This is a genomic window from Geobacter hydrogenophilus, assembly GCF_018501225.1.
In the GTDB taxonomy this organism is placed as follows: Bacteria; Desulfobacterota; Desulfuromonadia; order Geobacterales; family Geobacteraceae; genus Geobacter; species Geobacter hydrogenophilus.
Genome location: NZ_JAHCZI010000012.1, coordinates 57,672 through 115,342 on the forward strand (window position 1 = coordinate 57,672; position 57,671 = coordinate 115,342).

Annotated in this window: 55 protein-coding genes, 4 tRNA genes and 1 pseudogene (2 of these 60 cut by a window edge); 55 read left to right on the forward strand and 5 right to left on the reverse strand. The window is 53.3% G+C overall.

From position 1 onward, the window contains the following. From pilB to KI811_RS18690, 44 genes and pseudogenes are all read left to right on the forward strand, one after another. Nucleotides 1-1,309, forward strand: the 3' portion of a protein-coding gene (gene pilB / locus KI811_RS15410) for a type IV-A pilus assembly ATPase PilB (protein ID WP_214187366.1). Its footprint begins 398 nt before the window's first position; only the last 1,309 of its 1,707 coding nucleotides appear in the window; its start codon lies off the left edge, out of view; its stop codon occupies nt 1,307-1,309. A 139-nt stretch (nt 1,310-1,448) separates the two neighbouring features. Further along, nucleotides 1,449-2,546, forward strand: coding sequence for a type IV pilus twitching motility protein PilT (locus KI811_RS15415; protein ID WP_214187367.1), 1,098 nt, complete (start codon nt 1,449-1,451; stop codon nt 2,544-2,546). A gap of 31 nt (nt 2,547-2,577) precedes the next feature. Next, nucleotides 2,578-3,795 (forward strand): type II secretion system F family protein, encoded by a 1,218-nt coding sequence (locus KI811_RS15420; protein WP_214187368.1) that lies wholly within the window; start codon nt 2,578-2,580, stop codon nt 3,793-3,795. 9 nt (nt 3,796-3,804) lie between these two features. Further along, entirely contained in the window at nt 3,805-5,448 is a 1,644-nt protein-coding gene (locus KI811_RS15425) for a two-component system sensor histidine kinase NtrB (RefSeq protein WP_214187369.1), read from the forward strand. Nucleotides 5,449-5,498: 50 nt separating this feature from the next. Beyond that, entirely contained in the window at nt 5,499-6,875 is a 1,377-nt protein-coding gene (locus tag KI811_RS15430) for a sigma-54-dependent transcriptional regulator (RefSeq protein ID WP_214187370.1), read from the forward strand. Nucleotides 6,876-7,092: 217 nt separating this feature from the next. Next, on the forward strand, nt 7,093-7,302 hold the full coding sequence (locus KI811_RS15435) for a type IV pilin protein (RefSeq protein ID WP_214187371.1): 210 nt from the start codon (nt 7,093-7,095) through the stop codon (nt 7,300-7,302). Between the two features lie 20 nt (nt 7,303-7,322). Then, entirely contained in the window at nt 7,323-7,670 is a 348-nt protein-coding gene (locus tag KI811_RS15440) for a hypothetical protein (protein ID WP_214187372.1), read from the forward strand. 78 nt (nt 7,671-7,748) lie between these two features. Continuing rightward, on the forward strand, nt 7,749-8,552 hold the full coding sequence (locus KI811_RS15445; RefSeq protein ID WP_214187373.1) for an ABC transporter permease subunit: 804 nt from the start codon (nt 7,749-7,751) through the stop codon (nt 8,550-8,552). Next, the gene (locus KI811_RS15450) at nt 8,549-9,397 is read left to right on the forward strand and encodes a hypothetical protein (protein ID WP_214187374.1); all 849 of its coding nucleotides are present in this window, start codon (nt 8,549-8,551) and stop codon (nt 9,395-9,397) included. The genes KI811_RS15445 and KI811_RS15450 overlap by 4 nt, the downstream gene beginning before the upstream one ends. After that, entirely contained in the window at nt 9,394-10,278 is an 885-nt protein-coding gene (locus tag KI811_RS15455) for an ABC transporter ATP-binding protein (RefSeq protein WP_214187375.1), read from the forward strand. Before KI811_RS15450 ends, KI811_RS15455 begins: the two co-directional genes overlap by 4 nt. Next, complete coding sequence (locus tag KI811_RS15460; protein ID WP_214187376.1) at nt 10,262-11,989, forward strand: glycosyltransferase family 39 protein; 1,728 nt, start codon at nt 10,262-10,264, stop codon at nt 11,987-11,989. The genes KI811_RS15455 and KI811_RS15460 overlap by 17 nt, the downstream gene beginning before the upstream one ends. 41 nt (nt 11,990-12,030) lie before the next feature. After that, nucleotides 12,031-12,831, forward strand: coding sequence for a decaprenyl-phosphate phosphoribosyltransferase (locus KI811_RS15465; RefSeq protein ID WP_343213606.1), 801 nt, complete (start codon nt 12,031-12,033; stop codon nt 12,829-12,831). Further along, entirely contained in the window at nt 12,828-13,883 is a 1,056-nt protein-coding gene (locus tag KI811_RS15470; protein ID WP_246551803.1) for a glycosyltransferase family 2 protein, read from the forward strand. The genes KI811_RS15465 and KI811_RS15470 overlap by 4 nt, the downstream gene beginning before the upstream one ends. Further along, nucleotides 13,883-14,629 carry a glycosyltransferase family 2 protein gene (locus KI811_RS15475; RefSeq protein ID WP_214187379.1) on the forward strand — a complete coding sequence of 249 codons (747 nt, stop codon included), beginning with the start codon at nt 13,883-13,885 and terminating at the stop codon, nt 14,627-14,629. The genes KI811_RS15470 and KI811_RS15475 overlap by 1 nt, the downstream gene beginning before the upstream one ends. A gap of 91 nt (nt 14,630-14,720) precedes the next feature. Next, nucleotides 14,721-15,566 (forward strand): ABC transporter permease, encoded by an 846-nt coding sequence (locus KI811_RS15480; RefSeq protein WP_246551804.1) that lies wholly within the window; start codon nt 14,721-14,723, stop codon nt 15,564-15,566. A 7-nt stretch (nt 15,567-15,573) separates the two neighbouring features. After that, entirely contained in the window at nt 15,574-16,845 is a 1,272-nt protein-coding gene (locus tag KI811_RS15485) for an ABC transporter ATP-binding protein (protein WP_214187380.1), read from the forward strand. Next, entirely contained in the window at nt 16,826-17,866 is a 1,041-nt protein-coding gene (locus KI811_RS15490) for a glycosyltransferase family protein (protein ID WP_214187381.1), read from the forward strand. The genes KI811_RS15485 and KI811_RS15490 overlap by 20 nt, the downstream gene beginning before the upstream one ends. 65 nt (nt 17,867-17,931) lie before the next feature. Then, nucleotides 17,932-18,933 carry a glycosyltransferase family 2 protein gene (locus KI811_RS15495; RefSeq protein ID WP_214187382.1) on the forward strand — a complete coding sequence of 334 codons (1,002 nt, stop codon included), beginning with the start codon at nt 17,932-17,934 and terminating at the stop codon, nt 18,931-18,933. A gap of 19 nt (nt 18,934-18,952) precedes the next feature. Further along, a complete protein-coding gene (locus tag KI811_RS15500) occupies nt 18,953-20,155 on the forward strand; it encodes a glycosyltransferase family 4 protein (protein ID WP_214187383.1) in 1,203 nt (400 codons plus the stop codon). Between the two features lie 42 nt (nt 20,156-20,197). Continuing rightward, nucleotides 20,198-21,106, forward strand: a complete 909-nt coding sequence (locus KI811_RS15505) for a class I SAM-dependent methyltransferase (RefSeq protein ID WP_214187384.1) — start codon at nt 20,198-20,200, stop codon at nt 21,104-21,106. Then, the gene (locus KI811_RS15510) at nt 21,103-21,939 is read left to right on the forward strand and encodes a glycosyltransferase family 2 protein (protein WP_214187385.1); all 837 of its coding nucleotides are present in this window, start codon (nt 21,103-21,105) and stop codon (nt 21,937-21,939) included. The genes KI811_RS15505 and KI811_RS15510 overlap by 4 nt, the downstream gene beginning before the upstream one ends. A gap of 32 nt (nt 21,940-21,971) precedes the next feature. Continuing rightward, nucleotides 21,972-22,928, forward strand: coding sequence for a glycosyltransferase family 2 protein (locus KI811_RS15515; RefSeq protein ID WP_214187386.1), 957 nt, complete (start codon nt 21,972-21,974; stop codon nt 22,926-22,928). Then, nucleotides 22,925-23,371 carry a cupin domain-containing protein gene (locus KI811_RS15520; protein ID WP_214187387.1) on the forward strand — a complete coding sequence of 149 codons (447 nt, stop codon included), beginning with the start codon at nt 22,925-22,927 and terminating at the stop codon, nt 23,369-23,371. The genes KI811_RS15515 and KI811_RS15520 overlap by 4 nt, the downstream gene beginning before the upstream one ends. 185 nt (nt 23,372-23,556) lie before the next feature. After that, complete coding sequence (locus KI811_RS15525; RefSeq protein ID WP_214187388.1) at nt 23,557-24,684, forward strand: DegT/DnrJ/EryC1/StrS family aminotransferase; 1,128 nt, start codon at nt 23,557-23,559, stop codon at nt 24,682-24,684. Then, a complete protein-coding gene (locus tag KI811_RS15530; protein ID WP_214187389.1) occupies nt 24,681-25,433 on the forward strand; it encodes a class I SAM-dependent DNA methyltransferase in 753 nt (250 codons plus the stop codon). Before KI811_RS15525 ends, KI811_RS15530 begins: the two co-directional genes overlap by 4 nt. Then, complete coding sequence (locus tag KI811_RS15535; RefSeq protein WP_214187390.1) at nt 25,430-26,470, forward strand: hypothetical protein; 1,041 nt, start codon at nt 25,430-25,432, stop codon at nt 26,468-26,470. Before KI811_RS15530 ends, KI811_RS15535 begins: the two co-directional genes overlap by 4 nt. 209 nt (nt 26,471-26,679) lie before the next feature. After that, nucleotides 26,680-27,663: a glycosyltransferase family 4 protein gene (locus KI811_RS15540; RefSeq protein ID WP_214187391.1), complete on the forward strand. Its 984-nt coding sequence runs from the start codon at nt 26,680-26,682 to the stop codon at nt 27,661-27,663. Next, a complete protein-coding gene (locus KI811_RS15545; RefSeq protein ID WP_214187392.1) occupies nt 27,660-28,769 on the forward strand; it encodes a glycosyltransferase family 9 protein in 1,110 nt (369 codons plus the stop codon). Before KI811_RS15540 ends, KI811_RS15545 begins: the two co-directional genes overlap by 4 nt. Before the next feature lie 44 nt (nt 28,770-28,813). Further along, nucleotides 28,814-28,888: transfer RNA gene (locus KI811_RS15550), tRNA-Val, on the forward strand. Nucleotides 28,889-28,961: 73 nt separating this feature from the next. After that, a complete protein-coding gene (thrS, locus tag KI811_RS15555) occupies nt 28,962-30,872 on the forward strand; it encodes a threonine--tRNA ligase (protein ID WP_214187393.1) in 1,911 nt (636 codons plus the stop codon). Between the two features lie 11 nt (nt 30,873-30,883). Then, nucleotides 30,884-31,402 carry a translation initiation factor IF-3 gene (gene infC / locus KI811_RS15560; protein ID WP_214187426.1) on the forward strand — a complete coding sequence of 173 codons (519 nt, stop codon included), beginning with the start codon at nt 30,884-30,886 and terminating at the stop codon, nt 31,400-31,402. A gap of 33 nt (nt 31,403-31,435) precedes the next feature. Continuing rightward, nucleotides 31,436-31,633 carry a 50S ribosomal protein L35 gene (rpmI, locus tag KI811_RS15565; protein WP_004511654.1) on the forward strand — a complete coding sequence of 66 codons (198 nt, stop codon included), beginning with the start codon at nt 31,436-31,438 and terminating at the stop codon, nt 31,631-31,633. Between the two features lie 156 nt (nt 31,634-31,789). Beyond that, on the forward strand, nt 31,790-32,143 hold the full coding sequence (rplT, locus tag KI811_RS15570; RefSeq protein ID WP_214187394.1) for a 50S ribosomal protein L20: 354 nt from the start codon (nt 31,790-31,792) through the stop codon (nt 32,141-32,143). A 75-nt stretch (nt 32,144-32,218) separates the two neighbouring features. Further along, entirely contained in the window at nt 32,219-33,235 is a 1,017-nt protein-coding gene (gene pheS, locus KI811_RS15575) for a phenylalanine--tRNA ligase subunit alpha (protein ID WP_214187395.1), read from the forward strand. 69 nt (nt 33,236-33,304) lie between these two features. Further along, nucleotides 33,305-35,710 carry a phenylalanine--tRNA ligase subunit beta gene (gene pheT, locus KI811_RS15580; RefSeq protein ID WP_214187396.1) on the forward strand — a complete coding sequence of 802 codons (2,406 nt, stop codon included), beginning with the start codon at nt 33,305-33,307 and terminating at the stop codon, nt 35,708-35,710. 94 nt (nt 35,711-35,804) lie between these two features. Further along, nucleotides 35,805-36,080, forward strand: coding sequence for an integration host factor subunit alpha (locus tag KI811_RS15585; RefSeq protein WP_004511650.1), 276 nt, complete (start codon nt 35,805-35,807; stop codon nt 36,078-36,080). A gap of 22 nt (nt 36,081-36,102) precedes the next feature. Further along, complete coding sequence (locus KI811_RS15590; protein ID WP_214187397.1) at nt 36,103-36,453, forward strand: MerR family transcriptional regulator; 351 nt, start codon at nt 36,103-36,105, stop codon at nt 36,451-36,453. 13 nt (nt 36,454-36,466) lie between these two features. Then, nucleotides 36,467-36,543: transfer RNA gene (locus tag KI811_RS15595), tRNA-Pro, on the forward strand. A 78-nt stretch (nt 36,544-36,621) separates the two neighbouring features. Next, nucleotides 36,622-37,380, forward strand: a complete 759-nt coding sequence (gene surE / locus KI811_RS15600; RefSeq protein ID WP_214187398.1) for a 5'/3'-nucleotidase SurE — start codon at nt 36,622-36,624, stop codon at nt 37,378-37,380. A 115-nt stretch (nt 37,381-37,495) separates the two neighbouring features. Next, nucleotides 37,496-38,146, forward strand: a complete 651-nt coding sequence (locus KI811_RS15605) for a protein-L-isoaspartate(D-aspartate) O-methyltransferase (RefSeq protein ID WP_214187399.1) — start codon at nt 37,496-37,498, stop codon at nt 38,144-38,146. 34 nt (nt 38,147-38,180) lie between these two features. Next, nucleotides 38,181-39,161 (forward strand): sigma-70 family RNA polymerase sigma factor, encoded by a 981-nt coding sequence (locus KI811_RS15610; protein ID WP_214187400.1) that lies wholly within the window; start codon nt 38,181-38,183, stop codon nt 39,159-39,161. A 30-nt stretch (nt 39,162-39,191) separates the two neighbouring features. Next, the gene (locus tag KI811_RS15615) at nt 39,192-39,707 is read left to right on the forward strand and encodes an adenine phosphoribosyltransferase (protein ID WP_214187401.1); all 516 of its coding nucleotides are present in this window, start codon (nt 39,192-39,194) and stop codon (nt 39,705-39,707) included. Between the two features lie 84 nt (nt 39,708-39,791). Then, a tRNA-Arg gene (locus KI811_RS15620) sits at nt 39,792-39,868 on the forward strand. A gap of 214 nt (nt 39,869-40,082) precedes the next feature. Beyond that, nucleotides 40,083-40,802 (forward strand): annotated as a pseudogene (locus KI811_RS18690) (IS3 family transposase); the annotation flags it as partial. A 129-nt stretch (nt 40,803-40,931) separates the two neighbouring features. Here KI811_RS18690 and KI811_RS15635 read toward each other — a convergent pair. The 5 genes from KI811_RS15635 to gap all read right to left on the reverse strand — a co-directional run bounded on the left by KI811_RS15635 (nt 40,932) and on the right by gap (nt 44,641). Continuing rightward, a tRNA-Leu gene (locus KI811_RS15635) sits at nt 40,932-41,018 on the reverse strand. Between the two features lie 60 nt (nt 41,019-41,078). Continuing rightward, on the reverse strand, nt 41,079-41,474 hold the full coding sequence (gene secG / locus KI811_RS15640) for a preprotein translocase subunit SecG (protein ID WP_214187404.1): 396 nt from the start codon (nt 41,472-41,474) through the stop codon (nt 41,079-41,081). A gap of 84 nt (nt 41,475-41,558) precedes the next feature. Beyond that, entirely contained in the window at nt 41,559-42,314 is a 756-nt protein-coding gene (tpiA, locus tag KI811_RS15645; protein ID WP_214187405.1) for a triose-phosphate isomerase, read from the reverse strand. Between the two features lie 19 nt (nt 42,315-42,333). Then, nucleotides 42,334-43,530 (reverse strand): phosphoglycerate kinase, encoded by a 1,197-nt coding sequence (gene pgk, locus KI811_RS15650; RefSeq protein WP_214187406.1) that lies wholly within the window; start codon nt 43,528-43,530, stop codon nt 42,334-42,336. Between the two features lie 112 nt (nt 43,531-43,642). Beyond that, nucleotides 43,643-44,641, reverse strand: a complete 999-nt coding sequence (gene gap, locus KI811_RS15655; RefSeq protein WP_214187407.1) for a type I glyceraldehyde-3-phosphate dehydrogenase — start codon at nt 44,639-44,641, stop codon at nt 43,643-43,645. Nucleotides 44,642-44,865: 224 nt separating this feature from the next. On the opposite strand from gap, the gene KI811_RS15660 reads away from it, so the two are divergent. The 11 genes from KI811_RS15660 to KI811_RS15710 form a co-directional block, all read left to right on the forward strand. Beyond that, the gene (locus tag KI811_RS15660) at nt 44,866-46,938 is read left to right on the forward strand and encodes an ATP-binding protein (RefSeq protein ID WP_214187408.1); all 2,073 of its coding nucleotides are present in this window, start codon (nt 44,866-44,868) and stop codon (nt 46,936-46,938) included. A gap of 128 nt (nt 46,939-47,066) precedes the next feature. Continuing rightward, nucleotides 47,067-47,837, forward strand: coding sequence for an MBL fold metallo-hydrolase (locus KI811_RS15665; RefSeq protein ID WP_214187409.1), 771 nt, complete (start codon nt 47,067-47,069; stop codon nt 47,835-47,837). A 73-nt stretch (nt 47,838-47,910) separates the two neighbouring features. Further along, nucleotides 47,911-49,206 (forward strand): adenylosuccinate lyase, encoded by a 1,296-nt coding sequence (gene purB / locus KI811_RS15670; protein WP_214187410.1) that lies wholly within the window; start codon nt 47,911-47,913, stop codon nt 49,204-49,206. Then, on the forward strand, nt 49,199-50,281 hold the full coding sequence (locus tag KI811_RS15675; protein ID WP_214187411.1) for a mechanosensitive ion channel family protein: 1,083 nt from the start codon (nt 49,199-49,201) through the stop codon (nt 50,279-50,281). The genes purB and KI811_RS15675 overlap by 8 nt, the downstream gene beginning before the upstream one ends. Continuing rightward, nucleotides 50,282-53,272, forward strand: coding sequence for a phosphoribosylformylglycinamidine synthase subunit PurL (purL, locus tag KI811_RS15680; RefSeq protein WP_214187412.1), 2,991 nt, complete (start codon nt 50,282-50,284; stop codon nt 53,270-53,272). A gap of 1 nt (nt 53,273) precedes the next feature. Next, a complete protein-coding gene (locus KI811_RS15685) occupies nt 53,274-54,101 on the forward strand; it encodes a phosphoribosylformylglycinamidine synthase subunit PurQ (protein WP_214187413.1) in 828 nt (275 codons plus the stop codon). 59 nt (nt 54,102-54,160) lie between these two features. Next, nucleotides 54,161-55,561: an amidophosphoribosyltransferase gene (gene purF / locus KI811_RS15690; RefSeq protein WP_214187414.1), complete on the forward strand. Its 1,401-nt coding sequence runs from the start codon at nt 54,161-54,163 to the stop codon at nt 55,559-55,561. Between the two features lie 17 nt (nt 55,562-55,578). After that, nucleotides 55,579-56,127 (forward strand): orotate phosphoribosyltransferase, encoded by a 549-nt coding sequence (pyrE, locus tag KI811_RS15695; RefSeq protein WP_214187415.1) that lies wholly within the window; start codon nt 55,579-55,581, stop codon nt 56,125-56,127. 62 nt (nt 56,128-56,189) lie between these two features. After that, the gene (locus KI811_RS15700) at nt 56,190-56,867 is read left to right on the forward strand and encodes a YkgJ family cysteine cluster protein (protein ID WP_214187416.1); all 678 of its coding nucleotides are present in this window, start codon (nt 56,190-56,192) and stop codon (nt 56,865-56,867) included. A gap of 54 nt (nt 56,868-56,921) precedes the next feature. Continuing rightward, a complete protein-coding gene (locus tag KI811_RS15705; RefSeq protein ID WP_214187417.1) occupies nt 56,922-57,152 on the forward strand; it encodes an exodeoxyribonuclease VII small subunit in 231 nt (76 codons plus the stop codon). Between the two features lie 64 nt (nt 57,153-57,216). Further along, a protein-coding gene (locus KI811_RS15710; protein WP_214187418.1) for a polyprenyl synthetase family protein crosses the window boundary here: on the forward strand, nt 57,217-57,671 show its 5' portion. Its footprint extends 439 nt past the window's final position; the window shows 455 of its 894 coding nt (coding positions 1-455); the start codon lies at nt 57,217-57,219; its stop codon lies beyond the right edge, outside the window.

Below are 57,671 nucleotides of genomic sequence, written 5' to 3' on the forward strand. Positions count from 1 at the left end.
CATCAAGGCGGCCATCGACAAGTACTACGACCAGTCCGCGTCTCTGGCCGATGTCATGGGCGACTTGGAGATGGACGATCTCGAGGTGATCGACACCGACGACGAGGTGGATGTCTCGTCCCTGGAGCGGGCCACCGAGGATGCGCCGGTCGTGAAGCTCGTGAACCTGATCCTGACCGACGCCATCAAGCGCAAGGCCAGCGATATCCATATCGAGCCCTACGAGCGGTCGTTCCGGGTCCGTTACCGGATTGACGGGGTCCTCTACGAGGTGATGAAGCCCCCCCTGAAGCTCAAGAACGCGATCACCTCCCGGATCAAGATCATGGCCGAGCTGGACATCGCCGAACGGCGCCTTCCCCAGGACGGCCGGATCAAGATCAAGCTCGGCGGCGGTCAGGACATGGACTACCGGGTCTCGGTTCTTCCGACCCTCTTCGGGGAGAAGGTGGTCCTGCGGCTCCTGGACAAGTCCAACCTTCAGCTGGACATGACCAAGCTCGGCTACGAGCCCGACGCCCTGCACCATTTTAAGGAGGCGATTCACAAGCCCTTCGGCATGGTGCTCGTCACCGGCCCCACGGGAAGCGGCAAGACGGTCTCCCTCTATTCGGCCCTGGGAGAGCTCAACAAGACCACCGAGAACATCTCCACCGCCGAAGACCCGGTTGAATTCAACTTCGCCGGCATCAACCAGGTGCAGATGCACGAGGATATCGGCCTTAACTTCGCTGCCGCCCTCCGCTCCTTCCTGCGCCAAGACCCCGACATCATCATGATCGGCGAGATTCGGGACTTCGAGACCGCCGAGATCGCCATCAAGGCGGCCCTCACCGGGCACCTGGTCCTGTCGACGCTCCATACCAATGATGCGCCCGCCACCATTAACCGCCTCCTCAACATGGGGGTTGAACCGTTCCTGGTGGCTTCGGCCGTGAACATCATCACCGCCCAGCGCCTTGCCCGTCGGGTCTGCTCCGAGTGCAAGCAGCCGGAAGAGATCCCGATCCAGGCCCTTATCGATGCCGGCGTCTCCCCCGACGAGGCGCCGGGCTACGTTTGCTACAAGGGGACCGGCTGCGCCAAGTGCAACAACACCGGCTATAAGGGACGGGTCGGCTTCTACCAGGTCATGCCGATGCTAGAGGAGATCCGGGAGCTGATCCTGAACGGCGCCAATACCGCGGAGATCAAGCGGGAGTCCATGCGGCTCGGGATCAAGACCATGCGCCAGTCGGGGCTCACCAAGCTGAAAGAGGGCGTTACGTCCTTTGAGGAAGTGCTGCGGGTCACCGTGGCCGACGATTAAACACAATGTCATATTTGAGCGATCACGGCGTTGGCTTGGTCTCGGCTTCCTCAGCGTACTCTCAGTACGCCTCCGGAGCCTCAACCTCGCCGCCTTGTGCTCATCTCAAATCTGACATTGTGGAATGGAGAATATTATAATGGCCAACATGCACCAACTCCTCACGGAGCTCGTCAATCGCGGGGGATCAGACCTCCATCTCACCACCAACTCTCCTCCCCAGATTAGGATTGACGGGAAACTGCTTCCCCTCGACATGCCGCCCCTGAATGCGGTCGATACGAAACAGCTTTGCTACAGCATCCTTACCGAGCAGCAGAAACACAAGTTCGAGGAAAACAACGAGCTGGACCTCTCCTTCGGCATCAAGGGTCTGTCACGTTTCAGAGGTAACGTTTTTGTCCAGCGGGGAGCCGTGGCCGGGGTGTTTCGGGTCATTCCCTACAAGATCCTCTCCTTCGAGGAACTGGGGCTCCCGCCGGTGGTGAGGGAGTTGGCCGAGAAGCCCCGGGGCCTTGTCCTCGTCACCGGCCCGACGGGGAGCGGCAAGTCCACGACTCTGGCCGCCATTATCGACAAGATCAACACCGACCGTCACGAGCACATCGTCACCGTCGAGGACCCCATCGAGTACCTCCACCCCCACAAGAGCTGCGTGGTGAACCAGCGGGAGGTGGGGGCCGACACCAAGAGCTTCAAGAACGCCCTCAAGTACATCCTCCGCCAGGACCCGGACGTGGTCCTCGTGGGGGAGCTCCGTGACCTGGAGACCATTGAGGCGGCCCTGACCCTGGCCGAAACCGGCCACCTCTGCTTCGCCACCCTCCACACGAACTCGGCGGTCCAGACCATCAACCGGATCGTGGATGTATTCCCTTCCTACCAGCAACCCCAAGTTCGCGCCCAACTCTCCTTTGTCCTCGAGGGGGTTCTCTCCCAGACCCTTCTTCCCAAGGCCAGCGGCAACGGGCGGGTGCTCGCTATCGAGGTCATGGTGCCGAACCCGGCCATCCGCAACCTCATCCGCGAGGACAAGATCCATCAGATCTACTCCCAGATGCAGGTGGGGCAGGAGAAGTTCGGCATGCTGACCATGAACCAGTGTCTGTACGGCCTGTTGCAGAAGCGTCACATCACCATGGACGTCGGCATGGGACGCTCGCCGGACCCCGACGAGCTCAAGCAGATGCTCACCAGCGGCGTGCGGCCCCAGGCGCCGCGCCCCCCCATGAGATAAACAGGATTCGGAAGGAAGCAGGAGGATAGCAATGCCGAAATTCAGTTGGGAAGCGCGAAGCAGGACCGGAGCGGCTCAGAAGGGGGTTATGGAGGCCGCGAGCGCCGCTGCCGTGGAAGCACAGCTCAAGAAGTTCGGATTTGGCTCCATCTCCGTGAAGGAGGAGGGGAAAGGGCTCAGCATGGAGCTGAAGCTCCCCGGCTTCGGGAAGAAGGTGGAGACGAAGGATCTCGTCATCTTCACCCGACAGTTTGCCACCATGATCGACTCGGGCCTGCCGCTGGTCCAGTGCCTCGATATTCTCTCCAGCCAGCAGGAGAACGCGACCTTCAAGGAAGTTCTCATCAAGGTGAAAGAGACGGTGGAGGGGGGCTCAACCTTTGCCGACGCCCTGTCGAAGCATCCCAAGGTCTTTGATCAGCTCTTCGTGAACCTAGTTGCCGCCGGAGAGGTGGGAGGTATCCTCGATACCATCCTCAACCGACTGGCCGCCTACATCGAAAAGGCCATGAAGCTCAAGAAGCAGATCAAGGGGGCCATGGTCTACCCGGCCACCATCATGACTATTGCCATCGGCGTCGTGGCAGTCATACTGATCTTCGTCATCCCCACCTTTGCCAAGATGTTCGCCGATTTCGGCGGCGATCTGCCGGCACCCACCAAATTCGTCATCGCCCTCAGTAACTTCGTGGTGAAGTACATCCTCCTCATCATCGGGCTCATTTTCGCCGTGGTCGTGGCCATCAAGAAGTACTACGCCACGCCGAACGGGAAGAAGACTCTGGACACCCTTGCCCTCAAGGCCCCCATTGCCGGCCCCCTCATCCGGAAGGTTTCGGTGGCCCGCTTCACCCGTACCCTCGGCACCCTCATCTCCAGCGGCGTGCCGATCATGGACGGGCTTGAGATCGTTGCCAAAACCGCCGGCAATAAGGTGGTGGAGGAGGCGGTCTACAAGGTGAGGAGCTCCATCGCCGAAGGTAAGACCATGGCCGAACCGCTCCAGGAGTGCGGCGTCTTTCCCCCCATGGTGGTCCAGATGATCTCCGTCGGTGAGGCCACCGGCGCCATGGACGCCATGCTGAGCAAGATCGCCGACTTCTACGACGACGAGGTCGATGATGCTGTTAGCGCCCTCACGGCCCTCATGGAGCCGATGCTCATGGTTTTCCTGGGAACCGTTGTGGGCGGGCTTGTCATTGCCATGTACCTGCCGATCTTCAAGCTTGCCGGGGCCGTCGGCGGCTAGCCGGAGCCGATGTCCAGGGAACGGCTCGTATGGTTCATCCTTGCCCGGGTGGTGGTGGTTTCGCTCTTTCTTGCCTCCACCATTGTCCTGCGGGCGCGGGGGACCGGCACCCTCGGCGAACAGGCCCTAGACGGCATAACCGCCATCCTGGTTGCCACCTACGGCTTCTCCATCCTGTCGCTCCTGATCCTCAAGCTGGCGAGGGGATATCGCCTTCCCCTAACCTATGCGCAGATCATCTGGGACATCCTTTTCGTTACGGGGCTTATCCTCTATACGGGGGGAATTTCCAGCCCCTTCTCGTTTCTCTATCTTCTGGCGATCATCAGTGCCAGCGTCCTACTGGCGCGCCGGGAGGCCTTTTATACGGCATCGCTCTGCGCCATCATCTACGGCGGGATCATCGATCTGCAGTATTACGGGCAACTGGTATCCATTGGGCTGGGCCCCCTCGTAGCCCAGAGCTATGGCACGAACTATATCTTCTATACGATCTTCATCAATATTGTAGCCTTCTTCCTGACCGCGCTCCTGACAGGGTATCTGGCCGAGCGGGCCAGGGAAAGCGAGACGGAACTTGAAAAACGGGCCATTGATTACGAGGAACTGGAACGGCTTAACAGCGCCATAGTTTCCAACCTCACCAGCGGTCTTCTGACCGTCACCGCCGAGGGGCGCATCCGGGTATTCAACCACTACGCCGAGACCTTTACCGGCATCACCCAGGAGGATGCCTACGATCGAGACCTCTATGACATCTTTCCCGGATTCCGCCTCTACGAGGGGAACCTCTCCAATGTCAAGCGGGGAGTCTTTGAGTTGCTGTCGAAAAACGGCCGCAAGCTCATCGTCGGTTTCAATAGCGTCCCCCTTGCCGGCAAGGAGGAGGAGAGCGCGGGGACGCTCATCAATTTTCAGAACCTGACCCAGATCAAGCGGATGGAAGAGAATCTCAAGCGGTCCGACCGCCTTGCCGTCATCGGGGAACTCTCGGCCCGTATGGCCCATGAGATCCGCAATCCTTTGGCAGCCATCAGCGGATCGGCTCAACTCATCGCCCAGGGAGACGGGATTCCCGAAGCCGACCGGGAACTCTTTGCCATTGTCCTGCGGGAAGCTGACCGGCTCAATGGCCTCATAACCGATTTTCTCGCCTATGCCCGACCCAGCCAGCCGGAGAAGGGACCGGTCAACCTGACTGATCTTGTTGGGGAGATCGTATCCCTTGTGGCACCGGACCGGCGTTTCGAACAAGTCAGGATTATCAATCGTGTGGAACCGGATTTTACCCTTCCGATTGACCCGGACCAGTTTCGGCAGGTCTTCTGGAACCTGTTCGTGAATGCAGCCGAGGCGATGAGCGAGGGGGGGACGATCACCGTTGATGCGGAACGAATCGACGAGATCCGCTCTGACGGCCAACAGCGGAGCGCTTACCGGATAACCGTTGCCGATGACGGTTCCGGCATGAACCAGGAAACCATTTCCAGGATTTTCGAGCCGTTTTACACCAGCAAGGCGAGCGGAACCGGCCTTGGCCTTGCCACCGTCTACCGTATCATCGAAGCCCACGGCGGCAGGATCACCGTGGAGAGCGCGGAAGGGGCCGGAACCATATTCATCATATTTATTCCTGTCCAGGGAAATAACTGAACAGCAAAGACTCATGCAACAGTCCCATCTAACCGTCAGGGAGAGACGTCATGGAAATACGAATACTGGTTGTCGATGACGAATTGAGCATGCGGGAATTTCTCGCCATTCTCCTCAAACGCGAGGGGTACGCGGTGGATCAGGCCGATTGTGCGGAAAAGGCCCTGGAGTTCCTTGACTCAATTACTTACGATCTGGTCATTTCCGATGTGAAGATGCCCGGTCTGGACGGCATTGCCCTGCTGGGGCGGATCAAGGAAAACTCTCCCGACACCGCTGTCCTCATGATGACCGCCTTCTCCACCGCCGAGCAGGCCGTGGAGGCCATGAAGCTGGGGGCCTACGACTACATCGCCAAGCCCTTCAAGGTGGAGGAGGTGAAGGTTCTTGTCCGTAACGCCCTTGAAAAACGGGACCTGAAGCGGGAAAACCAGCGTCTGCGCCAGGAGGTCCAGGAGCGGTACGGCTTCAGCGGCCTCATTGGCAAAAGCAAAAAAATGCGGGAACTCTACTCCCTCATCGAGCGGGTGGCCCCCAGCATCGCCAACGTCCTGATTCTCGGCGAGAGCGGCACCGGCAAGGAACTGGTGGCACGGGCCATCCACTACAACAGCCCCCGCAAGGACAAGCCCTTCGTGGCGGTGAACTGCGGCGCCATTCCCGAGACACTCATGGAGAGCGAACTCTTTGGCCACAAGAGGGGCTCCTTCACCGGCGCCATCAACGACCGGGCTGGCCTCTTCGAGCAGGCCGGCGGCGGCACCCTCTTCCTCGACGAGATCGGCGAAGTTCCCCTCCAGCTTCAGGCAAAGCTCCTGCGGGTCCTCCAGGAAAAGGAGTTCAGGCGGGTAGGGGGAGTAGCCGACCAGAAGGCCGACGTGCGGATCGTTGCCGCCTCCAACCGCAACCTGGAAGAGCAGGTGCGGGAAGGCTCCTTCCGGGAAGACCTCTTCTACCGGCTGAACGTGGTCCAACTCCAGATGCCCCCCCTGCGGGAGCGGACCGAAGACATTCCCCTTCTGGTGGAGCATTTTTACCGCAAGTACGTTCAGTCCCACCGCAACGGAGAGATTATCACCCCTGGCGCCCTGAAGATTCTCATGTCATATCCGTTTCCGGGGAATGTGCGCGAGTTGGAGAACCTGGTGGAACGGTGCATGGTTCTTGGGGGGGGGACCATTTCCGAGGAGAGCCTTCCGCCCCAGGTCCGGGGGAACCAGAAGTCAGCAACGGCGCCGGTCGGCGACTTCGAGATTCCTGCCGAAGGGATGGACCTGGAAGGGTACCTGGATGGCATCGAAAAGCGGATTCTCCTCCAAGCCCTGGAGCGGTGCGGCGGGGTCAAGAAAAAGGCGGCCGAGTTTCTCGGCCTCACATTTCGCTCATTCCGCTACCGTCTGGCCAAGTTCGGGATGGATGAGGAATGATTTAGAAGAGTGACAAATTTTGTCATGCTCCAGTGACCAAAGATGTGAAGTTTGTTTTTTTGTGAGTAAGCAGGTTGAAATTATTGGTGTTTTGGTGTATGAGTGATTGGCCTGGCTTTTGCTATTTGAGAAGCAACGTTTAAGGACTAAACGGATAATTGGCCAAGTATCCTGATTCCAAGACGCACCAGAAGCACACACAGGAAAGGAGATGCACATGCTACAGAAACTCAGGAACAAGAAAGGCTTCACCCTCATCGAACTGTTGATCGTCGTGGCGATCATCGGCATCCTGGCGGCAATTGCGATTCCGCAGTTCTCGGCGTACCGGGCAAAGGCGTACAATTCCGCAGCCCAGAGCGACCTCAAGAACTCGAAGACTGCCCTCGAATCCAGCTACGCAGATAATCAAAAATATCCGTACTAAGTGCCGGAAAGGAGATAACGATGAAAGTTAAGATTCTTACAGTATGTGTGGCGGTTTCCTTGATGGGTGCTGGCTCGGCTTTTGCTGCGTATACGGCTGCCGACTCCAATGGGACCAAGGAAGTAGGAACCACAATCAAAGCTACTCTCAAGTTTTCCGCAAACGTAACCAGTGAGTACAAGAACAACACAGATGGGACTGCATACGTGATCGGCACCTCCCATACCAGCGGCACCAAGACCTACGCTTCCAGTTCCGGTGACACCCGGATTTTCATGGCGGAAGGTAAAGAAACAACTACTCCCGCCGCACCTGCTTCCTCTGACGCCTCCGCTAACTTTGATAGCACCTGGACACCGGTGAAGTAATTTTTTCTCGGGCATGAACGAACCTGCGGGATGTATGCTCCAGTGATACATCCCGTTGTTCTTTTTTAGGGGTTTTTTATGGCCACTTTCGTGAATCTCCTCTCGGCCAATTTCCGTTCGATCCTTCGGGACAGGATCTTTCTGGCTATCCTGATCGTTGCACTCCTCTTCTTCCTTCTGGTTCCGTCGTTCAGTCTTTTTTCCATGCGACAGGTACAGGAACTCGCCGTAACTCTCTGTCTTTCTACCATTTCACTCCTTCTGCTGCTGGTTTCGGTTCTGCAGGGGGCCTCCTCCGTCTGGCGGGATGTGGAGAAACGTTACACGAGCTCTCTTCTGGGGTTGCCGGTTTCCCGGGCGACGTTTGTTGTTGCGAAGTTTGCCGGCATTGCCGTCACACTGGTCTGCTGCACCATGCTCCTGGGGGCACTTGCCCTTCCGGCAATTTCAATTTCTGCTGCGCAGTACCCTTCGGACATTCCGATCCACTGGATGAACATTATCGGAGCCATCGGGATGGATTGCCTCAAGTACATTCTTCTGTCCGCCGTGGCGCTTTTCCTTTCGACTGTTAGCACCTCATTTTTCTTCCCGTTCTTCGGTTCCGTGGCGATTTTTTTCGCAGGGAGCGCGAGCCAGGAGGTGATTGAATACATCTCCGGTGATTATGGCAAGTCACTAACGCCCGCAGCAAAGCTGGTGATCAACATCGTCTATTATCTATTGCCGAATTTTTCCGCTTTCAACCTGAAGGTTGCGGCGATTTATGGTCTCCCGTTTCCCTTTAAGGGAGCCCTGTATACTTTCCTGTATTTTATCGTTTATACGTCAATACTCCTCTGCCTTTCTGTATGGAGCTTCACCCGGAGAGAGCTGCCGTGAAGTTGAAGGCAATTTTTCTCATTCTTCTCATTTCCTATGGCGCTGTTGTCGTCCCGTTTACCGACTACCTGAGGAACCGTCCGGTTGCCGTCAAGCTTGGCTACACCCCCGATGCCCGCATTCTCAAGATTGCCTCGGCGGATCATTGCAGCCTCGTTGCCCAATTGGCAATAGTTAAGGTCCTGTTCTACTACGGGACCATTGTGGAGAAGTTCACAAAGAAAATCGATTTGCCCGTGGAACATCACAATATGTTCAAGACGGTCAATACTGCCCTGAAACTTGACCCGTACAACATGGACGCCTACTATTTCACGCAAGCTGCCTTCACTTGGGAGGTGGGGCGTGTACGCGAGGTGAATGCCGTTCTCGACTACGGGATGAAATACCGGACATGGGATTACTACCTTCCGTTCTTTGCCGGCTTCAACTCCGCCTATTTTCTGAAGGATTACCGCAAGGCTGCCCAATACATGAAAAATGCCGCAGAGCTTTCGGGGGATCCCCTTTTTACCAAACTTGCAGCGCGCTATTTTTACGAATCGGGTCAGAACCAGCTCGGAATCCTTTTTCTGGAGACCATGAGAAAAGGGTCCAAAGATAAGAAGATACAATCGATGTACGAAATACGGGAAAAAGCCCTCAAGGCGGTCTCTCTGTTGGAGGATGCCGTGGTGCGGTTTGAGCGGGAGCGGAAGTGTCGCCCGTCCGATTTGTCTGAACTGGTTGCTGCCAATATACTCACCGAGATTCCGGTCGATCCCTATGGCGGGAAATTCTACCTTGCAGAGGACGGTAAGGTTCGCACAACCAGCAAATTTGCATTTGGGGGCAAGGAAAAGTGAATGCACTTGAAATCACGGGATTGTGTAAAACGTACCGTGGCAAGCGTCAGAAGATCGTCAAGGCCTTGTCTAGCCTCGACCTGACGATCGCTCCGGGCGAAATTTTCGGTTTTCTCGGTCCCAATGGGGCTGGCAAGAGCACGACCATTAAGATCTTGATGGGGCTGATCCAACCCACAGGCGGGACAGCGAAAATTTTTGGTACGCCTGTTATAAACTCGGCTTCACGGCAGCGGCTTGGCTACCTTCCAGAAAATCCATCATTTCTCGATTTCATGACTGCCCGAGAGTATCTTGCCTTTGTCGGCAGGGCATTCTCTATGCATAAAAGCGATGTGAAAAAGGAAACAGACAGAGTTCTTGAACTGTTGGCCCTTGAGGGCGCAGCGAACCGCGCTATCCGCCATTACAGCAAAGGTATGATCCAGCGGTTGGGCCTTGCGCAAGTGCTTCTCCACGACCCTGATATCTATATCCTGGACGAGCCAATGAGCGGTCTCGACCCGATTGGACGGGCTCTTGTTAAGGATATCCTGAGAGATCTCAAGAGCCGGGGCAAGACGGTTTTTTTCAGCACTCATATTACGTCGGACGTTGAGATTATTTGTGATCGGGTAGGGATCATAGTCAACGGCAATCTCATGGCGGTTGACCATGTGCAAAGCATACTGCAGAGCGGAATTGAGGGCTATGTAATACAGTTGGTGCGTGACAAGATGGTGACAGAAGAGGTGTTCGTCGAGAAGGAGCGTCTCAAGAGTTTTATTTCGGATCTTTCGGCATCGGATGTTGAAATAGAAAGGATCGAGCCGAAGCGCAAGGATATTGAGAAGTTTTTCCTCGACATCGTGGCGAAAGGAGAGTATGTCGCTGTCGAATAGGGCCAAGATCTGCTTCCTTGTCTTCGTTGTACTGGGGGTTTACTATCCCTCCATCTTTGGAGGAGTGAATATCGTCGACGATGCCGCCATCATCGACGAGTTCGGTGTGAACCGCACTGCGACATTGTGGGAGCTCCTCAAGCCGGGCTGGAGTTTTTACTATCGGCCCATGGTCCACCTTTCATACTATCTGGACGGCGTCTTGTGGGGGATGGAAGAAAGTTTCCTGCACCTGGAAAACATACTTATCCACACAGCCAACGTCGTGCTCGTCTTTCTTATCCTGCGCCGGAACCTGTGTACGCCGGCCTGTCGGAACAGTGAACTTCCCCTTATGCTTTCTCTTCTGTTTGCCCTTCACCCGATAAACACCGAGGCGGTGAATTGGATTGCCGGTCGGACCGACCCGATGGCGACTTTCTTTATTCTTTGCTCTCTGTTGTTTCTGCTGAAGGGGCTGCAGGAGAAAAGGGCGGGGTACCAATACCTTTCGGCGCTGCTGTTTCTGCTCGGGTTGTTCTCCAAGGAAGTGGCTGTAGCCCTCCTTCCCGTCGTCGCCATACTTTTCTACGTGGAGTACCGTGCTGGGAAGTCGGATACTCCCTCTCCACGGATTATTTTCAAGTCGCTGATCCCGTGGGGAATAATGGTCCTGGTTATGACTTTCGCGCTCCTGGCTCATTTCCTCTTCCGAAGCGACACGAACAATCTCTCGAAGATTATGCAGTTGAAACCGACCGACTGGCTGGGCTTTGCTTCAGTCTCTTTCTCCATTTTAGGCTTCTACCTAAAAAAACTCTTTCTGCCTCTGCCCTTATCCTTTGCCATCAGCAGCGTATCCCGCCATTATCTCTGGTTTGGTGTGCCCGCACTCTTGCTGCTTCTCTATATTATCAGCCGTAAAAGGAATTACGCTCCCTATGCGGCAGGGGTACTCTTTGCGCTGTTGCCGGCGATACTCGCCGTTCACGCACGCATGACGTGGACACCGGTGGCTGAAAGATACCTCTATCTCCCTACGGCATTTCTGGTGTTGGGAATGGGGGCTGCTTGCGTATCAATTTCTTCCCTGAGACGATCCGACGCCCTCGTTTCTGTTCTCTGGATTCTCATCCCCATTGCAGCTTTCCTGACGGTCCAACGGAATATGGTCTGGCAGGACAACTGGCGTCTCGTGCAGGATACCATTCGGCAATCGCCTGATTTTGGAACCCTCAGGAACGGGTTGGCGCATGAACTTGTTAAGAAGGGTGATTTCAACGAAGCGGCGGATCAGTTGGAGGCGGGGATAAAGCTGAACAGCAACAATGCCGGCGACAGTACGAGTATGCGGTACAACCTTTTGAGAGTGCGGCTGAAGGGTAAATCACTTCAGGATTCCCGTGCATTACTGCTCACGGAAATCGGTGACGTTCGGCAGGCTGAGACCAGTCTTTTGCAGATTCTGAGAGGTGTTGATATTCAGTGTCTGAGCAGCACCGCCGGGCCGATGCTGGGTGAGTTGGCTCGGGAACTGATTCAGATCAACAGCGTTCTGTATGACCGAAACGGCGATCCCTTCTCTCTTTATCACAACGGACAGATGTATCTGATCATAAAAGAGAAGCAGAAGGCGCAGGAGAGTTTCCGCAGGGCCTACGTTGAAGCACCTGCCGGAGCCTACTATAAGGAAGCGGCGGGTAAGCTGGCTGAAAGGCTTACGAAAAAGTGAGGGCGGCTGCTTATATACGTCTGCTTCGTCCCACCCAGTGGGTGAAGAATTTAATCCTCTTTTTTCCCCCCTTTCTTGCGGGAGAGATGTTTCAGCCGGGTATTCCCGAGAGAGGTGTGTGGCCATTCATTGCATTTTGCCTGGCATCCAGCAGTACCTATATCGTAAATGACATCCTCGATTGTGCCAATGACAGCAATCACCCAGTAAAAAAGACTCGCCCTCTCCCTTCAGGGGAGGTAAAGGTGACGGTTGCCGCATTTTTTGCCTTTGTATTTGCGGCAGGGGCCATCACTCTTTCACTGAAGATTTCTACTCTTTTTTTTGTATTGCTGTTGGCGTACCTTATAATTTCAAGTCTTTATTCGTTCAAATTCAAGGAGCTTCCCCTCGTCGACATCTGCTGCATCTCATCTGGCTTTCTGCTTCGGTTGCAGGCGGGAGGAGAGGCTTTCGGCATTGTTATATCGCAATGGCTCTTTCTGAGCGTCTTTCTCCTTGCAATTTTCTTGAGTACCGGCAAGCGCTACGGTGAGAAAAAACTGCTCGGTGAAACAGCTGGTAGGCACAGAAAGTCCCTCGTTGTTTATCCTCCCGGTTTTTTGGATGGGGTGTTGTACCTCTCCGGCGGCGCAGTGTTGGTGACTTACACCATGTACTCCTTAACACGCTATCCCTTGGTCTACACGGTTCCGCTCTGCACCTTCGGACTGTTGCGTTACCTTTTTCGGGTTAAGTCGGGATTAGACGGCGACCCGACGGAGTCGCTCCTGAAGGATTTTCCCTTGAGCCTCATCTCGTTGACATGGGCGATAGTGGTAGCCTGGAGCATCTACTCTTGAGGGGAAGCGTTTATATCATTCTGGTAAACTGGAACGGGTGGCGTGATACGATTGAGTGTCTTGAATCGGTCATGCGCAACAGCTATTCCGCATTCCGGGTAATCGTTTGCGATAATGGATCGGTTGACGGTTCGCTGGAGCGGATCAAGGCGTGGGCGGAGGGCAGACTCGATATTCTGCCTTGCCCGGGGAGCCTGCGGGAATACTCCTTTCCTCCCGTCCCTAAGCCTCTGCCCTATGTTGAGTACGGCCGGGGAGAGGCGGAGGCCGGAGGCGGTGCCGCCGATGATGGTAAGGCAAGGTTGGTGCTGATCGGCACCGGCGGTAATCTGGGATTTGCCGGCGGCAACAACGTGGGGCTCAGGTATGCCCTTGCCAAGGGAGATTTCGACTATGTCTGGCTGCTCAATAATGACACGGTGATACACCAGGATGCCCTGTCGACTATGGTTGCCGGGATGAACAAGAATCCGGCTGCGGGAATCTGCGGGTCTACTCTGCTCCATTACGAACGGCCGGAACGGGTACAGGCTCAGGGAGGGGGGTATTACTGCAAGTGGATCGGGCTGCCTTGGCATATCGGACGCTTCCGGCACCCTATGAGGCTTCTTGCTGGACGGCGGGTAGAAAAGTTGATGAACTATGTCGTCGGCGCATCCATGGTGGTGTCTCGAAAGTTCCTGGAAGATGTCGGCCTTATGTGCGAGGAGTATTTTCTCTACTTTGAGGAAACCGACTGGGCGATTCGTGCCGAGGGAAAGTACAGGCTGATGTATGAGCCTGAGAGCATCGTATTCCACAAAGTGGGAAGCAGCATCGGAACCAGCAGCAATCCAGGCAGGAAAAGCATGTTGTGTGATTATTTCAGCACGAGAAACAGAATATATTTTACGCGCAAATTTTACCCATATGCTTTGCCGGCCATTTATCTCATGCTGTTGGGCGCGCTTCTCACCAGATTGCTTCTGGGGCGCTGGGATAGGGCACGAATGATCATGAGGTTAATGGTTGACCATAGAACAGGATACGAACAGGTATCCGGAAAGCCGTGATGACCGAAGAAAGTTTCTTGTCAAACGCCGCTAAACCTCTCATTACGGTCATAACGGTTGTCCGCAACGGCGCTGCAGAGCTTGAAGAGACCATCAGGAGCATAATTGCTCAGAATTACGACCGGCTGGAGTATCGTATTGTCGACGGCGGTTCCACTGACGGTTCCGTCGAAATAATAAAAAAATACGAGAATTACCTTAAGAGTTGGTCAAGTGAGCCGGACTACGGCATCTATGACGCCATGAACCGAGGCTGGAAGTTGGCCGACGAGAACAGTTACATTTTGTTCCTCGGAGCCGGTGATCTGCTCTTGTCTCTACCGAAAACTCTGTCGGAACCGTCTTGTGGCGAGGTCGTATGTGGGACTGTCGGCTTGAGCGGGAACAGAAAATTCTTTCCTTCAGCCGACTGGAGGCTTCGGATTTACAATAGCCTTCATCACCAGGCATTGCTGGTGCCCAAAATGCTTCACCCATTGCCGCCTTTCGATTTGTCGCTGCCGCGGTACGCAGACTTCGACTTTAACCAAAGATTGATGAAGCTCGGGGTTCGATTTCGTTATGCACCCGAATTTCAGTCCGCCGCACTTCCTGGAGGTGTCAGCGATCACCCGAACTTTAAAGAGTCCGTTGCGGTTGTTCGGAAGAATTTCGGTTTGCTCTGGTGGGGGCTTGCTTTATTGGGGTACGGAGCCGTGCGATGCTTGCCCCTGCTAAAGCTGTTCACGTCCATCAGGAAAGAGTAATGAGCGGCTCTGGGTTGTGGCAGGTTTTTTGCAGCATTTACGAAAGCTTGAGATGTTCGAACATTCATTGTTGCGGCTATAGGTAATAGGTATGAACCCAGGGACAGGGAACCATGCAGGTGAAGAGATCATCATTGAGGCCGGACGCACCGAAGGGCGCTATTGGCACGATGTCTGGCGCTATCGCGAGCTGTTTTATTTCCTGGCGTGGCGCGATATCCTGGTCAGGTACAAGCAGACCGCCATCGGCATTGCATGGAGCATCCTTCGACCGTTGACGACAATGGTTGTTTTCACGCTGGTGTTTGGGACCTTTGCCGGTCTTCCATCCCAAGGCGCACCCTATCCGGTCATGGTTTACGCCGCTATGCTTCCTTGGCAATTCTTCGCCACGGCTCTCACCGATAGCAGCAACTCTCTTGTATCTAACAGCAATCTACTTTCAAAGGTCTATTTCCCCCGTCTGATAGTTCCTTCAAGTTCGATCATTGTTTGTGTGGTGGATTTTCTGATCTCGCTCGCGCTGCTTTTCCTGCTCATGTGCTGGTATGGTGTGTTGCCGCACTGGCGGATACTGACGCTTCCTCTCTTTTTCCTGCTTGCGTTGTTCTTCGCCTTTGGGAGCGGGCTATTGCTGGCGGCTCTCAATGTTAAATATCACGATTTTCGCTATGTTGTTCCCTTTATTGTTCAGTTCGGCCTCTACGTATCGCCGGTCGGCTTCAGCAGTTCGGTGGTTCCAGAGCAATGGCGACTCATCTACTCACTGAATCCTATGGTTGGCGTGATCGACGGATTTCGCTGGGCCATTCTCGGTGGAGGGCAGAAGCTTCACTGGCAAGGGCTTATGCTTGCGACCGCCGGTACCGCCCTGCTTCTTGTGATTGGCATCCGTTATTTCAGGAAGACCGAACAGGCATTTGCCGATATTATCTGACAAGGCTATGAACAGCGTTATATCAGTTGAAAATCTCGGTAAGAAATACCTTGTCAGCCATCAGTCTTACACGGCTTTACGCGATGTTATTTCCGATGGTTTTCGTGCGATTGGAAGGCGTTTATCATCTCCACGTTCTAATGCTTCAGGTATTCAGGTTGAGGAGTTTTGGGCACTAAAGGATGTTACGTTCGATATTAAACAGGGTGAGAGGATCGGCGTCATCGGCCGCAATGGAGCGGGTAAGTCGACGCTTCTCAAGATTTTGAGCCGAATTACCGAGCCGACGGAGGGGCGTGTCAGGATCAGAGGGAGAGTGGCGAGTCTTCTTGAGGTGGGGACTGGTTTCCATCCTGAGCTGACAGGGCGTGAGAATATTTTTCTCAATGGTGCCATCCTCGGGATGAGTCGGATGGAGATCAAAAAGAAATTTGATGAGATTGTTGATTTCGCCGAGATTGAAAAATTTTTGGATACTCCAGTAAAGCGTTATTCTTCCGGAATGTATGTGCGTTTGGCATTCGCAGTTGCTGCTCACTTGGAGCCGGAAATATTGATAGTGGATGAAGTGCTGGCAGTTGGAGATTCTCTGTTTCAGAAGAAGTGTGTTGATAAAATTAATGATGTGACATCAAATGGAAATACAGTCATTCTTGTTAGCCACCATATGGGATTAATTACCTCGATATGTCAATCAGCTATTTTGTTAGATAAAGGTGCTGTAGTAATTTCTGGCGATGTAGATCTTGTTGTACAAACTTATTTGAACTCAACTCGAGAAAGAGAAATATTCTTGAATGATGTTTCTGCATCGTCAGGCAGGCCGTTTATTATTACGGGTTTCGACATTCAGGTAGATGGCAGATCAACGCGGAATATCGTCGCCGGTAGCAGGGTGACATTTTCCCTTCAGTATTCGATGTGTGACGTTAGTTCATATATAAGGTTCGGTTTGCATGTCCTCGACGACTATGGACGCACGATATGCATACTTTCACCAAATCAACAGGATCCTGATTTTGTACACAGACTGACTCGGGGAGGAGGGGGGATAAGCTGTTCAATGGACCAACTGGCTCTTTTGCCGGGAAGATATCACATTAGTATTCACTATTCGGCAGGAGGCGATGGTTTATCGATTGCGTTGGATAGAATCTGCACTTTTGATGTGGTAGAGGGTGATGTTTATGGAACAGGAGTCATCCCATCAGAAATACACGGAGTTATTTTTATGAAGGGTGACTGGAGATTCTTCAAAGATGGTAGCGCACGCCGGTAACCACCTAACATTTGCCTGGCTGCCGTGTGGAGGTAACGAAACTGCCAGTTCAAGGCTCCGTTGCATCGAAATGCATGAGGAACTTTGTCGTCGAGGGTATGAAAGTTCTATTGGTCTGACAGTTAAACATAATGTGCTTGTTATCCAAAAAAGGCTTGATGATGAGGCCATAACGCTTGCTCGAAAAGTGGCATGGCGCTATGACAAGGTACTAGTTTTCGATATTGATGATTTTTTCGATGCCCCTTTATATGTGCGTAATGTAAAGAGACTAGCTCACCTCGCTGATATCGTAACAACAGCAACTCCTGAGCAGGCTGAGTTTCTTTATAAGACAGTTAGTCGCTGTGGTGGAATTGAGGGTAAGACAGTTGTAATTGAGAATCCAATAGATTACGGGCTCAAAGTTCCGATTTCCCGCGATCATTCTTCGTCAGAATTTCTTCGTGTAGTATGGTTTGGTTTTAGTGAAAACATACCATACGACATCCTAAATGCTATTTCTTTATGGAAAGGAATAAAACTAACGGTTATTACCGACAAGATACCGGACATACAGCAGCGGCTAAATGTACAATGCAATCTTGTTGCATGGGAATACGATAGTTTTATTCAAAATATAACTAATAACGATGTGGCTCTGCTTAGTCATCACGGATCAGTTATCACTAATGCTAAGAGCGCTAATAAGATGTCGACCGCTATCATGTGTGGTCTTCCGGTTATTGCTTCTAATACACCTGATTATTTCAGACTGGCTTCAAAATGTGGGGTCAAGGAATATCTTTTCGAGTCAATTGAAGAAGTGCAGCACTTGTTAGTGCTGCTTAAGCATCCTGAAATACGTAATGAATACTTGTCAAAAGCACAACATGCTATAACAGATCAGTACTCAATAACTGAATTATGTGATACTTTCTTGGCAAAAATACAAGAAGTGTCTGAGGCAAAAAACAGTCGGCCGCTTTATTATTCTACAGTAGGATTATGTGGTTTGGTTAATAGCTTGTTGAGAAGATAATATTATTTTCTCCAACAATTGCAGCCTATGGATCGTATTGGTTTCAGCATGTTGGATGCAATCCTATGATTCAATTATCAGTGATACTTCCTACGCGAAATAGGCCAGTATTTTTGAAGCGGGTATTGATCTCTCTCGCTTCTCAAACCGTTGGCCAAGACTTTTTCGAAGTAATAGTGGTTGATAACGGCCCGACGTCTGAAACGGCCGAAGTAGTTAACAGTTTTGTGGATTCCATTGCGAACCTTCGCTACCTGCAGGAACCCGCGCCAGGTCTCCATAATGCCAGGCATCGGGGAATGTGCGAAGCAAGTGCTGAATTTCTTGTCTTTGCCGACGATGATATTGAAGCCTTTCCCTGCTGGCTCGAAGGCGTATGGCAGGGATTCACCCGGCATAATGCTGCACTGGTCGGCGGCAGGAATCTCCCCAGATGGGAGGTTGAACCGCCGGGGTGGCTCAAACGACTTTGGAGCGGGGATAATGAAGGTGAGCGCTTCTTGAGCTACCTGAGCATACTGGACTTTGGAGACCATGAAAAAGAGATCGATCCCTTTTATGTCTGGGGGTGCAACTTCTCGATCAGGAAAAAGGTTCTTCTGGAAGCGGGCGGCTTTCATCCCGACTCCATGCCGGACCAATTGCTCCATTTGCGCGGCGACGGTGAGAGTCATGTTTCACGTTTCATTGCCGCGAGAGGATACGGTTCGGTGTATGTTCCGTCTGCAAGCGTGTTCCACTTTGTTCCAAAATCGAGAATGACGGTTGATTACTTCAGGAAGCGGGCGTTCTCTCAGGGCGTCTCAGATTCGTATACTCGATTGAGGCTGAATCCTTCGGATAATGATAAGATTGTCATGGATTTGCGTCCTCTTGGGCGATTGATGCGCAGTGCCATATTCAGGCACATCCTCGGCTCCCTTCTGCCTGCCGATGCCTTTGTGAGGGCAAATATCGATCAGGCGTATCACGAGGGTTTTATGTGGCACCTGCATCGGTTCTTGACCGACGGTGATGTCCGCAGTTGGGTTCTCAAAGAAAACTACCTGGAACCTTTGAATCAGTAGTCTGAGATTGGGCGATATTATGAATATAGCTGTAATAATTGAGCACAATATCGAAATAGGCGGAAATTTTCAGCATGCTTTGTCAATTATAAAAATACTTAACGAACGCTCTTGTCCCGAATATAATTTTAAGTTTTTTACGACGAACCAAAGAAATGTAGATCACTTTAAACAATTAGGCATTGAGTTACTTCTTATTACCAATGTCAAACAATATAAACTGTCATATATAGCGAAATTGGTAGCATCAAAATTTATAAGAAATGATAATATGTTGTCTATTCAACTCGATATTCTGTTGAATAATTACAATATTGATTTGTTATATTTCATAAGTCATTCAGAATTAGCCTTGAAGGTTTCAAGAATAAACTATATTTTTACGGTTCTGGATTTATGCCATAGGGATCATGCAGAGTTTCCTGAGGTGAGGAGATCTGGTGAATTTGAACGGAGAGAGGGGTTGTTTCAATACGTGCTTCCCAAGGCAGCAAGAATTATTACTGATTCAGAAGTCGGAAAAGCAAACATTGTCAGGCGATACAATATAGACAGCGACAGGATAATGGTTGTTCCATTTTTTCCTGCAGAATCTATTTTAGAGACGGCACAGAAGGATGTGCCGCTGAGCTTTATTGATATCAAAAAAAAGTACAATATTCCCGATAAGTATATTTTTTATCCAGCGCAGTTTTGGGCTCACAAAAACCATGTCTATATTTTGCATGGATTGAAAATTTTGAAGGAAAAATACCAAATAATCTTGCATGCGATTTTCTCGGGTTCTGATCAAGGCAATCTTGAATTCGTGTTGAGTAAGGCAGATGAATTGGGCATCAGAGAACTTATTCACTATGTCGGTTTTGTTGATAACAGGGAAATGCCGTGTTTATACAAACAGTCGCTGGCTTTGGTCATGCCGACGTACTTTGGGCCGACGAATATCCCGCCGCTCGAGGCGTTCATGCTTGGGGTACCAGTTTTATATTCAGACCTGCCGGGCTTACGTGAGCAGGTGGCTGGAGCTGCGCTTCTACTGGATTTACACGATCCCGAAAGCCTTGCCCGTCAACTTATTAAAGTAATCAAGGGCGATGATCAAGTAAAGACTTTGGTTGAAAGGGGCAGGCAGAAGGTTTTCACTTTCACCGAGGATAATTACTGGGAGATTATTCGGATGGCGTTGGATGATTACTCAGAAAAAATGCGCTGCTGGAAATAGTATTCGATGAAGTGCCCTTTTTGTGCCTCTGATGATATGAAGGTGCAATATCATCTTTACGATGACCGCTACGGTTATGTCGGAGAATTTGACCTCAACTCATGCCGTTCTTGCGGCCACATAGGTCTGTCTCATGAATTTTCACGGGCGGAACTCTCAGACCTGTACAGTAATTATTATCCCCGTTCCTCATTTAGCCTTGATGACTATCACAAACATGTCGAAGTGGGCAGATTACGCGCCTGGTATGAGGGAGCATATCGATCTGCGTTCAGATGGGTACCGCGCAATGTACGCGTGCTTGACATCGGTTGTGGGTTTGGGGAGACGCTTGGGTATCATGAATCACGTGGTTGCGACGCTTATGGCGTTGAACTGGATGAAAACATCAAGAGAGTCGTTGAAAAATTCGGCTACAAGGTGCATGTCGGAGATTTCGATTGCTCTTTGTATGAGCAGAATTTTTTCGATTACGTGACCCTTGATCAGGTTATTGAGCATTTATCGGACCCCATTGCTGCGCTCTCGGGGGTTGCTCGGATATTGAAACCCGGCGGTATGGTAATAATCAGCACACCGAACGCTGCCGGATGGGGGGCTAAATTTTTCGGTCGGCGCTGGATTAACTGGCATGCTCCGTATCATGTCAACTTTTTTTCCCGCAAGTCGATACGGGTTGCCGCCGCCCGCGCCGGGCTCGATTTTGTTGGCGGCGTGACAATTACCAGTTCGGATTGGCTTCATTTTCAATGGAGCCATCTTTTTGCCATCCCTCCCATGGGTACTCCTTCAATTTTTTGGACGCCGAGCGCTGATAAAGATTTTACAAAAAGGGCAGCGTTGCGTTTGTTGGAAAAATTTCACCAGACCGGGATCAATCATATAACAACCCGTTTCTTTGATGCTGTTGGTGTCGGCGACAATTTTGTGTTTAAGCTCAGTAAACTATGAAGCGAACCGTCTATATTCTATTGCCTGTTCATAACAGGAGGGAAGTTACCCGACGCCATATAGCCTGCCTAAAGCGTCAGACTTATGCCGATTACCGACTGATTCTGTTGGATGATGGGTCAAGCGACGGAACGGATGAAATGGTTAAGAGTGAAGTTCCTGACGTTACAATTATACGGGGGAACGGGAATTGGTGGTGGGCGGGGGCATTGGAGGGGGGCTTCCGATGGTTGGAAACCAATTCACTGGATCCTCAAGATGTGGTCCTGATAATAAACGATGATACCGAATTTGAGCCTGATTTTTTGGAGAAAGCACTTTCCATGCTTCAAAGTTCGGAAAAAGTGTTGTTGCTGGCTTGCGCCTATGGGAAGAAAAGCGGCTTGCTCATTGATGCCGGCGTCCGTGTCGACTGGAAGCATTTTGTGTTTGAGCAAGCCGAGAAACCGGATTTGATCAATTGCCTTTCAACAAGAGGGTTATTTCTCCGCGTGGCTGATTTCTTGACCATTGGTGGGTTTCATCCGAGAATCTTGCCGCACTACGCCTCCGACTACGAATTCACCATGCGTGCGTACAGGCTGGGGTTCAAACTGCAGACCGACCAGTCCCTCTGTCTGCGGGTCGATGAGGAAGAAACAGGTTATCATGATTTTCGAGGACTTTCGTTTCGCGCTCAGATGCGGGACTATTTCTCTAAAAAATCATCGGTAAATCCAATTATGTGGACCATCTTCATCTTGCTGGCATGTCCTTGGCAGTGGAAGCTGTTGAACATCTGCCGAATCTGGGGGATGTCAATGCGGCACTTTACGCGCTGCATCTTTAAATAGATCATAGTCAGTTACTGTTGGGGCAGTCAGGTATGAAAACATCGTCTTCTATGGGGAACCCCAGAATTTCAGTTGTTATTCCGGCGTATAACCGGGAACGCACGATAGGAATCTGTCTGCAGTCAGTGTTGAACCAAACGTTTTCCCCGTTGGAAATAGTCGTGGTGGATGACCGTTCGACGGATCACACTGTCAAATCCGTTGAGGCTGTCGCCGACGGCAGAATCCGATGCATTCGCCTTGATAACAGGTCCGGGGCGCAGGCTGCCAGAAACCGTGGAATCCGGGAGGCAAAAGGGGACTGGATTGCTTTCCTGGACTCCGACGATGAGTGGCTGGCAACCAAGCTTGAAAGACAGGTTGAAGTTTTGCGGGATGTCGGCTTCGACCCCTGGACGGTTGTTCATGCTGACGCCTTGTGGTTTGATGAGTCGAGGGGTAAGAACATCTCGGTAAAGACTCCACTGATACATGGCCGGAACGTTTACTTGCAACTGCTTCGCAATCCGGGGCCGTTGTTGCCGAGCATGCTGGTTTCCCGCCTAGCCCTCTCTGAGATAGGTTTTCTTGATGAAGGAGTCCCTTCGCACCAGGAATGGGACACCGCTATTCGGTTGGCCCGTTGCTGTAGTTTTGTCCATGTGCGGGAACCCTTGTTCATCTACCATGTAAGCCGTGGCGATTCCATTTCGAAAAGTAAGGAAAAAGATGTCGCCGGCTATCAGTACGTGATCGACAAACATCGACGGGATATAGAGATGCTTGGGGGAGAGAAGCTTCTGCAACACCATCTGTTGAATCTGCTGCTGAAATGCCTTCAGCATCATCTCTGGAAAACGGCTGACGGCTACATAAAGAAGCTTAGTCTGAATAATCCCAAGGTTTTCTTTGCTTATATGTGCAGGGTGGTTCACCTCAGCCCCATGCGGTTTATAACGATAAAACAATTAGCCGTTGACTTTTTCAAGATGAAAGAGGTGAAGCCATGATACGCAGAATACTGAACAATGAGAAAATACTGGCGATCATTATATCGACTGACTTCAAGGATCATGGCGTACATTTCTTCACTCCGGACGACTTTTCTCAGCAACTGGCATATATGCGGCATCCTTCAGGGAAAATCATTCCTCCTCATGTCCACAACCCAGTGCAGAGGGACGTTCAGTATACGCAGGAGGTTTTGTTTTTGAGGCGGGGAAGGCTGAGAGTCGACTTTTATGATGAAGGCCGAACCTATCTGGAAAGCTGTATTCTGAAAGCGGGAGACGTAATTCTGTTGGCTTCAGGAGGTCACGGGTTCGAAGCCCTTGATGAGATTGAGATGTTTGAGGTCAAGCAGGGCCCCTATGCGGGAGAGGCTGACAAGACGCGGTTTGCCGGTATTACCTCGGCGGAGGTGATTTTCCCCGGCCCGAAAGAGTCTGAGTGATGTACGGAGAGCCATTCGTTACATAAAGGAGCATGGTCTCGTCGATACTGCGCGGATGGTTATCCGGATTCCGGGTGATCATGCAATCACTACTCGATCAAATATCGTCATGTGGAGCCATATAGGAACCTACTGACGATGAATACCAAAATATAGAAAGATCCTTGTTATCTGGAGATTTTGAAATGAGTATGATTCCTGTAAATGAGCCGCTCCTCGATGGAAATGAGCTCAAATACTTAGAAGAGTGCATCCGTACCGGTTGGATTTCTTCCGAAGGACCCTTTGTCGCCCGTTTCGAAGAGAATTTTGCGGCAAGAGTGGGAAGGAAGTACGGCGTTGCCGTGTCCAACGGTACCGTTGCCCTTGAGGCGTCGCTCGTTGCTTTGGGAATAGGATGCGGGGACGAAGTCATCCTTCCGGCATTTACGATAATATCCTGCGCTTCTGCGGTTGTTCGTGCCGGAGCTAAGCCGGTATTGGTGGATTCCGATCCGCTTACATGGAATATGGATGTTTCCCGAATTGAGTCAAGGATAACCCCTCGAACAAAGGCAATCATGGCAGTCCATATTTATGGTCTGCCCGTCGACATGAAGCCTCTCCTGGATCTTGCGGACCGCTACGGTTTACATGTAATCGAAGATGCCGCGGAGGCCCACGGACTGACCTGTTACGGTGCTCCTTGTGGAAGCTTCGGCGACATCAGCACGTTCAGCTTCTATCCGAACAAGTTGGTCACCACGGGAGAAGGGGGAATGATTGTGACCGACGACGCTGGGCTTGCGGACAAGTGCCGTTCGCTCCGCAATCTCTGTTTCAAGCCCGAGAAGCGATTTGTTCACGACGAGTTGGGCTACAATTTTCGGATGACGAACTTGCAGGCGGCACTGGGTCTTGCTCAGTTGGAGCGTCTTGATGAGTTTGCTCAACGCAAGCGTTTCATGGGGAAGCGGTACTCCGAATTGCTTTCTGGTGTCGAGGGACTTGAAATTCCATTGGAATGTACCGGTTATGCTGAAAACATTTACTGGGTTTTTGGAATCGTTCTCAAGGATGGGCTGCAGTTTGACGCTGAAAGAATGATGAGACAGCTTGGTGGGAAAAAAATTGGAACCCGTCCGTTTTTCTGGCCGATGCATGAGCAGCCTGTATTCCGGAAGATGGGAATGTTTGACGGAGAACAATATCCAGTCGCGGAACGATTGGCGCGCCGCGGTTTCTATCTGCCGAGCGGGTTGGCCGTCACTGAGCGGCAAATCGCGACTGTTTGCTCTGTGTTGGCAGATGCCTTGAAGGAAAATGCGGCATGAGTGTTTTCGAGAGTTATTCACGGTATTACGATCTTCTCTATCGCGACAAGGATTATGCAGGTGAGGCGGCTTACGTGGATCGTCTGATTCGCAGCTACCAGCCGGGAGCCGTGAGCCTTCTTGATCTCGGGTGCGGAACCGGGCGACACAGCAGGCTGCTCGCCGACAAAGGCTATAAAGTTCACGGGGTTGATGCGAGCCGAGAGATGCTGCATGTCGCCCACGAAAAATCGACGGGCGGCACGGCTGCTTTCTCCCATGGGGACATCAGGGATTTGAGGTTGGATGAGAAGTTCGATGCTGCGGTTGCCCTATTTCACGTGATGAGTTACCAGTTGACCAACGATGACCTGCGAGCCTCATTCGAATCAATCTGTCGATGTCTCAATCCGGGAGGTGTATTCATTTTCGATTTCTGGTATGGCCCTGCGGTTTTGACCGACAGGCCGACTGTGCGCGTAAAGCGTCTTCAAGACGAAGCCGTTGAACTGACCAGAATAGCCGAACCTCAAATGTTCGCCGCCGAAAACCGGGTCGATGTCAATTATCATGTCATTCTTCGTGACAAGGAAAACGGACGGATTGAGGAAATATTCGAAACTCACAGCATGCGTTATCTGTTCAGCCCGGAGGTCTCAATATTCAGCGAACTGACTGGTTTTTCGGTTGAAGACTCTTTTGAGTACCTGACCGGTAAAGTTCTCGGTTATGACACTTGGAACGGGTGCGCTGTGGTGCGGAAGAGATGAGCAGTGTAATCGCCGCTTGGGCAAAAGGGGATGCCGATGATTTCGAGCGACATGTTCCTTTGCTCTGGCTGGGGAGGCGCAATCGGACCCTCGGCTCAACCAATCCGATTGTCGTGCTTCTCCTTGAGGGGATCGAGAAGCTCGGTGAAAGTTATCTCAGTCAGTTGAAATCGCTCGGCTTTGACGTTATTGACGGCTCGGCGAGCTACCAGCAATACAACTCCGCTTTTCAACAACTCGACAGGTTCGGTGACTATGAAAAGAAGTGCTTTCTGCGGTGGCTTGTCATTGAGGATGTCTTCAATGGGGCTCCCGTCATCCACTACGACGGGGATATTGTTTTCAACGAGTTGCCTGAAGTAATTCACGATCGTTTGGGAGACAAGACCTTCGTTCTGCACGGTTGTCCTGCATTCGTATCAATCAGTGATACGAAGTGGCTTGCCGAATATCGGGCAAACCTGATGCACTTCGTTGCGGACATAGAGGCTTACTCAAGTACCGCGTGGAAAGAGCGGGAGGGTTGGGAGATTTCATATTCTAAAAAATGGGCAGGTTGCCGCTTCAGGACTATTATCAGCAGCGATCAGGACTTTATATCTCACTTGATACATACGGACCGTCTGCCCCAACAGCTTCCGATAGATGTGCCGTCACGTGCCGATTTGGTTTTGTTCAGCGATCCCCTTTATTTTTTCGGCCATTTTGAAAACATGCTTCCGATCTCGTATAAGAGGGTCGATGGCGTGGATTACTTCAACGGCGTCAAGGTTGCCTTCTGGCACATGCAAAGTGATTTTGTGCGTTACTTAAGGGTATTTGCCGGGCGAGGCGTACTCAACAATATTTCCCGTTGTCCCAATCATCTCGAAATGAAGGGCCCGGAAACATATTTTTGGAAGATCATCAATAAAATAACTTTTTCCAGAGTGGACAGGCTCCAAATCTATCGAGAATTTTTTGAATCAAGTGATTTCTCTCAACTATTTTTAGCCGACGTATTCTGGAAACCAATGGTTTTTACATCAAGGCAATGAAAAAAATCGGGTTGTTCCTCAGTTCTCGCCCCGATCACGGGGGTACTTTCCAATATAACCTCGCAATGCTTGAGGCTGTCTGTTCCTTGCCCTTTGAACGTTACCACGTCACGGTCGCGTACTCAAGCGCCGCTTGGCTGCCTTATCTTTCAAGCTATGCCGTCGACAGTTTTAAGGCTCCTTACGGGTGGGCAGGTAGGGCGTCCGCAATGGTGTGGCGCGAACTGCGGCTTCCAATCAAATTGTGGCGCATTTGTTCCCGATATTTTGACCCATTGGCCCGGTCACTGATTGAAAGGGGCTGCGACCTTTGGATTTTTCCATCACAAGACTGCTGGGGGTATCAGGTCCAGGTGCCCGCCCTTGTTTCGATTCTTGATCTGATGCACCGTTATGAACGACGTTTTCCGGAAGTTGGGGGCAGGTGGCGTTATCAAAGTCTTGAACATCACTACCAAAACGTGTGCCGGTGGGCGAAGGGCGTTCTGGTTGATTCGGAAGCGGGAAAAAAGCAAGTCTTTGAATCATATGGTATGCCCCTTGAAAACATTCATATTCTTCCATTTGTTCCACCCCAATATTTGACCGACATTGTGCCTATAGCTGACTTCCATTGTCAGTATAATCTGCCTGAGAAGTTTCTCTTTTATCCTGCCCAGTTTTGGGAGCATAAAAACCATGTCGGTCTCCTTGAGGCGTTAGCCTTGGTTAAGAGAGAGTGTCACGATATCCATCTTGTGTTGGTGGGAGCGAAAAAGAATGCTTACTCCATTGTTCGGGAAACCGTGACTAGGCTTAATCTTGAAAGTAACGTCCATGTACTGGGATATGTTCCGCAGGAACACATGCCTGAGTTCTATCGACGCGCACGTGCGCTCGTAATGCCGACATTTTTCGGTCCTACAAACATTCCTCCTCTGGAGGGATTTCTGTTAGGGTGTCCGGTTGCCGTGTCAAATGTCTATGGAATGCCTGAACAGGCCGGCGATGCAGCGCTGTTCTTTGACCCTGGAGACGTGGATGATATGTCGGCAGTCCTCCGCCGTTTATGGCTGGATGACGAATTATGCGCGGGACTTGTTGCCAAGGGAAAGGAGCGTTCAGTTCATTGGAGACAGCCGCAATTCAACCAACGGTTGGCAGACATCCTTGAAGAGTTGTTAATTAAGTCAGGTGCGGACAGCTTAAAGTGAAAATAATAGTTCTGAAATTTCTGGACGGTTTGATCGGCAAGTGGCTTTGCGGTTTGTTGCCGAAACCCTCTCCGACGAAGCCTCCGCTCAGTGATGTCGGAAGTATTTTGTTTATTCGTCCCGGAGGGATTGGTGACGCAGTGCTTCTAATTCCTACCATTCGTGCTTTCAAAGCATCATTTCCAGAGACTAAAATTTATGTTCTTGCAGAGAAGCGAAACGCATCAGTCTTTTCTCTCTGTTGTCTGGTTGAAAGAGTGCTTCTCTACGACAGTTGGCGCGGGATAATTGATGCCTTCAAACTTAAATATGATGTGGTGATTGATAGTGAACAGTGGCATAGGTTGTCGGCAGTTCTTGCAAATTTGATTGGCAACTGTGTGATAGGGTTCGCAACCAACAACCGCGAAAGACTGCTTACTCATGCAATATCTTATTTTCAGGATGATTATGAGGCAGAATCTTTCTGTAAACTCATCACTCCTTTTAGCATCTGCGAGTCGGATCAAATGCCTGTTCCTTTCCTGGATGTTCCCGACACAGTTGCTCGCAATGTGTGGGAACTGCTGGATAAATGCGTTGGACAATCTTTCGTCGTAATATTCCCCGGGGCTAGCATAGTTGAACGCCACTGGGGGGCTGAAAATTTTAGGGAGTTGGTTAAGAGGTGTAGCGACCGAGGTATTGTAGTTGCAGTTGTAGGTGGCAATGCGGAACTCATTGAGGGGAATAAGATAACTGTCGGGCTTTCCGGAATACTCAATCTCGTTGGAATAACCTCATTGGTTGAAACATCTGCCGTCATTGAAAAGGCATCGGTGGTTTTAAGTAGTGATTCCGGCATACTCCACATTGCTGTTGGCCTCGGCATCCCAACTGTCTCCCTCTTTGGTCCGGGAAGGGAAAAGAAATGGGCGCCGCGGGGCGATAACCACATTGTCATTAACAAGCATCTTCCCTGTTCACCCTGCACCACCTTCGGGTATACACCAAAGTGTCCCAGTAACGCCCGCTGTATGGCGGAAATATCCGTTGACGAAGTTGAGCAGGCGGTGTTGACGCTTCTGGACCGGAATAATTTTGTCAAGCGCCAACAAAAACCTTGACTTTTCTATGGGCTATTGGTATTTAGAGAATCCGTTTTGCTTGTAGGCGCGTAGCTCAGGGGGAGAGCGCTACCTTGACACGGTAGAGGTCGGCGGTTCGAGACCGCCCGCGCCTACCATTCAAAGAACTCGCAGCTGAGGCTGTGGAAGGGGCATCGAAGTTCGATGCCTCTTCGTGTTAAGGGGGCAGCGATGGGTGACATCAGGGTTGCACTGCCGGATGGTTCGGAAAGGGTTCTTGCCGAGGGGGCAACGGTGCGCGATCTGGCCGCCTCCATCGGCGCCGGGCTTGCAAAGGCCGCCATTGCCGGCAAAATCGACGGTGTTGCGGTTGATCTGACGGCGCCCCTTGTGGATGGCGCCAAGGTCGAGATCATAACCGAGAAGTCCCCCGAGGCCCTGGAGATTATCCGCCACTCCACCTCCCACCTCATGGCCCAAGCGGTCAAGGAGCTTTTCCCGCAGGCGAAGGTCACCATCGGACCCGCTGTCGAGAATGGTTTCTATTACGACTTTGATGTCGATCATGCCTTTACTCCCGAAGACCTTGAAAAAATAGAGGCCCGCATGAGGGAGCTCGCCAAGTCTGACCTCAAGCTGGAGCGTCAGGTTCTCTCCAAGGATGAAGCTGTCAAGCTCTTCCGGGATATGGGGGAGAGCTACAAGGTCGAGCTGATTGAGGCCATTGGCGATACTACGGTTTCCCTCTATCGGCAGGGTGATTTCGCCGATCTTTGTCGTGGCCCCCATCTCCCTTCCACGGCCAACTGCCGCGCTTTCAAGCTTACTTCCCTTGCAGGCGCCTACTGGCGCGGCGACGAGAAGAACAAAATGCTCCAGCGGGTCTACGGAACCGCCTTTGCCGACAAGAAGGAACTCGACGCATATCTGGAGAGGATCGAAGAGGCCAAGCGCCGCGACCATCGCAAGCTGGGCCGGGAGCTCGATCTTTTCTCGTTCTCCGATGAGGTCGGCGCGGGGTTCGTGATCTGGCATCCCAATGGGGCCATGCTGCGGACCATCCTTGAAGATTTCGAGCGCAAGGAGCACCTGAAGCGCGGTTACGACATCGTGGTGGGGCCACAGATTCTTAAGACCGATCTCTGGCAGCGTTCCGGCCACTACGATAACTACCGCGAAAACATGTATTTCACCGAGGTGGAAGGGCAGGGGTTCGGCATCAAGCCGATGAACTGCCTGAGCCACATGATGATCTACAAGTCCCATCTGCGCAGTTACCGGGATCTGCCGCTCCGCTTCTTTGAGCTCGGCACCGTGCACCGCCATGAACGGGCCGGCGTCCTCCACGGGCTTCTGCGTGTGAGGTGTTTCACCCAGGACGATGCCCATATCCTCTGTACCCCGGAACAACTCGATGACGAGATCAAGGGTGTCATTTCCTTTGTCAATGATGTCATGGGGATATTCGGGTTTGAATTCGAGATGGAACTCTCCACTCGCCCCGAAAAGTCCATCGGTTCCGATGAGGACTGGGAGCGGGCCACTAATGCGCTTCTCGGGGCGCTGAAGGATTCCGGACGTCCCTACGAGATCAACGAAGGGGACGGCGCATTTTATGGGCCGAAGATCGATATCAAACTGCGCGATTCTCTTGACAGAAGGTGGCAGTGTGCTACAATCCAGTGCGATTTTACGCTTCCTGAGCGGTTTGATTTAACCTATGTAGACGCAGATGGTGAAAGGAAGCGCCCTGTGATGGTTCACCGGGTGATTCTTGGTTCCATCGAGCGTTTCATAGGTGTTCTTATTGAACATTTTGCCGGTAATTTCCCCGTGTGGCTCTCGCCGGTTCAGGCAATCGTGATGACCGTCACGGACAATCAGCAGTCGTATGCCGCCCAGGTTTTCGAGACGCTTCGCTCGAGCGGGATTCGGGTGCGGAAAGACTTCCGCAATGAAAAACTCGGGTTCAAGATTCGCGAAGCGCAGCTCCAGAAGATTCCGTACATGCTCGTCATTGGCGACAAGGAAATGGAGTCCGGGACGGTGACTCCGCGGTTCCGTGATGGTTCGAACCTCGCGGCCATGAAGCCCGAGGAGTTTGTTGTGTTTATTAACGAAGACGTCAAGCGCTTCAAATAGGAGGTGGCGCCATAGCCAAGCCGACCGTAAATGTAAACCAAGCCATCAGAGCCCGTGAGATACGGGTTGTTGGAGCCAATAGCGAGCAGCTAGGTATTATGCCGTTAAATGAGGCTCTTGCACTTGCGGAGAGCCAGCAGCTTGATCTTGTCGAGGTTTCTCCCACGGCCGTTCCTCCCGTCTGCCGGATCATGGACTATGGTAAGTTCAAGTATCAGCAGAGCAAAAAGCTGCAGGAAGCCAAGAAGAAGCAGTCACACGTCGTTGTTAAGGAGGTCAAGCTTCGCCCCAAGACCGATGAGCATGATCTCCAGTTCAAGATCAAGCACGTGCGTCGCTTTATCGAAGAGGGGAACAAGGCGAAGGTGACGCTCGTATTCCGTGGGCGTGAAATTACGCATATGGAATACGGGGTTCGCGCCCTTGAGCGGGTTGCCAGTGAGATTGAAGATATCGCAGTTATCGAGATGAAACCGAAGATGGAAGGGCGGAGCATGTTCATGATAGTTGCCCCCAAAGTGAAAAAATAGATTGTGCTACACTTATAGAAAAGGAGAAAAGTAATGCCCAAGATCAAGACAAACCGCGGCGCAGCCAAGCGCTTCAGGAAGACTGCCAGCGGTAAAATCAAGAGGAATAGCGCTTTCACGAGCCATATCCTCACGTCGAAGACCCGTAAGCGCAAGCGTCAGCTCCGTTCGAGCTCCATCGTTGCTGCTGTTGATCAAAAGAATATCGCCAGATTGATCCCCTATAAGTAAAAACTGGGCCAGGAGCCATGGGCTGATAATCAGACCGGAGCAGTTAAGCCGGTTCGTGTGGCTGGTCTCCTGTTTCCGTTTTTATAAGTCCGTGAACCGTGAGGAAGCGCCTCCCCTTGCGGATCCGGCAAAATTCATCAGTAAAAGGAGTAGGTAATGCCAAGGGTAAAAAGAGGTTTTAAAGCGAGACGCAGAAGAAACAAGGTGCTCAAACTCGCCAAGGGATACCGTGGCGCACGGAGCAAACTGTTCCGGAGCGCGACCGAGGCCGTGGATCGCGCACTTAACTACGCTTTTAGGGACCGCAAAGTCAAGAAGCGTGATTTCCGTGCTCTCTGGATCACCCGGATTAACGCGGCTTCCCGTCTCAATGGGCTTTCGTACAGCAAGCTCATACATGGGCTGAAAAAAGCGAATGTCGAGATTGACCGCAAGGTGCTTGCGGATCTGGCCGTATCGGACCCCCAGGGCTTCTCCGAGATCGCTTCTGTCGCCAAAACACAGATTTAGTGGAAATTTCAGCCGGATAAAAAAAGAAATGGGATGCTCAGCGTTCCATTTCTTTTTTTGTAAAGGGTTCCCGTTATGAAAGAACAACTCGACGGACTTCTTCAGTCCGCCATCAAAGAGATTGATGGGGCTGGAAGCGAAGAGGCCCTCCAGGAACTGCGGATAAAATATCTTGGCAAGAAGGGCGCCTTGACAGCCGTCATGAAGGGACTTGGTGCTCTCTCCGCCGAAGAGCGGCCTGTGGTGGGACAATTGGCCAATACGGTCAAAAACCAGCTTGAGGCACGGCTTGACGAGACTCTCGCCCAGGTACGCGACGCCAGCAAGCGTGAGCGGCTTCAGCGCGAGCGTCTTGATGTCACACTGCCAGGTCGAAGACTCCCCCACGGCACGAAACACCCCATAACGCTGGTCATCGAGGAGATATCGGAGATTTTTGCCGGTCTCGGTTTTCAGGTGGCCGAGGGGCCTGAGGTTGAACTCGATTTCTACAATTTTGAAGCCCTTAACTTCCCCAAGGATCATCCCGCCCGGGATATGCAGGACACGTTCTTCGTGGATGATTCCATCCTGCTGAGAACCCACACGTCGCCGGTTCAGGTGCGAACCATGCTCAAGCATGCCCCGCCGGTACGGATTATTTCTCCGGGGACGGTTTATCGCTGTGACTCCGATGCGACCCATTCCCCCATGTTCCACCAGATCGAGGGATTGATGGTCGATACCGGCGTGACCTTCGGCGATCTCAAGGGGATTCTGACTACCTTCGTGAATCAGTATTTCGGCAAGGGAATAGGGGTCCGTTTGCGGCCGAGCTTTTTCCCCTTCACGGAGCCCAGCGCCGAAGTCGACATTGCCTGCGTCATGTGCAAGGGGAAAGGATGTCGCGTCTGCAAAGAGAGCGGATGGCTGGAAATTCTTGGCGCCGGCATGATCGACCCCGAGGTGTACCGTCATGTGGGGTATGACCCGGAAACCATTTCCGGTTTCGCTTTCGGCATGGGGGTTGAGCGGGTCGCCATGCTCAAGTACGGCATCGGAGATCTGCGTCTTTTCTTCGATAACGACGTCCGTTTCCTGCAGCAGTTCTGAAATTACAGTGCATCGGGATTATTGTTCCAGGTAGAGCAACACTGATTATGTCCCGGATAGGGTGAGAATATGATCGTTACGTACAACTGGCTCAAGGAATTCGTTGATTTCGACCTTTCGCCCCAGGAGCTTTCGGATCTTCTGACCATGCTCGGTCTCGAAGTGGAAGGAGTTCGCCATGTTGGGGGAGGACTTGATGAGGTCGTCGTCGCCGTTGTGGAGGAGAGGTCCCAGCATCCCAACGCAGACAAACTTTCCCTTTGCAGGGTTAACAACGGCAAAGAGACGCTAGCCATTGTGTGCGGCGCCCAGAACTTCAAGACCTGGGATAAAGTCGCCCTGGCCCAGATAGGCGCAGTTCTGCCGGGCGATTTCAAGATCAAGCGTTCGAAGATCAGGGGCGAGGAGTCCTGCGGGATGCTTTGCTCCGAGAAAGAGCTTGGCCTGGCCGCTGAGTCCGAAGGGATCATCATTCTTCCCGCAGACCTCCCCCTTGGCGTTCCGGTATTTGATGCCCTTGGCCTCAAAGATACCATATTCGAGATTGGACTAACGCCCAACAGAGCTGATTGTCTGAGCGTTGTGGGCATTGCTCGTGAGATTGCCGCTAAGCTCGGCACCACCGTCAAGTATGCCCGTCCCTCAGTGAAAGAATCTGACGTTCCCATCAGTGAGCGCGCTCAGGTGATCGTGGAAGACTCCGATCTGTGCCCGCGCTATACGGCCCGTTACATTGCCGGTTGTTCCATCGGACCATCACCGGCGTGGCTTGTGAGGCGCCTTGAGGCAGTGGGAATGCGTTCCATCAATAATGTGGTGGATGTCACCAACTATGTCCTCATGGAGTACGGCCATCCCCTCCACGCGTTCGATGCCGACCTCCTTGCCGGCGGTAAGATTGTCGTGCGTCGTGCAGCAGCAGGGGAGCGCTTCACCACCCTTGACGGTCAGGAACGTGTTCTGACGGAGTCCGACCTTACGATTCGGGACGGCGAGAAAGGGGTTGCCCTGGCCGGGATCATGGGGGGAGAAAACTCGGAGATCCGTCAGGAGACCTCCAACATCCTTCTGGAAAGCGCTTATTTCAATCCGTCCGCGATCCGTAGAACCTCGAAGCGTCTCGGTCTCCACACAGAGTCATCCCACCGTTTCGAGCGCGGTGCTGATATCGACATCCTTGAGACGGCCCTTGACCGTGCCGCCTCGTTGATTGCCGAGCTTGCGGGGGGGAGTGTTGCCACGGGGACCATTGATGTCTATCCCCGCCCTTTGCCCCGCCGCACCGTCAGGCTTCGCGTCGACCAGTGCAACAGGTTGCTGGGCATTCAGTTGGCCGCCAATGAGATGGCAGCTATCTTTAACCGCCTTGAGTTTAAAGTTAACGTGGTTGAACCGGATCTCTTTGACGTCGACGTTCCCTCCTGCCGTGTCGATATCGAACGGGAGATCGATCTGGTTGAGGAGGTGGCACGGCTTAACGGCTATAACAACATTCCTGTCACCATGCCCAAGGCCCGGGTCTTTTCCGACCGTCCTACACGCCACCAGCGCCTCGAAAAACAGCTGAGAAATGTCTTGGTCGGGCAAGGCTTCAGCGAGGTGATCACCTTCAGCTTCATGGCTCCGGGAGTTCTCGACAGGCTTCTTCTGGCCCATGACGACCCCCGGCGGTCCGTCGTGCGGTTGCGCAACCCCCTTGTGGAAGAGCAGTCGGTGATGCGCACGACGCTTCTTCCCGGACTTCTCGATGCAGCTGCAAGAAACATCAATTACCGTATGCTCACGCTTCGGCTCTTTGAGTTGCGGCGCGTCTATCTACCGGCCGAGGGGCAGGAGTTGCCCCGGGAGCCCCTCCACCTTGCAGGAATCATGACCGGTGTTCGCTATCGTGAAGGATGGAATCAGGAGCGGCATCAGGTTGATTTCTATGACGTTAAGGGTGTTATCGAACACATCCTTGACGAGTTTGCCATCGGACCTGTTGCGTTTGTACAGGATCGCCTCGATCCCTATTTCCACCCGGGCAAGGCATGTTCGATCCTCTGTGGCAATGAACTGCTCGGCTCGTTTGGTGAACTCCATCCCGATATTCATGACAATTTCGGCATTGATCAGCCCGTCTACTATCTTGACCTCGATTTTGAGAAGCTCGCCATGGTGAGTTCGGACAACGTTGCCATTAAGCCGCCCTCCCGGTTCCCTGATACGTTCCGAGACATCGCCATGCTTATCAAAGATGAAACCCCGGCATCGGCGATCGTGGAGTGCATCAGTGGACTGAGAATACGTGAGGTGGAATGCGCCGAGATATTTGATCACTATAAGGGATCCCATGTTCCTGAGGGATTCAAGAGCATCGCGGTTAGAATCAGGTACCGTTCCCATGAAAAAACGCTTGTCGACAATGAGGTTACACCGCTGCACCAACGTATTGTCGATACTCTGATTAAAAAGTTGGCGGTTACGATACGTTAAAAACAGGTTGATTATCTGGAACTGCTGTGTTATAAATCCTGTCGCCTTCGGTGGACGCAATATATTTGATAACGTATTGATTTTGAGGGAGTATATGACCAAGGCAGATATTGTCGAGCAGATCTACGAGAAGGTGGGTTTTTCCAAAAAAGAATCCGCTGAACTTGTTGAGCGGGTCTTTGGTCTGATCAAAGAAACCCTTGAAAATGGTGAAAAGATAAAGATCGCCGGTTTCGGTAACTTTGTCGTTAAGGAAAAAGCTGACCGGCGTGGCCGCAATCCCCAGACAGGCGATGAGATTATCATTTCCGCCCGCAGGATTCTCACGTTCAAGCCCAGTCAGGTTCTCAAGTCCTCTATCAATTCCTGAGAGGTTCTTCCCCGGAGGGAAGGTGGAAGCGAAGCTTCCCGATAAACAGTATTTTAGGATCGGTGAGGTTGCGCGATTGACAGCGCTCAAGACCTCAGTGCTCCGGTTCTGGGAGACTGAGTTCAAGGATTTGAGTCCGCCTAAGAGCAGAACCGGTCAACGTCTTTACACTAAGCAGGATATCGAACTCCTCTTGGAGATAAAGCGTCTCCTCTATGTTGATAAACTTACCATAGAAGGCGCTCGTAAGAAACTGAAGGCAACATCAAGAAGTGGCGAAACAACACTGTCTGAATCAAAGGACGTACATAGACTGTTGAGTTTAGTAAAAGAAGTGCGGGACGAGTTGGAAACAATTCGCCTTATGTTGTAGCAGTAACAGATATCGGGGCGTAGCGCAGCCTGGTAGCGCACCAGACTGGGGGTCTGGTGGTCGCTGGTTCGAATCCAGTCGCCCCGACCATTTTCACCGTAGACGGTTTCGGACTCCGAAACCGTCTATTTTTTTATCGGCTTTCCGTGTGAACATTTTGAGGAAACTATGAAAATTCTTGTTACGAATGACGACGGAGTTCGGGCTCCGGGGATACGGTCGCTTGCAGAGGCATTGCGGAACATCGGTGATGTGGTTGTTGTTGCGCCCGACCGCGAGCGGAGTGCCGTTGGGCACGCCTTGACACTTCACCATCCTTTGCGGGCCTCTGAGATACGCCCGGCGTTTTTTGCCGTGGATGGAACCCCAACAGATTGCGTTAACCTTGGTATCCATACGCTCCTCGGCTCAAGACCCGATATAGTCGTATCGGGGGTCAACTGCGGTGGCAACATGGGGGATGATATAACCTATTCGGGGACGGTTTCCGCTGCCATGGAAGCAACGCTCATGGGGATTCCCGCGTTGGCGGTCTCGCTTGTCACCTCTGGCCGCGGGGATAACTATGCGGCCGCCTCTACTTTCGCTGCCAGGCTTGTTCGGATTGCGTCCGAAAGAGGCCTCCCCCCGGATACCCTGTTAAATGTCAATGTGCCCGACCTCCCACTGGAAAAGCTCGGAGGCGCTGTTGTGACCATTCAGGGTAAAAGGGACTACGAAGGGAAAATTGTTACAAAAACTGATCCCCGCGGTCGCAACTATTATTGGATCGGGAATGGTGCGTTGCAGTTCCGTGATCTGGAGGGTACCGATTATTACGCCGTGAAGCGCGGTTTGGTCTCGATAACGCCACTGCACCTCGACCTCACCAATTATGCTTCCCTCACCATGCTGAAAACATGGGACTTTTCAGAAATGACTTTGTGAAGGATTGAGGCAACATGTATATCGGCGTTACCCCAGGATAGGCCCTTGTCCTAACGCTGGACAGGACTGGGGCGGTCTGTTATAGTCTGCATTTCAGCTAAAACAGGGGATTTGGATGAATTTTGACATCGCACGAAAACGGATGGTTGAAACGCAAATTGTCTCTCGTGGCGTGAAGGACCGGCGCCTTATCGAGGCGATGCTCAAGGTCCCCCGTCACGTTTTTGTCGAAGAGGCGATGGCCGCCCAAGCTTACAGCGACACCCCGCTTCCAATTGGGGAGAAGCAAACTATCTCGCAGCCTTACATGGTTGCTCTCATGACCGAATTGCTTGAGCTTTCGGGCCGGGAGAAGGTGCTAGAGATCGGCACTGGTTCAGGGTATCAGGCGGCAATACTTGCAACCCTCGCAGATCGCGTTTACACCGTTGAGCGGATCCGGCCCTTGGCGCTCAAGGCTCGTAGGGCACTTGATCTTCTCGGACTCCTGAATGTGAACATAAAAATTTCTGATGGGACCATCGGTTGGGAGGAAGAAGCCCCCTTTGATGCCATCATCGTTACAGCTGGAGCCCCGGATGTCCCGGATAAACTGGTTGAACAGCTTGCCATTGGTGGAAGGCTCGTGATTCCAGTAGGGAATCAGTTTGAGCAGATTCTTGTCAGGATTACCAAGCAGGAAGATGGTTCTCTCGACAGAGAAAATGTAACAGGATGCAGATTCGTTAAACTGGTGGGCAAATACGGATGGGGTACAGAAGAGTAAGCGGTTAAATCTGCTTTGCTGAACGGGGAAGAACATGGATGATTTTCTCGAAAAGGAAGCCGTTGAACCTGAAGAACACGCCGAGCGGCAACCTGACGATTTCCTGGAGCCGGAGCCAACTTCCTTCGAATATGAGGAAGCGGAGGAAGAGGAAGAACAGGAGGAAGAGATAAAAGTCGTCGAAGTGGAACACTTTGACGACGCGATCAAGCTTTACCTCCGGGAAATACAGAGAACAACCCTTCTCACGGCCGATGAGGAAAAGGTTCTTGCCAGCCGGATTGCAAAGGGCGACAAAGCCGCCCGCGACAAGATGATAGAGTCCAATCTGCGTCTCGTGGTCAAGATCGCCAAGCGGTATATCAATCGCGGGCTCCCGTTCCTTGATCTCATCGAAGAGGGAAACATGGGGCTCATCAAGGCCGTTGAGCGCTTCAAACTGTCCAAGGAGTGTCGTTTTTCCACCTATGCTACCTGGTGGATACGCCAGTCCATTGAGCGGGCACTGGTGAATCAGTCGCGCACCATAAGGCTTCCGGTACATGTCTCCGATGACATCAACAAGATGCTCAAAATCACCCGGGAGTTGGTCAATCGGTTCAACCGGGAACCGACGGTCAAAGAAGTGGCAACCGAGATGAATGTCAACTCGGCATACATTCGGCGCCTCATGGTTCTACTCAAGAAAACCTATTCTATTGAACGGCCCATGGGAGAGAATAGCGATTATTTCCTTATCGACACCATAGAGGATACCTCGTCGGTTTCACCGGCGGTGCTGCTTGAAGATCTGAACAAGTATGAGATTGTCTCCAAATGGTTTGCGTCGCTCTCAGAGAACGAGCAAAAGATTCTTACCCTGCGGTTCGGGCTTGACGACAAGGAGCCTCAGACCCTTGACACTATCGGGCGAAGCTTTGGAGTTACTCGTGAAAGAATTCGCCAGATAGAGGCGAAATCTCTCGAAAAGCTCAGAAAATACATCGATAACAGTGACGGAAGCGCAATCGAGTGATTGTGTTTGAATTTTATGGAGGGGTAGGGGATGGACGAACTCAAAAATATAATACGTGATGTACCCGATTTTCCCAAAAAGGGGATTGTCTTTAAGGACATCACTACGCTTCTCGCAGATGCGAAGTCGTTTCAGCGTATGGTTGACCTGCTGGCTCACCGCTACGTGGGGGAGAAGATAGACAAGGTAGTGGGGGTTGAGGCCCGGGGGTTCATCCTAGGTGCAGCCCTTGCGTACAAGCTTGGGGCTGGAGTGGTTCTTGTGCGCAAGCCGGGGAAACTTCCTTCCGAAACCTTCAGTAAAACATATCAACTTGAATATGGCACTGACACCCTGGAAATTCATACTGACGCCATCCGGAAGGGAGAGAAAGTGCTCATTGCCGACGACGTTCTTGCTACTGGAGGGACCATGTCCGCTGTTGTCGATATGGTCAGGGATCTTGGCGGTGAAATTGTAGAATGCTGCTTTTTGGCAGAACTCGATTTTCTTGGTGGAAGGAAGAAACTGCCGGACGGGAAGGTCTTTTCACTCCTTACCTTTTGAACGACTATCTGCGGCTTGAATCCCGTGTGTTCATAGGGAAAAGAGTTGCAAAGCGAAGTGCGGTGGGCTATAAACAAGCTGCTTGTCCCCGTAGCTCAGCTGGATAGAGCACTTCCCTCCTAAGGAAGGGGTCGGACGTTCGAATCGTCTCGGGGACGCCAGTATATATAACTAGCTGATTTAGCTAGCTTCAAAAAGCCTTTGTAGAAAGTGAGACCCTTTATGAGACCTCACCTGCAAGGGCTTTCTTCTTTTCGAGAGCAGGTATATCTCCGCAATGGTATCTATTACTTCCGTATAGATATCCCATCTGACTGAATCGCCCCTAGAAACGTAGACACTCCTGAGTTATAAAAAGTGACTTGAGGAGGGAGCATGAGCGACAAGCGTTACACCAACGAATTCAAGGTTGAAGCAGTAAAGCAAATCACCGAACGTGACCATTCCGTTTACGATGTAGCCCGTCGACTGGGCTAAGCACACACAGCATTATTTCCTGGGTTAAAAAGTACGGCAAGGGGCCAGAACATACAGCCAATCTGAACGATCAGCAGGCCGAAATTAGACGTCTTCGCGCAGAACTGAAGCGCGTCACGGAAAAGGCCACCGCGTACTTCGCCAAAGAGTCCCGGTGAGGTATGCCTTTATCCAGGCATCAAGACGAGTTTGGACTTCGTAACTTGTGCCACATGATAAGGATTCATCGCAGTGGTTACTACGCCTGGCTCAAACAGCACAAGTCGGCACGACAGAAAGATGACGAACGGCTGTTGGGACTCATCGAGCAGTTCTGGCTGGAAAGCGGTTGTGTCTACGGCTACCGCAAGATCCATAAGGATCTGCGCGAAGTCGGAGAAACCTGCGGCAAGAACCGAGTTGCCCGGCTGATGAAACAAGAGGGCCTGAAGGCCCAAAGTCGGCTACAACAAGCCACGCTATAAAAGCGGAAAGGTCGCCATTCTTGCCGAGAACCACTTCCAGCAGGAGTTCTATGTTCAGCAGCCCAATCAGGCATGGGTGACGGACACTACCTCCATCCGTACCTTTGAGGGCTGGTCGTTCCTGGCTGTAGTCATGGGAACCCACACCCGACAATAGTAGGTAGCACCCCGTTTCAATAACATAAAAGGCTCCCCTGACTGTACCAACTACAGTACCAGCCGCAAAAGAGCCTTGTAAAACGCGAAAAAACCCGTTGAAAAATCAACGGGTTTCGCTATTAATTGGTGCCGAAGGCGAGACTCGAACTCGCACGAGCTATTGCCCGCCACCCCCTCAAGATGGTGTGTCTACCAATTCCACCACTTCGGCAAGGAAAAGTTTTATATCATTGTCGGCTCTTAAAGGTCAATACTTTTTTGTTGCCTTTATTTATTTTGTCTGAGGGGCCGACTCAGAGGGACGCTGAGATGGCTGCTGCGCCGGTGTCGATTGGACTGGCGCCTGCGGGGTGCCAGCCGGTTGCGTGGTAGACGGTGCTGCTGCCTTCCGGGGTGCGGGGGCGACCGTTCCTTTCGGCATAATTGAAGAGGTTTCCGACTGTCCAGACAGATAGGCAAGTGTAAGAGAGGTGAGCATGAAGATGATGGCTGCACCGGTCGTGAGCTTGCTCAGGAACGTGGTGCCTCCACCCGCGCCGAATACAGATTGGCTTCCCCCTGCGCCAAAAGACGCCCCCATCTCTGCGCCTTTGCCCGATTGGAGCAGGACGATCGCGATAAGTGCAATGCATACCAGAATGTGAAGAATCGTGAGTAGAATAGTCATGAGGCGTAACTCCAGTGAACGTAGCAACCTAAAACTAATAGCACATCATTCGTGAAATGCCAATAGAGAATCAACCGTGGCATTTTACGCTTTGTAGTTGACAATTGCTCCAAATGAGTCCGCCTTGAGGCTCGCCCCACCCACCAAAGCGCCGTCGATGTCAGGTTGATTCATGAGTCCCCTGACATTTTCCGGTTTGACGCTTCCGCCATAGAGTATACGAATCGCTTCAGCTAACTGAACGGTAAACAGTTCGCCCACGACCTTGCGGATGAATGCATGCGCTACCTGTGCCTGCTCATCAGTGGCAGTTTTGCCGGTCCCTATTGCCCAGACCGGTTCGTAGGCAATTACGACTTTGGCAAGGTCGTCCCTTGCGAGTCCGGCCAAACCATTCTCGACCTGGGTCCGGAGAACCTCAAAGGTCTTGTCTGTTTCACGTTCGGCAAGTGTTTCACCGATGCAGAAAAGGACCGTGAGGCCTGCTGCAATGGCCGCCTTGATCTTCCGGTTGACGGTTTCGTCGGTTTCTCCAAAATACTGCCTTCGCTCGGAATGGCCAATTATAACATGGCTGCATCCGGCGTCCACAAGCATGCCGGGAGAAATTTCGCCGGTGAAGGCCCCTTCCTCTTCCCAGAAGCAATCTTGGGCAGAAAGCTTTATGTTGGAGCCCGCAATGGCCTGTTTAACGGTAGAAAGAACGGTAAATACAGGCGCAATAACGATTTCCACGTCACTGGTTTTCTGGACGAGTGGGATCAGCTTAGCAACGAAGTCTTGTGCGTCGCAGCATTTTTTGAAAAGTTTCCAATTGCCAGCAATAATCGGTGTTCTCATGTAGTCACTCCGTTATTATCTACTTGCCGTTTTCTTCCAGCACTTTGACGCCGGGAAGATGCTTCCCTTCAAGAAGTTCCAGGAATGCGCCGCCACCTGTGGAGATATAGCTGATCTTCGCATATTCACCAGCACGGTGAACTGCAGAATCGGTGTCACCGCCTCCGACGATGGTGAGGGCGTAAGAGTTTGCTACGGCTGAAACCATGGCGAAGGTTCCGCGAGAGAAGGCATCCATCTCGAATACTCCCATGGGTCCGTTCCAGATAATGGTTTTGGCATTTTGGAGCGCTTCAGTGAAGAGTGTTACGGTTGCCGGTCCGATGTCAAGGGCCATCCACTCTTCGGGGATTTCCTGAATGGTCGTCACCTTGGTTTCTGCCTCGGGGTTGAAGCGGTCGGCCGCAACGCAGTCGACAGGCAGATAGAACTTCACGCCCTTTTCACGGGCCTTGGTGTATGTATTGAGAGCGGTTTGCAGCAGGTCCTCTTCCACCAGCGATTTGCCGACGTTATAGCCGAGGGCCTTGAGGAAAGTGAAGGCCATTCCTCCACCGATAATAATCTTATCTACCTTGTTGACCAGGTTTTCCAAAACCTCAAGCTTTCCTGAAACCTTAGCCCCGCCGAGGATGGCGACCAACGGCCTGATGGGCTGTTGCATTGCCTTCTCAAAATAATTCATCTCATTTTTCATGAGAAAACCGGCAGCGACGACTGGGAAAAACTTTGTGATGGCTTCGACGGATGCATGGGCTCGGTGGGAGACGGCAAAAGCATCGTTGATGTATATTTCACAGTCGTTGGCCAGGGCCTTGGCGAAGTCGGCGTCATTTTTCTCCTCTCCCTCGTAAAAACGGACGTTTTCGAGTAAAAGGACATCGCCCGGTTTCATGGCGTCGATCACCTTCTTGACTTCATCGCCGATGCAGTCGGGAGCCAGTTGCACTTCCTTGTTGAGCAGGCGCGAGAGGCGCTTGGCCGCCGGAGCCATAGAATACTTCGGTTTACGCTCGCCCTTTGGGCGGCCCAGGTGGGATGCAAGAATTACCTTGGCGCCTGCATCAAGGGCAAAGTTGATGGTGGGAAGGACGGCCCGGATCCTGGTGTCTTCGGTTATATTTTGGTGTTCATCCAGGGGAACGTTGAAGTCAACCCTTATAAATACCTTTTTCTCTTTAAGATTTTCGATTTCGTCGATATAGCGAATTGCCATGAGTACCCTCCTGAAAGCGCTGTGAAAATGAAAGTTCGTGCGACTAGGTGAAAGATGACAGGCTGAAGATAAAAAAAGGGGGGAATGAATTCCCCCCTGTGGGTTCGGATAGTTATTGTGCGATGAGTTTCATGAGATCAACGACACGGTGGGAGAAGCCTGTTTCATTGTCGTACCAGGAAAGGACCTTGACCATGTTCCCCTCAATCACCTTGGTGCAACCGGCGTCAACGACGGAGGAGAGGGCATTGCCGTTAAAATCGATGGAAACGAGGGGTTCCTCTGAAAAACCCAGAACACCCTTGAGGGAACCTTTGGAGGCTTTTTTGAGCGCCGCGTTTACTTTGTCGGCATCTGCCTTCTTGGAAAGGGTAACAACGAGGTCAACGACCGAGACGTTGGGGGTCGGGACGCGAATTGCCATGCCGTCCAGTTTTCCCTTCAACTCGGGCAGAACAAGGGAGACTGCCTTGGCCGCGCCGGTAGAGGTCGGAATCATGGACATGGAGGCGGCACGGGCACGGCGCAGGTCTTTGTGGGGTAGATCGAGAATTTGCTGGTCGTTGGTGTAGGAGTGAACGGTTGTTACCAGGCCTTTTTCGATACCGAAGGTTTCGTGCAGCACCTTGGCAACCGGCGCCAGGCAGTTGGTGGTACAGGAAGCGTTGGAGATTATGTTGTGCTTCTTGGGGTCATAAAGGTTGCTGTTGACCCCCATGACGATGGTGATGTCCTCGTTGGTGGCGGGAGCGGAGATGATTACCTTCTTTGCGCCTGCTTTCAGGTGAAGTTCGGCCTTTTCACGGGAGGTGAACAGGCCGGTCGACTCGAGGACCACATCGATCTTTTCCTTCTTCCAGGGGAGTTCCTCAGGATTCCTTACGGCAAGGATCTTGATCGGTTTGCCGTTGACTATGATTTCACCATTGCCGGCTTCGACTTTGCCGGGAAACGGTCCGTGAACAGAGTCATACTTGAGCAGGTGTGCCAGGGTCTTGGCATCGGTGAGGTCGTTGATAGCGACAAACTCGATACCTTTCTCCTTGATTGCCGCACGGAGTACGGAACGCCCGATTCTACCGAAACCGTTGATTGCAACCCTTAGAGCCATTGAACCCTCCTGTTGGTTTGATATGTTAGCCTTGGACGGCTTTAATTGTAAACTTTGACATAATAATAAAGTAATTTGTTACGAGTCAACCTTTTTGTCCGTACTTGCCAATGCATCTGCTCTTGGAGATGTATTGGTTGAATTTTAAAGGTTATTGCTTTGAGGAAATGTGATAGTATGAATCCGCTTGAAAAGCCTAACCAATCGAATAATCAATTTAATTTATGAAAAAAACTCTTGAAAAAAGAATAATCATCTTCGCATTCATTATTCTTTTTCTCACGATTACCGCAAATTCAGGTATGGATATCGTGGGGTTCAGAAGGGACTACATTCAGGCCCTTATCATGAGGTCTCAAAGCCTCGGTTCATCTCTGCAGGCGAATTTGGAGAAGGTGGTGGGGCTCGGTATCGATGTCAAAGACATCGAGGGATTGAACGATAAATGTCGCGAGGTTGTCGCATCGAGTCCTGAAATTGCCTACTGTATTGTTACTGACAGTGAAGGGAATATCCTTCACCTGAACGATCCTGTTTACCGGAACATCCGTTTCGATATTATTCGAAGGGCATTTACAACCCGCCTCGATCAGAACATCCACCTCATCGGTGACGATGGTTCCTACTACGATACAGTTACGCCGGTTCGCTCCCCTGACGGAAAGCAAGTCGCCCTCATACACGTTGGTTTTTCGGTGCATGTCGTGTCCGCGAAGGTACAGGCGATTGTCATTCGTTCGCTACTCCTTCTTGCGGTTGTCTTCCTGGCCTCATTCTCGTTGGTGGTGATTTTTGTCAAGCGAAACATCGGCCAGCCCATTGCTGCTCTTCTGGCTGGTGTCAGGAAGGTATCGGAAGGAGAGTTCAATCACCGGATCAAGCAATTGCCTGTTTACGAATTCAATGAACTGGCCAGCAGCGTGAACCTTATGTCTGATACCCTCAAGAATCGCGAAGAGGAGATACGGAGCAATTATCAGGAACTGGAAAATATCCACAACGACCTTCACTCCTCGTATCTCAAACTGGAGAGCCTGAGCCTCGACCTGGAAAAATCGGAGGAACTCTACAAATCACTTCTCGAAGATGCGAGTGACGCCATTGTCGTCATTGACGAAAACGACATGGTCAAGATGGTCAACAAGATGGCTGAAGACTTCTTCGGCCATGATGCGGCTGAACTTGTCGGATTATCCCTTAGCCGCATGCTCGCACTGGTGGGAACCCAGAATTCCTCGATTGTCTATAATTTTTTCCAGGTCGCGGGAACAGGCAAGCATGTAGCGGAAGAGATAAAGTTTGTCAGAGAGGGGCAAGAGTTGGTTGTCGGTCTTATTCACGCCAATATTGTCACCATTGGTGCGGAAAAACTGATTCAGGCCATCATCCGTGACGTCACCCGTGAGCGAGAAATTCTGCTGAACCTTGAAAAGAGCGCAGCCGATCTGGCACGACTCAACAAAATGAAGGATTCGTTCCTCGGCATAGCATCCCACGAGCTCAAGACGCCCCTCACTGTTATCATGGGATATGCGGAGCTTATTCTGACGGACCCGCCCTGCCAGGTCGATCCCAATATCATCGACATGGTGAACAACATTGCCGGCGCCGCTAACCGACTCGACAACATCGTCAAGGACATGGTCGATGTCTCGATGATTGACGAGAAACGGTTGCAGTTGAAACTCGACGAGGTTGATGTGAATCGCTTGGTGGAGGATTCCCTGAATGAACTCCGCTTTTTTGTGTCCATGCGCAAGCAACAATTGGTTCTCGAGCTTGATGATGCTGTTCCGGCCATTAAGGGTGACACGGTTCGACTCATGCAGCTCCTTTCGAATGTGATCGGCAATGCCATCAAATTCACTCCCGATGGAGGACGGATTATGGTCTCCACGCGAGCCAAGTATATTTTGCGTTCCAAGCAGATTCCAACGGTGGATCCGGTCCAGTCGCTGGTCAATATCGGCAAGGACCAGCATCTCTATGTGGAGATAACCGTGTCTGATACGGGCATTGGCATCGATATCGACGACCAGCTCAGAATATTTGACAAGTTCTATGAGGCGGGAAATATCGAGGAACACTCCTCGGGAAAAGTCGCCTTCAAGTCGCGTGGGGCCGGCCTCGGGCTCTCAATCTCCAAGGGAATAGTGGAAATGCATGGCGGTGAAATCTGGGTTGAATCACCCGGTTACAACCCCGACCAGTTTCCCGGCTCCACCTTTCACATCGTGTTGCCTCTCAATCCCATAACCGGTGACGGGACCATCGATTATCTCAACCTTCTCAAGTAGTTCCCTTGTTGGCTCATTAGAAAAATCTTCCGTGTTTAGCCTTGAATATACGCATCCTTTCCGGTATAAAATTTTAGTTTATTGAGCGCTGGGGAATGGTATCCCTGCAACCGATGGACGGAGGGTTTGTGAGGGTCTGTCTGCTTGCCAGCGGAAGCAAGGGAAATTCTTTGTTTGTTGAATCGGACGGGACCAGGGTTCTTATCGATGCCGGTCTTTCAGCCAGGGAAATTGTCCGTCGCCTAGCCGTTATCAAAGTTGAACCTGCTGACCTCGACGGGCTTTTCATTAGCCACGAGCACGTGGATCATGTGAGAGGGGTCGGAGTGCTTGCCCGGAAATACCGGTTGCCGGTCCATGTCAGTTACCCGACCCATCATGAGGTTCGGCAGGGATTCGGTGACGCCGCAGTGGTCGAATTCGAGTCGGGCTATTCGTTCGGCTTCAGGGATCTGCTCATTGATCCTTTCCCCATAACCCACGATGCCTGTGACCCGGTGGGATTCACCATCGAAAGCAAGGAAGGGAAGGTGGGGGTCGCCACTGACCTCGGCACGGCGACACGGCTTGTGGCGGACAAGCTCAAGGGATGCCGTGTTCTTGTCCTCGAGTCGAACCACGATGAAGAGATGCTGATGGGCGGCCCCTATCCCTGGCATCTCAAGCAGCGGATCAAGTCCCGTCATGGCCATCTGTCCAACAACGATTCGGCGGCACTTCTTGCCGAGGTACTCCATCCGGGCCTAGACGGTCTGTTCCTCGCCCACCTCTCCGAGGTCAACAATGACCCAGTCGTGGCTAAGGAAGTGGCGGAGAATCTTCTGGTCGCCCAGACCACCTGCTCGCCCCGGCTCATCGTCGGGGACCAATACCGCCCCAGTGAAACGCTGACCCTCTGACAACACTATCGAGGGCTGGCGCTCCATCGAGCGCCGGTCCTGTTATTTTGCCAAAGACGAAGGAGAATGCACTGTGATCGAACGCTACAGCCGTCCTGAAATGACCCGCATCTGGGAAGCACGCAACCGTTATCAGAAATGGCTCGACATAGAAATCTTCGCTTGCGAGGCCCATGCCGAACTGGGCAATATTCCCCATGAGGCCGTTGAACGGATCAGGGCGAAGGCCAACTTCGATGTTGAGCGGATCGACGAGATCGAGCGGACCGTCAAGCACGACGTCATTGCCTTCCTTACTTCCGTGGCCGACTACATCGGCGACGATTCCCGTTTCGTGCACCTGGGTCTTACCTCCTCCGACGTTCTCGATACCTCCTTTGCCATGCTCCTGGCCGAGGCTTCCGACCTCATCATCGATGACATCAAGCGCCTCATGGAGGTGATCAAACGCCGGGCCTTCGAGCACCGGGATACGCCTATGATGGGGCGTTCCCACGGCATCCACGCCGAGCCGGTTACCTTCGGCATCAAGATGGCGCTCTGGTACGACGAGATGCGGCGCAATCTCCGCCGGATGGAGTCTGCCCGTGAAACCATTGCTTACGGGAAAATTTCCGGGGCGGTCGGTACCTTCGCCAATATCGATCCGCGTGTTGAGGAGTACGTCTGCAAGAAGGCCGGCCTCAAGCCTGCTCCCTGCTCGACCCAGGTGATCCAGCGGGACCGCCATGCCGAGTTCTTCTCGGCCCTTGCCATCATTGCCAGCTCCATCGAAAAATTCGCTGTTGAGATTCGCCATCTCCAGCGGACCGAAGTCCTGGAGGCGGAGGAATACTTCAGCAAGGGGCAGAAGGGCTCCTCGGCCATGCCCCACAAGCGCAACCCCGTCCTTTCGGAGAACCTGACCGGCCTGGCCCGCCTCATACGGGGCTACGCGGTTTCGGCCATGGAGAACGTGCCGCTCTGGCACGAGAGAGACATCTCCCACTCGTCGGTGGAGCGGGTCATCGGCCCCGATGCCACCATCGTCATGGATTTCATGCTCAACCGTTGCATCGGCCTCATCGACAACCTCGTCGTCTACCCCGAGAACATGATGCGTAACCTCAACCTCATGCGGGGGCTTATCTTCTCCCAGCGGGTGCTCCTGAAGCTGGCCAATGCGGGCGCATCCCGCGAGAAGGCCTATGAGCTTGTCCAGCGTAACGCCATGAAGGTCTGGGAGCAGGGGAAGGATTTCCAGGAAGAACTTCTGGCCGATGCCGACGTGCGTGGCTTTCTTCCCGAAGAGGAAATCCGCGAGGCCTTTGACCTCAACTATCACCTGAAGCATGTGGGCACCATCTTCACGAGGGTCTTTGGTGGATAACATCCTCAATTTCCTCCGGCTCGAGGAGTCAGATCACCTCCTTCTCTTCTGGTTGAAGGAGATCCTCGTAGCCGTTGTCATTTTCACGTTTTTTTGGGGTCTTTCCCAGGTGGTCCGCTACATTCTCACCACCTGGGTTCCTCGATTGACCGCGTTTACGCGCACCGGTCTGGATGACCGGATTATAGAGCGAGTAACGCCGCCGGCGAGCCTGCTGGTGGTTTTCGCCGGTCTCTATTATGCGGTGAGGTCCCTGCCGTTTCCCGAGAAGGTTCACCTGGTCTCGTCGGGGGCGGTCTATATCCTCAACATCATTGTCCTTACCATCATCGTCGAACGGGCCATTGCGGAGTTCCTCGAATGGTATGGTGCGAAGCTCGCCGAGCGGCACGGCGCAGGGGTTGACCGGCAGATAATCCCCCCCCTTGAGAAGATCGTCACGATATTCCTGGTGGGTATCGCCCTGATGGTGACGCTCAGGCACTTCGACTACGACATCTTTTCGGTGGTGACGGCCCTGGGAATAGGCTCCCTCGCCATCGGCATGGCGGCCAAGGATACCCTGGCCAACATGATATCCGGTTTCACTCTCATGGTTGACCGCCCCTTCCGGATTGGCGACCGGATTCAGCTTACCTCCGGCCAATGGGGGGATGTTATCGATATCGGCCTGCGCACCACCAAGATCAAGACCGTCGACAATACCCTGCTCGTCATCCCCAACTCGGAACTCTGCAATACGACCCTGATCAATCTGGCGTTTCCCGACGTGAGAGCCAAGGGGCGGGTAAATGTGGGGGTCGGCTACGAGAGCGACGTGGAGAAGGTCAAGGGGATTATGGTTCAAGCGGCCCTCAGTGCCCCCGAGGTGCTCCATGATCCAGCGCCGGAGGTGTTTTTCGTCTCCTTTGGCGAGAGTGCCCTCAATATGTCCCTTTTCTTCTGGGTAGAAGACTATACGCGGGTCTTTGCGACCACTGACATCATCAACGAGCATATCATCAACCGGTTCAGGGAAAACGGCATCACCATACCCTACCCGATACGGACCGTGTTCCTGGAAAAGGAAAACTAAATGGCGAGACGAATCGAGATTGCCCTCAGAGAAGGCGTCCGCGACGCGCGTGGCGAGCGGATCAAGCGAGAGATCGAGCATTTTCTCCATCTGCCGGTGGACGCGGTGCGGACCATCGACGTCTACACCGTGGATGCTAAGCTTTCCGAGGATGAGCTTGTCAAAGCCGCATCGGAGCCCTTCTGCGATCCGGTCATTCAGGTCTGGAGCATCGACCGTCCCCTGGCTGCCGGCTTCGATTTCCTCGTGGAGGTGGGATACCGCCCCGGGGTTACCGATAACGTGGGGCGCACCGGCCGGGAAGCAATCGAATACATCACTGGCCGCCCCCTGGAGGCAGGGGAGGGGGTCTACACCTCGGTCCAGTACCTCCTGAAGGGAGGGCTTTCCCGCACCGACGTGGAGCGGATCGCCCGGGACCTCCTCGGCAACGCCCTGATCCAACGATTCGTGGTTCTTGATGTGACCGAGTTCGCTGCGCAGGGCGGAGTGCCGGCCTACATTCCCAAGGTTCAGGGCGAAACGAAAGCCCAGGTAAGGGACATCGATCTGGAAGTCTCCGACCAGGAACTGATGAGGATCAGCAAGGAAGGGGTTCTTGCCCTGACCTTGGAGGAGATGAAGATCATCCAGGCCCACTACCGGGATCCGAAGGTTCAGGAAGGGCGACGGAGCCAGGGGCTCGGAGCGAAACCGACCGACGTGGAGCTGGAATGCCTGGCCCAGACCTGGTCCGAGCACTGCAAGCACAAGATATTCGCCGGTACGGTGCACTACGAGGACGAGCAGGGGAACCGGCAGGAGATCAAATCCCTCTTCAAGTCATTCATCCAGCGGACTACCAAGGACGTACGGGAAAAGCTCGGAGATAACGACTTCTGTCTGTCGGTCTTCAAGGACAATGCCGGGGTCATCAGGTTCAACGACGACTGGTCCCTGGTCTTCAAGGTGGAGACCCACAACTCCCCGTCGGCCCTCGACCCTTACGGCGGGGCCCTTACCGGCATCGTCGGCGTGAACCGGGACCCCTTCGGCACTGGCAAGGGCTCGAAGCTCATCTTCAACACCGATGTCTTCTGCTTCGCCGATCCGTTCTACGACAAGCCTCTGCCGACGCGGCTTCTCCACCCCCGCCGCATCTTTGAGGGGGTCGTGGAGGGGGTCGAGCACGGCGGCAACAAGAGCGGCATCCCCACGGTGAACGGCTCCCTCGTCTTTGACGAGCGCTTTGCTGGAAAACCCTTAGTTTTCTGCGGCACGGCCGGAATCATGCCTGCCACCCTGAACGGTGAACCGGCCCACGAGAAGTCCATCAAGCCGGGGGATCTGATCGTCATGACCGGTGGCCGGATCGGCAAGGATGGCATCCATGGCGCCACCTTCTCCTCCGAGGAGTTGAACGAGAATTCCCCGGTCACAGCGGTCCAGATCGGTGACCCCATTACCCAGAAACGGATGTTCGATTTCCTGATCCGCGCCCGGGACAAGGGGCTCTACCGGTTTATCACCGACAACGGGGCTGGCGGGCTTTCGTCGTCCATCGGCGAAATGTCGGGCGAGTGCGGCGGCTGCCGGATGGACCTGGCAAAGGCACCCCTCAAGTACCCGGGGCTCGACCCGTGGGAGATCCTCATCTCCGAGGCCCAGGAGCGGATGAGCCTCGCGGTGCCCCCCGAGAAGATCGACGAGTTCCTGGCAATGGCGAAGCGCTTCAACGTCGAGGCGACGGTGCTGGGCGAGTTCACCGACAGCGGCTACTTTCATATCCTCTACGGCGACCGCACCGTGGCATGGCTTCCCATGGAGTTCATGCACGAGGGACTTCCCCCGATGCAGCTTCCGGCCAAGTGGACGCCGCCCAGCCATGAAGAGCCAACTGTGGTGGCCAAGGGCGATTACACCGCGGACCTGAAGGCCCTCCTCGGCTCCCTCAACATCTGCTCCAAGGAATCCGTGGTCCGCCGTTACGATCATGAGGTGCAGGGGGGAAGCGTCGTGAAGCCCTTCACCGGCGTGGCCAACGACGGCCCCTCCGATGCCGCGGTGGTCCGCCCAATCCTCGACTCCTTCGAGGGGGTGGTGGTTGCCCACGGCATCTGTCCCCGCTACTCGGACATCGACACCTACCACATGACCGCCAACGCCATCGACGAAGCACTACGGAACTACGTGGCAGTCGGCGGATCCCTTGATCTTGTGGCGGGCCTCGACAACTTCTGCTGGTGCGACCCGGTCACGTCGGAGAAGACCCCCGACGGTGAGTACAAGATGGCCCAACTGGTGCGGGCAAACCAAGCCCTCTACGACGTCTGCCTTGCCTATAACATTCCGCTCATCTCCGGCAAGGACTCCATGAAGAACGACTTCTACGACGGGGCCACCAAAATATCCATCCCGCCGACCATCCTCTTCTCGGTCATCGGCAAGATCGAGGACGCCCGCAGGAGCGTCACCATGGATGTGAAGCGCCCCGGCGACATCGTCTATCTCCTGGGGAGGACCGGCAATGAGCTGGGTGGCTCGGAATACCTGGCCTTGCAGGGTGCCATCGGCAACAGTGTGCCGACAGTGAACCCCGAGAAGGCCCTCAAGCGCTACCAAGCTCTCCATCAGGCTATCACCGACGGGCTCGTGGCCTCCTGTCACGACCTCTCCGACGGCGGTCTCGCCGTGGCCCTTGCCGAAAAGGCCTTTGCCGGCGGCTACGGCATTTCCGCGGATCTGGGCCAAGTCCTCTGGAAGGGTGACGACGCCGCTCGCACCGATACGGCCCTTCTCTTCTCCGAGTCGGCATCGCGGCACCTGGTGACAGTACGGCCCGAAAATCGCGACGACTTCGAGTCGATCATGGCAGGGAACTGTTTTGCCTGCATCGGTGAGGTGACAGGGGAAGGCACGGTGACCGTTACGGGTCTTTCCGGTGCAACGGTGGTCAAGGCGGGAATCGACGAACTGAAAGAAGCGTGGCAGAGCCCGCTGAGGGAGCTGTAACATGGCAAAAGCGCGTGCAATAGTCATAACCGGCAACGGTACCAACTGCGAAGTGGAGGCGGCTCACGCCTGCAGGCTCGGCGGTTTCGACGAGACGGTCATAGCGCATATCTCCGACCTCCTGTCAGGGGATATCCGGCTGGACGATTTTCACTTCATCAATCTTACCGGCGGATTTCTCGACGGCGACGACCTGGGGAGCGCCAAGGCCCAGGCCAACCGTCTCCGGTACGCGAAAGTGGACGATCTGGCCGAACATCTCATCGACCAGTTAACCCGCTTCATCGCTGCGGGAAAGTTGATCCTCGGGGTCTGCAACGGCTTCCAGCTCATGGTGAAGATGGGGCTTCTGCCGGCCCTTGACGGCGCCTATCTCAAGCAGACCGCCACGCTGACCTTCAACGACTGCGGCCGCTTCCAGGATCGCTGGGTCTATCTCAAGGTGGATTCAACTTCTCCCTCGGTCTACACGAAGGGAGTGGAAAAGGGGCTTTACCTCCCGATGCGTCACGGCGAGGGGAAGTTTGTCGTCGATGCCCCGGCTACCCTTGCCGCTATAGAAGAAAAGCATCTGGCGGTGTTCAAATATTCCGACGCCGCCTACAACGCCCCCACCATGGAATTTCCCCTGAACCCCAACGGGTCGGTGAACGCCATCGCGGCCCTCTGCAACGAGACCGGCCGCCTCATGGGGATGATGCCCCACCCGGAAGCCTTCGTCCATCGGACCCAACATCCCCGCTGGACCCGCGAGGAACTCCCTGAGGAAGGGGACGGCCTTGTCCTCTTCAAGAACGCTGCCGAGTATGTAAAAATGAATCTGCTGTAAGACCGCTCAAACCAGGCGGCTGCCTCTGTGCAGCCGCTTATTTCGTGCATGGAGACGGAATGAAGCTTTACAGACCAACGGAAGAGTGCGGTATCTTTGGTATTTACGGTCATCCCGAGGCGGCGAACCTGACCTACCTCGGCCTTTACGCCCTTCAGCACCGGGGGCAGGAAGCCTGCGGCATCGTCTCCTCGGATGGGCGAAGCCTCCATGTTCACCGGAGCATGGGACTGGTGGCCGATGTTTTCGGAGACCAGGGGATTTTCCGCAATCTCCCGGGTGAGGCGGCCATAGGACACGTCCGCTACTCAACCACCGGCGATTCGGTCACCAAGAACGTCCAGCCCATCAAGGTTGACTATTCCCGGGGTTCCATCGCCGTGGCCCACAACGGCAACCTGGTGAACGCCCAGATGGTCAAGGACGAACTGGAGGCCTGGGGCTCCATCTTTCAGACCACCATGGACACCGAGGTGATCCTGCATCTTCTGGCCACCTCCAAGCAGAACGCCCTTGAAGATCGCATCGCCGAAGCCCTCGGGCGTTTGAAGGGTGCCTACTGCCTCCTCTTCCTGACTGAAACCCGCATGGTGGCTGCCCGAGACCCCCAGGGGTTTCGACCCCTCTGCCTCGGCAAGTTGGGCGACGGTTGGGTGGTGGCATCGGAGAGCTGCGCCCTGGACCTCATCGAGGCTGAGTTCGTCCGGGAGATCGAGCCGGGAGAGGTGGTCGTCATCACCAAGGACGGCATCACCTCCCACTTCCCCCTCAAGAAGGACGAGGCGGCTCCCTGTATCTTCGAGTTCGTCTACTTCGCCCGCCCCGATTCCTACATTTTTGGCAAGAACGTCTACATGGTCCGGAAGGATTTTGGCCGGCAACTGGCCCGGGAGCACCAGGTGGATGCCGATATCGTGATCCCGGTTCCCGATTCAGGGGTGCCTGCGGCCTTGGGCTACGCCCAGGAAGCGGGACTTCCCTTCGAACTGGGGCTCATCCGCAACCACTACATCGGCCGGACTTTCATCGAACCCCAGCAGTCGATTCGCCACTTCGGGGTCAAGATTAAGCTCAACCCTGTGCGCGAGATACTGGAGGGGAAACGGGTCGTGGTGATCGACGACTCCATCGTCCGTGGCACCACCTCGCGCAAGATCGTCAAGATGGTCCGCAACGCCGGCGCAAAGGAAGTCCACGTCCGGATTTCCTCTCCTCCCACCAGCTACCCCTGCTACTACGGCATCGATACCCCGACCCGGAAGGAGCTCATCTCCTCGTCCCACACCATTGAGGAGATTCGCCGCTACATCACCGCTGATTCCCTCGGCTACCTGTCGGAGGAGGGGCTTCTGCAAGCTGTGGGGGCCGGTAAGAATCCCTATTGCAAGGCATGTTTCTCAGGCAACTATCCCATTACATTCCCCACGCTGGCGGCTGCGCCCCAGCTGGACCTCTTCTGAAAGGAGCAGATTCGACCATGACTGACCGGGAGCGCTTGAAGCAGATAATTATCGAACTTTCCTACGAGAAAAGGAAGGTGATCCTCGCCTCGGGCCGCGAGAGCGATTTCTACTTTGACGGCAAGCAGACTACTCTCCATGCCGAAGGGGGACTCCTGGTCGGTAAGCTCTTCTATGAAGCGATCAAGGATGTGGAAGGGGTGCAGGGAGTAGGTGGGATCACCCTTGGTGCCGATCCCATCGCCACCGCCACCTCCATTGCGGCGTACCTTGACGGGCGTCCCATGCACGCCTTCATTATCCGCAAGGAGCCCAAGGGGCACGGCACGGGCCAGTGGCTCGAGGGACGCAAGAATCTTCCGCCGGGATCGCGGGTCGTTATCGTCGAGGACGTGGTCACCACCGGCGGTTCTTCCATGAAAGCGGTACGGCGGGCCGAGGAGGAGGGGTTGGTCGTGCTCGGCATCGTCGCCCTTGTGGATCGGGAAGAGGGTGGCCGCGAGAACATCGAGGCGGAAGGGGTCTGGCTGAGGAGCATATTCACCAAGTCCCAGCTTGTGGCCTGAAAAACGATTAGTGCATTGCGCAGAGAAGGCGGGAGTCCCCCGCCTTCTTTTTTTGAGGAGATATGAACGAGGTTCTCGACGAATACCGCAGACTGCTTTCTGATGTAGATCATTGGTTCAGCCGCTGCATTGCCCGATCCGGCGAACACATCCGCTGCGCTGAAGGGTGTTCCGAGTGCTGTCGGGGACTCTTCGACATCACGCTCCTCGACGCGGCGCTCCTTAAGGATGGCTTTGACCGGCTCGAAGCGGCTACGCGGGAAAAAGTGCTTATCATGTGTCGGGAGCGCCTTGCCGGCCTCCAGCGGCCCTGGCCCGAGTTCGCTCACCCCTATATCCTCAACTACCGCCCCGAGGAGGAGTGGGAACTTCTCATGCCCGATGACGACGAAACACCCTGTCCGCTTCTGGGGGAAGACGGCAGATGTCTCGTCTACGGGTCCCGTCCGATGACCTGCCGGCTCCATGGCCTTCCCCTCGTGGATCTGACGGGCGAGGTGCTGCACGATGAGTGGTGTACTCTCAACTATGTTGGCGACGATCCCTTGGCCGATGGGGGGCTTCGGGGTGAGTTCACGATGATATTCCAGGAAGAGGTCCGACTCTTCCGGAGATTCTCGGAACAGCTCCTGGGACGGGAGTTTCGGGAATTGGACACCTTCATTCCCACGGCCCTCCTCATCGACTTCACCCGCTTCGACTGGCGTCGGTTCGCAGCTGATTTTGCCGTAACTCCTTGACTCACCTTGGCTAATCGGTATAATAAGCCTTCTTTTTAGTAGGAAAGGATGACCATGGCCGTAGAAAAATTCGAGACTGCCCTCAAGAAGCTGGAAGAGGTCGTGAACAGGCTGGAGAGTGGGGAACTGTCCCTGGACGACTCCCTCAAAGCCTTCGAAGAGGGTGTCAAGATGGCCGCCTTCTGCACGAAGAAGCTGGATGAGGCGGATAAGAAGGTGGAAATACTCCTCAAGAAGAAGGACGGCAGCTTCGCCAAGGAGCCGTTCCGGCTCGAGGATGACTGAAAGGGGGCCGCAGAGTCCTCTCCCCGGTATTACCAATTTACGATATCACGCAAAGCGAGTTTCCATGGACCTTAAAAACTATCTCAAAGAACGTTGTGCCATTGTTGATGATGCCCTTGACCGCTACCTGCCGGGGGAGACCGACCTTCCGGTTTCCGTGCACCGTGCCATGCGCTATTCGGTTTTCGCGGGGGGAAAACGGATCCGGCCGGTCCTGATGCTCGCCGCCTGCGAGGCGGTGGGAGGTGCCCCGGATCTGGCGATACCCGCTGCGTGCGCTATGGAGATGATCCACACCTATTCCCTGATCCATGACGATCTTCCTGCCATGGATGATGATGATTTCCGGCGTGGCCGTCCCACCAACCACAAGGTTTTCGGCGAGGCAATCGCCATCCTTGCCGGCGATGCCCTCCTCACGGAGGCCTTCATACTCATGAGCTCGCCTGAATACGCCGCAAAGGTCGGCTCTGCCCGCATCCTTCCGGTTATCCACGAGATCGGCATCTGCGCCGGCTC

Coding starts and splice junctions, on each gene's coding strand:
- KI811_RS15705 (WP_214187417.1), top strand. CDS start 56,922: ATGGCCGTAGAAAAATTCGAGACTGCCCTCAAGAAGCTGGAAGAGGTC.
- KI811_RS15420 (WP_214187368.1), top strand. CDS start 2,578: ATGCCGAAATTCAGTTGGGAAGCGCGAAGCAGGACCGGAGCGGCTCAG.
- KI811_RS15510 (WP_214187385.1), top strand. CDS start 21,103: ATGAAGCGAACCGTCTATATTCTATTGCCTGTTCATAACAGGAGGGAA.
- KI811_RS15615 (WP_214187401.1), top strand. CDS start 39,192: ATGGACGAACTCAAAAATATAATACGTGATGTACCCGATTTTCCCAAA.
- gap (WP_214187407.1), bottom strand. CDS start 44,641: ATGGCTCTAAGGGTTGCAATCAACGGTTTCGGTAGAATCGGGCGTTCC.
- KI811_RS15585 (WP_004511650.1), top strand. CDS start 35,805: ATGACCAAGGCAGATATTGTCGAGCAGATCTACGAGAAGGTGGGTTTT.
- purF (WP_214187414.1), top strand. CDS start 54,161: ATGAAGCTTTACAGACCAACGGAAGAGTGCGGTATCTTTGGTATTTAC.
- KI811_RS15475 (WP_214187379.1), top strand. CDS start 13,883: ATGACCGAAGAAAGTTTCTTGTCAAACGCCGCTAAACCTCTCATTACG.
- secG (WP_214187404.1), bottom strand. CDS start 41,474: ATGACTATTCTACTCACGATTCTTCACATTCTGGTATGCATTGCACTT.
- pheT (WP_214187396.1), top strand. CDS start 33,305: ATGATCGTTACGTACAACTGGCTCAAGGAATTCGTTGATTTCGACCTT.
- KI811_RS15500 (WP_214187383.1), top strand. CDS start 18,953: ATGAATATAGCTGTAATAATTGAGCACAATATCGAAATAGGCGGAAAT.
- rpmI (WP_004511654.1), top strand. CDS start 31,436: ATGCCCAAGATCAAGACAAACCGCGGCGCAGCCAAGCGCTTCAGGAAG.
- KI811_RS15415 (WP_214187367.1), top strand. CDS start 1,449: ATGGCCAACATGCACCAACTCCTCACGGAGCTCGTCAATCGCGGGGGA.
- rplT (WP_214187394.1), top strand. CDS start 31,790: ATGCCAAGGGTAAAAAGAGGTTTTAAAGCGAGACGCAGAAGAAACAAG.
- KI811_RS15480 (WP_246551804.1), top strand. CDS start 14,721: ATGAACCCAGGGACAGGGAACCATGCAGGTGAAGAGATCATCATTGAG.
- KI811_RS15430 (WP_214187370.1), top strand. CDS start 5,499: ATGGAAATACGAATACTGGTTGTCGATGACGAATTGAGCATGCGGGAA.
- tpiA (WP_214187405.1), bottom strand. CDS start 42,314: ATGAGAACACCGATTATTGCTGGCAATTGGAAACTTTTCAAAAAATGC.
- KI811_RS15460 (WP_214187376.1), top strand. CDS start 10,262: ATGTCGCTGTCGAATAGGGCCAAGATCTGCTTCCTTGTCTTCGTTGTA.
- KI811_RS15610 (WP_214187400.1), top strand. CDS start 38,181: ATGGATGATTTTCTCGAAAAGGAAGCCGTTGAACCTGAAGAACACGCC.
- KI811_RS15440 (WP_214187372.1), top strand. CDS start 7,323: ATGAAAGTTAAGATTCTTACAGTATGTGTGGCGGTTTCCTTGATGGGT.
- KI811_RS15605 (WP_214187399.1), top strand. CDS start 37,496: ATGAATTTTGACATCGCACGAAAACGGATGGTTGAAACGCAAATTGTC.
- KI811_RS15425 (WP_214187369.1), top strand. CDS start 3,805: ATGTCCAGGGAACGGCTCGTATGGTTCATCCTTGCCCGGGTGGTGGTG.
- KI811_RS15435 (WP_214187371.1), top strand. CDS start 7,093: ATGCTACAGAAACTCAGGAACAAGAAAGGCTTCACCCTCATCGAACTG.
- KI811_RS15535 (WP_214187390.1), top strand. CDS start 25,430: ATGAGCAGTGTAATCGCCGCTTGGGCAAAAGGGGATGCCGATGATTTC.
- pheS (WP_214187395.1), top strand. CDS start 32,219: ATGAAAGAACAACTCGACGGACTTCTTCAGTCCGCCATCAAAGAGATT.
- KI811_RS15445 (WP_214187373.1), top strand. CDS start 7,749: ATGGCCACTTTCGTGAATCTCCTCTCGGCCAATTTCCGTTCGATCCTT.
- KI811_RS15490 (WP_214187381.1), top strand. CDS start 16,826: ATGGTAGCGCACGCCGGTAACCACCTAACATTTGCCTGGCTGCCGTGT.
- KI811_RS15525 (WP_214187388.1), top strand. CDS start 23,557: ATGAGTATGATTCCTGTAAATGAGCCGCTCCTCGATGGAAATGAGCTC.
- surE (WP_214187398.1), top strand. CDS start 36,622: ATGAAAATTCTTGTTACGAATGACGACGGAGTTCGGGCTCCGGGGATA.
- pgk (WP_214187406.1), bottom strand. CDS start 43,530: ATGGCAATTCGCTATATCGACGAAATCGAAAATCTTAAAGAGAAAAAG.
- KI811_RS15540 (WP_214187391.1), top strand. CDS start 26,680: ATGGTGTGGCGCGAACTGCGGCTTCCAATCAAATTGTGGCGCATTTGT.
- KI811_RS15485 (WP_214187380.1), top strand. CDS start 15,574: ATGAACAGCGTTATATCAGTTGAAAATCTCGGTAAGAAATACCTTGTC.
- KI811_RS15520 (WP_214187387.1), top strand. CDS start 22,925: ATGATACGCAGAATACTGAACAATGAGAAAATACTGGCGATCATTATA.
- KI811_RS15515 (WP_214187386.1), top strand. CDS start 21,972: ATGAAAACATCGTCTTCTATGGGGAACCCCAGAATTTCAGTTGTTATT.
- pyrE (WP_214187415.1), top strand. CDS start 55,579: ATGACTGACCGGGAGCGCTTGAAGCAGATAATTATCGAACTTTCCTAC.
- KI811_RS15700 (WP_214187416.1), top strand. CDS start 56,190: ATGAACGAGGTTCTCGACGAATACCGCAGACTGCTTTCTGATGTAGAT.
- KI811_RS15495 (WP_214187382.1), top strand. CDS start 17,932: ATGATTCAATTATCAGTGATACTTCCTACGCGAAATAGGCCAGTATTT.
- KI811_RS15660 (WP_214187408.1), top strand. CDS start 44,866: ATGAAAAAAACTCTTGAAAAAAGAATAATCATCTTCGCATTCATTATT.
- KI811_RS15530 (WP_214187389.1), top strand. CDS start 24,681: ATGAGTGTTTTCGAGAGTTATTCACGGTATTACGATCTTCTCTATCGC.
- thrS (WP_214187393.1), top strand. CDS start 28,962: ATGGGTGACATCAGGGTTGCACTGCCGGATGGTTCGGAAAGGGTTCTT.
- KI811_RS15685 (WP_214187413.1), top strand. CDS start 53,274: ATGGCAAAAGCGCGTGCAATAGTCATAACCGGCAACGGTACCAACTGC.
- purL (WP_214187412.1), top strand. CDS start 50,282: ATGGCGAGACGAATCGAGATTGCCCTCAGAGAAGGCGTCCGCGACGCG.